The following is a 54,651-nucleotide window of genomic DNA, read 5'->3' on the forward strand; positions in this document are numbered from 1 at the left end:
GGTTTATCGGGGCGTCGGTCTGGAGTGCGTCGACGTAGCTGACGTCGCTGCCGTCGCCCTTCTCGCCGCCTGCCGTGATCGGCCGCTGAACTCCGTGTGGCTCCAGTACGACCCCTGGAGCGCGCCCGGCGGCCCGCTGACCGCCACGGGCGAGCCGCCGGCGGCCAGGCGCCGCCGCGGCCCCCTGCTGATCGGCGCCCTGCTGATCGCCCTCGTCGCGGGCGGGGCCGGCGGGGCGATCGGCGTCTACGCGGAGCGCAACGGAGGCCTCACCCAGCTCGAACTGCCGCAGGCGGAGAGCGAGTCCAGGGACCGCGCGCCCGACAGCGTGGCCGGCATCGCGGCCAGCGCACTGCCGAGTGTCGTCACCCTCCACGTCAGCGGCGGGGGCGAACAGGGCACGGGCACCGGCTTCGTCCTGGACCGCAAGGGCCACATCCTCACCAACAACCACGTGGTCGACCCGGCGGGCGAGTCGGGCGACATCACGATCACCTTCAGCGGCGGCGAGACGGCCGAGGCCACCCTGGTCGGCAAGGACAGCGGCTACGACCTGGCCGTCGTCAAGGTCACCGGGGTGTCCGGCCTCAAGCCGCTGCCCCTCGGCAACTCCGACGACGTCCGGGTCGGCGACCCGGTCGTCGCCATCGGAGCGCCCTTCGACCTCCAGAACACGGTCACCGCGGGCATCATCAGCGCCAAGGAGCGGCCGATCACGGCAGGCGGCGAGAAGGGCGACGGCAGCGACGTCAGCTACGTCGACGCACTCCAGACCGACGCCCCGATAAACCCGGGCAACTCGGGCGGCCCGCTGGTGGACGCCAAGGCCCGGGTGATCGGCATCAACAGCGCCATCAGGGCCGCCGACACCGGAGCCGGCGCGGACGGCGGCCAGGCCGGTTCGATCGGCCTCGGTTTCGCGATCCCGATCAACCAGGGCAAGCGGGTCGCCGAGGAGCTGATCAACACCGGCCGGGCCACCCATCCGGTGATCGGCGTCAGCCTGGACATGAAGTTCGCCGGGGACGGGGCGCGCGTCGGGGACAAGGGCAAGGACGACACCCCCTCGGTCACCCCCGGCGGCCCGGCCGCCGACGCGGGGATCGAGCCGGGCGACGTGATCACCGAGGTCGACGGCCAGCGGGTGCACAGCGGTGAGGAGCTGATCGTCAAGATCCGCGCCCACCGCCCCGGGGACCGGCTGGAGCTCACGGTGACCCGCGGCGGCGACGAGCGGACGGTGAGTCTGACCCTGGGATCGGCGGACAGTTCATGACCATCTGCGTGCCGTCCGGCAGGTACCGGGCGGACGGATTCGGCAGGTACCGTGGATCGGGTCCGGACCCCGACGGACCTGCGGGCCACAGCGAACACGAGGAGCAGCAGGGTGTTCAATGACATAGGCGGACTGGAGCTGGTGGCTCTGGTCGTGCTCGCCGTGCTCATCTTCGGCCCCGACAAGCTGCCGAAGGTCATCCAGGACGCGGCCCGCTTCATCCGGAAGGTCCGTGCGTTCTCGGAGAACGCCAAGGAGGACATCCGCAGCGAACTGGGGCCCGAGTTCAAGGACTTCGAGTTCGAGGACCTGAACCCCAAGACGTATCTGCGCAAGCAGCTCGCGGAGAACGAGGACCTGAAGGAGCTCAAGGAGCTCCGCAGCAGCTTCGACCTCAAGAAGGAGATCGACGACGTCACGGACGCAGTCAACGGCCGCGAGCCGTCCGGCGTGTCCGACGGCGCGGTCCCCGCGGCCGTCAACGGCACCCCCTCCGGCGGTCCCGACCTGCTGAAGAAGGGCGACAAGCCGGCCCGCGACGAGCGCCCGCCGTTCGACTCGGACGCCACCTGACGCCCGTCAATGGCCGCCCGCCGTCGCCGGGTGGCTATTCTCTCCATCTGTCCGGCAGTGAGCACGCCCCAGGACCGGGGGCCGTCCGCTGCGGGTGCGAGTGACAGAGGAGGCGGCCGAACAGATGGCTACGACCAGCCGGATGACGGCGCAGAGCACGACCGGCACCGCGGCGGACCCCGGTGCCGCGGCCGCGGCCGCGGCCCGGCGGACGGCCGAGGCATTCCGCGGCGCCGCCTTCCCGTGGTACGGCCTGGACGGGGCGTTCACCGGCCCGCGCCGGCTGATGCAGGTGGGCACGGCCGCGGACGGCACCGTCCAGCACGGCGCCATCGGCCACGGGGACGAGCCGTCGATACGGAACGAGGCGAGCGCCGCGGACAAGGAGCGCTTCGCGGTCGTGGTGACGGTCGCGGCGAGCCCGGTGCGCCGCAGCGCCGACGGCACGGGCGTCCTGGACGCCACCACGGTCTCCTCGGCCGCCTGGCTCGCGGGCTCGGGCCTCCTGGCCCACACCTGGCCCCCGCAGCTGGACCACACCCTGCGGGACGACTGGCTCGACCAGCAGACGGAGACGGCCTTCGAACTCGCCGACGACCTGGCCGGCGAGGAGTGGTCCGCCCTCTCGCTCCCGGTGGACGGCGTGCCGACCCCCTTCCACTACCGGGAGTCCGAGTTCGGCTGGGTCCTGGCGGGCACGGCGGGCAACGGCGTCCACATCGGCGCGTACGGGCGGGGCATGAGCGCGTACGGCCTGGCCTTCTCGGCGATCGAGGACCTCACCCCGTACCTCTGAGGCCCGCGCCCCGAGGTCTCCGCCCCGGGAGCTCCGCGCCCCCGGCCCACCGCCCCCTCCCGGTCCGCACGCGGCCCGGGAGGGACCGGGGGGTCAGAACTTGTTGCGCGGGGTGATGCCCAGCGACATGCCCGACAGGCCGCGCTGGCGTCCGCCGAGCTTGCCCGCGATCGCGCGCAGCGCGGAGCCCGCGGGGGAGTCCGGGTCCGTCAGGACCACCGGCTTGCCCTCGTCGCCGCCCTCGCGCAGCCGGACGTCGATCGGGATCGAGCCGAGCACCGGCACGGTCGCGCCGGTCGTCCTCGTCAGTCCGTCCGCGACCCGCTGGCCGCCGCCGGTGCCGAAGACGTCGACCATCTCGTCGCAGTGCGGGCACGGCAGGCCCGACATGTTCTCGACGACGCCCACGATCTTCTGGTGCGTCTGCACCGCGATGGACCCGGCCCGCTCGGCGACCTCGGCCGCCGCCTGCTGGGGGGTGGTGACGACGAGGATCTCGGCGTTCGGCACCAGCTGGGCCACGGAGATGGCGATGTCGCCGGTGCCCGGCGGCAGGTCGAGCAGCAGCACGTCCAGATCGCCCCAGTAGACGTCCGCGAGGAACTGCTGGAGCGCCCGGTGGAGCATCGGCCCGCGCCACACCACGGGCGCGTTGCCCGGCGTGAACATGCCGATGGAGATGACCTTCACGCCGTTCGCCGACGGCGGCATGATCATGTTCTCGACCTGGGTGGGACGCCCGTCCGCGCCCAGCATGCGGGGCACGCTGTGGCCGTAGATGTCCGCATCCACGACGCCGACCTTCAGGCCGTCCGCCGCCATCGCGGCCGCCAGGTTCACGGTCACGGAGGACTTGCCGACGCCGCCCTTGCCCGAGGCCACCGCGTAGACGCGGGTCAGCGAGCCGGGCTTGGCGAAGGGCACCTCGCGCTCCGCGGTCGTACCGCGCAGCGACGCCGCGAGGTCCTTGCGCTGCTCGTCGCTCATCACGTCCAGCGTGACGTCCACCCCGGTCACGCCGTCGAGGCGGGCGACCGCCTCCGTGACGTTCCGGGTGATCGTCTCCCGCATGGGACACCCCGAGACGGTCAGGTACACCGTGACGGCGACCGTGCCGTCGTCCCCGAGCGCGACCGACTTCACCATGCCCAGATCGGTGATCGGTCGGTTGATCTCGGGGTCGTTCACCGTCGCCAGTGCCTCGAGCACCGCGTCTTCCGTAACCATAGGGACGATGGTACGGCGCTGCCCGCCACCTCCGGAAAGACCCGTCAGCGGTCGCCTTCGTCACGGTGGTCCGGCTCCCGCTGCGGGAATACGGCGCGGTGCTCCTCCAGCTCCCTGACCAGGTCCTCCAGTTCCGAGCGGATCCAGTCGCGCGTCGCGACCTCGCCGAGGCCGATCCGCAGCGCCGCGATCTCGCGGGTCAGGTACTCGGTGTCCGCGATGGACCGCTCGTTCTGCTTGCGGTCCTGCTCCAGGTTGACCCGGTCCCGGTCGTCCTGCCGGTTCTGCGCCAGCAGGATCAGGGGGGCCGCGTACGAGGCCTGGAGCGACAGCGCCAGGGTCAGGAAGATGAACGGGTACTCGTCGAAGCGCAGGCCGGCGGGGGCGGCGATGTTCCACACGACCCAGGCGATGATCGTCAGGGTCATCCAGACGAGGAACCGGCCGGTGCCGAGGAACCGCGCGATCTTCTCCGAGAACCGCCCGAACGCCTCCGGGTCGTACTCCGGCAGCAGACTGCGGCGCGGCATGCGCGGCAGGTCCAGCCGCACCCGGCGCGAGGAGGCGCCGGCGCCCGCCGGCACACGGTCGCGCGGCTCGCCCCGCTCGGTCTGGCCGGGGTCGCCGCTACCCATGGGCGGACTCCTCGAACTCGGTCTCCCGCCAGTCGTCGGGCAGCAGGTGGTCGAGGACGTCGTCGACGGTCACCGCGCCCAGCAGGGATCCGCTCTCGTCGACGACCGGGGCGGCGACCATGTTGTACGCGGCGAGGTAGCTGGTGACCGCCGGCAGCGCGGTGTCCGGCGAGAGCGGCGGCAGGTCGTTGTCGACGATCGAGCTGACCAGGGTGAACGGCGGGTCCCGCAGCAGCCGCTGGAAGTGCACCGTCCCCAGGTACTTGCCGGTCGGCGTCTCGTCCGGCGGCCTGCACACGTACACCTGCGCGGCGAGCGCGGGGGAGAGGTCGGCCACGCGCACCCGGGCGAGCGCGTCGGCGACCGTGGCGTCCGGACGCAGCACGATGGGCTCGGTGGTCATCAGGCCGCCCGCGGTCCGTTCCTCGTACGCCATGAGCCGGCGCACGTCGGCCGCGTCGTCGGGGCGCATCAGCGTCAGCAGCCGCTCCTTGTCCGCCTCGGGGAGCTCGGAGAGCAGGTCGGCGGCGTCGTCGGGGTCCATGGCCTCCAGCACGTCCGCCGCCCGCTCCTCCTTGAGCTTGCCGAGGATCTCCACCTGGTCGTCGTCGGGCAGCTCCTCGAGCACGTCCGCCAGCCGGTCGTCGTCGAGGGCGGCGGCGACCTCGGCCCGGCGCTTGGGCGACAGATGGTGCAGCACGTTGGCCAGGTCCGCGGGACGCAGCTGCTCGAAGGTGGCGAGCAGGCTCTCGGCGCCCTGCCCGTCCTCCTCCAGCGAGAACCCGGTGACCGCGGACCACTCCACCGTCAGCGTCTCGCCCTTGCGGCGCAGTGCGCCGCCCTTGCCCTTGCGGACGAAGACCTTGTCGATCTCCCAGTCGCGCCGGGCGGGGAGCTGCTGGACCGCGACGTCGAGGACGGTGACCTCCTCGCCGCTCTCCACCAGGCGCACCCGCCGGTCGAGCAGCTCGCCGAGCACCAGCCGTTCGGTGGGGCGCTGCTCGAAGCGGCGCACGTTCAGCACGCCGGTGGTGATGACCTGGCCGGACTCCACACCCGTCACCCGCGTCATGGGAAGGAAGATGCGGCGCCGGCTGATCACCTCGACGACCAGCCCCAGCAGCCGCGGAGGCCGGCGTCCGACCCGCAGCATCACCACCAGATCGCGCACCCGGCCGACCTGGTCGCCGTTGGGGTCGAAGACGGGAACGCCCGCGATGTGCGAGACGAAGACCCGGGGGGCGCCCGCCGCCATACCGCGCCTCCTTTGCCGGGAAACCTGCTGTTCGACGGGTTCAGGCTAGCCCGTACCGATCCGGGGCGCCCCCGGCCCACGTCCGTACGGCTGGCTGCGAGGGCGACCGGCGGGCACAGGTACGCTGCGGTCTGCCAACCCCCCAGAGATGAGAGGCAGGGTGCTGGTGACTCCCCTCCCTTCGGCCGGCCGGGCGGGCCGAGCCGCTCTCGCCGCGGCGCTGTGCGCCGGGCTGTCCGCCGGACTCACGTCCTGCGGCGAGGACCCGGACGCGGGCACGAACGGGATCGGCAAGCTCAGTGCCGGGGAGATCGAGGAGAAGGCGCGTGCCGCGGTGGACGGGGCCGACGCGGTCCGCCTGTCCGGGACCCTGGTCAGCAAGGGCGGCTCGTACAAGCTGAACATGCGCCTCAAGCAGGAGGGCGCGAGCGGCTCGGTGACCTCGAAGGACAACACCTTCGAGCTGCTGCGGATCGGCGACGCCCTCTTCCTGAAGGCCGACGCCGGATTCTGGCGCGGCGCCGACGGCGAGGGCGACGAGCCGGGCCGGGCCGACGCCGAGGCGGCGAAGAAGCTCGGCGACAAGTACGTGAAGGTGCCTCAGAACGACCCCTCGTACAAGCGGTTCCGCGGCTTCACCGACATGGACGTGCTGCTGGACGGGCTGCTCGGGATGCAGGGCGAGCTGAGCAAGGGCGACCGGACCCAGGTCGGCGGGGTGAAGACCATCAAGGTGCTCGCCGCCGAGGGCTCCGGCGGCGTCCTCGACGTCTCGCTGATCGGCGAACCGTATCCGCTCCAGTTCGCGCGCGCGGCGGGCGCGGGCGTGCTGCTGCTCGGTGAATGGGACAAGGACTTCCCGCTCGCCGAACCGGCGAAGGACGACACCCTCGACTACGGCGGCCAGCTCCCCACGTCGTCCGGGGACTGACGCGGGCCGGGGCCCCGGGGTACACGGTCCCGGGGCGGCCTCAGCGGCGCCGGGAGCGCCTCAGGAGCAGCTTCGGCAGAGCCGCGGGGACCGCGCGGCGGGTGACGGCGCCGCTCGGCGGCGGCGCGGCGGCGAGCGACTCGTCGGACATCTCCGTGAACGCCTCGCGCGGCTCCAGCCGCAGGACGCGGCACTCGCGGGCCCAGCGCTCCGTCATCCGCTCGGCGTCCGGCGCGTTCAGCCGCTTCCCCTTGAGCTCGCCGACGGCCGCGTCCCACTCCGGCGAACCGGGCGTCAACTGCCGTACGGAGGCGGTCCAGACGACGAGCCGGCCGCCCTTGTCCTTGCTGCGGACGGTCACCTCGGCGGCGCCGCCGTCGGTCAGACCGGGCAGCGGCTGCTCGCCCGGCCCGTCGCCGACGACATGGGCGGCGCCCTCGTGCCACACGTGCCACAGGGCGCGCGCCGGGCCGTCGCCGCGGACCCAGACGAGGCCGGACTTCTTGGTGGCCTCCTCGACGAGCGCCCTCGCGAGCGGTGGGGTTGTCATGCCCGAAGCCTACCGAGGGCGGGCCCGGGGCCCTACAGCCAGCCGTTGCGCTTGAGGCTGCGGTGGATGGCGAAGCAGACCACGGCGATGCCGGTGAGCACCATCGGGTAGCCGTACTTCCACTGCAGTTCCGGCATGTGGTCGAAGTTCATGCCGTAGATCCCGCAGACCGCCGTCGGCACGGCGATGATCGCCGCCCAGGAGGTGATCTTGCGCATGTCCTCGTTCTGGGCGACGGTCGCCTGGGCGAGGTTCGCCTGGAGGATGGAGTTCAGCAGTTCGTCGAAACCGATGACCTCCTCCTGGACACGGGCGAGGTGGTCGGCGACGTCACGGAAGTACTTCTGGATGTCCGGGTCCACCAGGCGCATCGGGCGCTCGCTCAGCAGCTGCATCGGCCGCAGCAGCGGGGACACGGCCCGCTTGAACTCCAGCACCTCGCGCTTGAGCTGGTAGATCCGTCCGGCGTCGCTGCCGCGGGGACCGCCCTTCGCCGGTGCCGAGAAGACGTCGATCTCGACCTCGTCGATGTCGTCCTGCACGGCGGACGCCACGGCGATGTACCCGTCGACCACATGGTCGGCGATGGCGTGCAGCACCGCGGAGGGGCCCTTGGAGAGCAGGTCGGCGTCCTTCTGGAGGCCGTAGCGCAGGGCGCGCAGCGAGCCCTTGCCGCCGTGCCGGACCGTGATGACGAAGTCCCGGCCGGTGAAGACCATCACCTCGCCGGTCTCGACGACCTCGCTGGTCGCCGTCAGTTCGGCGTGCTCCACGTAGTGGATCGTCTTGAAGACGGTGAACAGGGTGTCGTCGTAGCGCTCCAGCTTGGGGCGCTGGTGCGCGTGGACGGCGTCCTCCACGGCCAGCGGGTGCAGCCCGAACTCCGCGGCGATGCCAGCGAATTCGGAGTCCGTCGGCTCGTGCAGGCCGATCCAGGCGAAGCCGCCGCCCTCGCGCACCCGGAGCATCGCCTCGTGCGGCGTCTGGCAGCTGTCGCTCTCCAGCCGCTTGCCGTCGCGGTAGACGGCGCAGTCGACGACCGCGCTGGATGCCGAGGGGTCGCGGGTGGTGTCGTAGGTGCTGTAGGGGGCGTTGCTCTTGCGCAGGGAGGGGCGCACGGCTGCTCGCAGGTCACGGATCATCGACATGGCTGGCTCCTTCACGGAGAGGCCGTCGGCGACAGACGTGGCGCAGCCCGGAATGGGGACGTGAGGCATACGTCCGCAAAGCGGGCGGCACCGCACGATCGCGGTGACGGCGTTCGCTACAGACAGGGAGGAACGAGGTGCTCTTCCGTCGTGCGAGAAGCCGTGGACCGCCCGTGCGGTGGAAGCACGGGCACCGCACCGCTCGGCGGTGCGCCGGGATCAGGCGTGACGCGGGGAAAGGGGCCGCGCGGAAGAGCTGTTGGTACTGCACGATCGACTTCGGTCCATCGCAGCCCCACCTCCTCCGGCCGGTCCCCCGTGAGGGACGACGTGTCGTCGGGACCGGAGGGCGACCTCCTCGGCGGCCGCGGGGAGGTGTCCCTGCGTGCCGTCCCGACCAGCGCCCCACAGTAGCTCGCGGTGCTGGCCGCGTCCCCGCAGGTGGAGGGCGTGGTGGTGGCGCCCGGCGCCTCCCTGGACGTCGGCGAGCCCCTGTGGCCGGGTGCCGCGTTCACCTCGGTGCTGGTGGCGGAGCCCGGCGGCCTGGTGGAGGACCTGGAGCTGCCGGAGCCGAGGGAACCGGTGCGGTTCCTGCCGCTGCTGCCGATGACCGCCAACGAGGCCGCGTGGAAGCGGGTGCACGGCGCGGCCGCGCTCCAGGAGCGCTGGCTCTCGCACGGTACCGACCTGCGCGATCCGCTGCGCAGGCCGGTGAGCCTGGACTAGGGGCTCGTCCGGATCAGGGGCGGGCGAGCCCGCCACGGTCCGGACGAAAGGCCCCGGGGCCCGTCGGACCGTTCAGTCGGCGAAGGCGGCGACGCCGTCCTGCGTGAGGTGCCGCGTCTCCAGCTCCCGTGCCTCGTGGCTCAGCGCGGCGCGCCGGACCCACACGATGCCGGCGCCGGCCAGGGCGGCCGCGCCCGCGACCGTGAACGGCATGTGGAGGTCGCACCGCGAGCAGGACGCCCCAGGCGAAGAACACCCCGCCCGACGCGTACGGCGTCATGTCCAGCACGAAGGGCGTGAACGCCAGGACCGTGAAGAAGGCGTAGTTGTAGAAGAACGCCGAGGCCGCGGTGGACGCCAGGCCGCCGTGCCCGAGCGCTTTGAGCGGGTCCAGCAGCGAGATCCTCGCCGCCGGCCGCGGCTGCTCCCGCAGGAACACGGCGATGCACAGGAAGCCCGCTGCCATCAGCGCCGCCGTGCCGAAGAAGGGGTAGCGCCAGCTCACGTCGCCGAGCACGGCGCCCAGCAGCGGCCCGCAGGCCATGCCGAGGCCGAGGGCCGACTCGTACAGCAGGATCGCCGCCGCGCTCCCGCCGGCCGCCGCGCCGACGATGACGGCGAGGGACGTGGACACGAACAGGGCGTTGCCGAGTCCCCAGCCGGCCCGGAAGCCGACGAGTTCCCCGACGGAGTCCGAGGTCCCGGACAGGGCGGCGAAGACGATCACGAGCGCGAGCCCCGCCAGCAGCGTGCGGCGGCCGCCGATGCGGCTGGAGACGAAGCCGGTGACGAGCATCGCGAACGCGGTGATCAGGAAGTACGACGTGAACAGCAGGGACACCTGGCTCGGTGTGGCGTCCAGACCGTGGGCGATCGAGGGCAGGATCGGGTCCACGAGGCCGATGCCCATGAAGGCCACGACCGCGGCGCCGGCCGTCGCCCAGACGGCCATCGGCTGCCGCAGGATGCTGTGCGCCCCTTCGTCGAACGGGTCGTCGGCCGGGTGCGGCCCGAGGTCCTTTCCGTGCATGGAGCGGCTCCTCCTTGGGGGGTGGGCGCCTGGACGGGCGCCTGATGGGTGCTCTGTGCAGACAATAAATTAGGCGGACTAATAAATGCAACATACATCTACTTGGTCGCCTCCCTGCCGGGGTGGAGGCGCGCTCCGGACGGGTGATCGTCCTTGACGCGGAGTCAACCTGGTAGGACCGTTGGGCACTATGAGGGGCGAACCCAGTTGCCCGAAGTGCGGTGGCCGGGTGCGGGCGCCCGGACTCTTTGCCGACGCCTGGCAGTGCGATGTGCACGGTGCCGTGTATCCGCTTCAGCCGGTGATCCCGCCGAGTGTCGAGGCCCTCGGTGTCGTGGTGCACCGGGCGCAGATCCCCGTGTGGATGCCGTGGCCGCTCCCCGTGGGATGGCTGTTCACCGGCGTGGCCTACGCCGGTGACGACCGCAGCGGCGGCCGGGCGACCGCGGTGGCCTGCTCCGGGCCCGGCCCGCTCGGCGGCATCGGCGAACTGCTGCTCGTGGCCGAGGAGCTCGGGGTGGGTCTCGGAGCCCGCTTCGCGGGAATGGACGGGCCCGATCCGGGCCCCCACATCGAGGTCGACCGGGCCCCGCACGCCAAGGTGCTGGCCGCCGGCCGCCCCACCCCGCTGTGGCACGTGGCGGACGCGCCGGCGGACCGCGCGGTGTTCGCCGGCGAGGCGCGAGGGCTCTGGCTGTGGGCGATCGTCTGGCCCGAGCAGTCCGGCCTGCTGCTCTACGACGAGCTGGTGCTGACCGACCTGCGCGACGCGGGCGCCGAGGTCGAGCTGCTGCCGTGCGGGGCGCTGTCGCCGAGGCTGCTCTCGTAACCGGGCGGCGCCGCCGCGGTAAGGGGCCGTCGGCCGGAGGTCGTCTTACCGGTCGGGGTCGAGGCGGCCCTCGGGGCCCGTTATCCTGGAGCGTCCCCTGTCCGTCCCGAGCCGTGGAGCCAGCGTCGTGCGCATCGATCTGCACACCCACTCCACCGCGTCCGACGGCACGGACTGCCCGGCGGACCTGGTGCGCGAAGCCGCCGCGGCCGGCCTGGACGTCGTCGCGCTCACCGACCACGACACCACCCGCGGCCACGCGGAGGCCGCCGGGGCGGTGCCCGAGGGCCTCACCCTGGTCACCGGCGCGGAACTCTCCTGCCGTCTCGACGGCGTGGGGCTCCACATGCTCGCCTACCTCTTCGATCCCGAGGAGCCCGAGCTGCTGCGCGAGCGCGAGCTCGTGCGCGACGACCGGGTGCCGCGCGCCCGGACGATGATCGGCAGGCTCCAGGAGCTCGGCGTCCCGGTCGCGTGGGAGCAGGTGGCCCGGATCGCCGGTGACGGCTCCGTCGGGCGCCCCCACATCGCGGAGGCCCTGGTCGAGCTGGGTGTGGTCGCCACCGTCTCGGACGCCTTCACGCCCGCCTGGCTCGCCGACGGCGGCCGGGCCTACGCCGAGAAGCACGAACTCGACCCCTTCACCGCCGTCCGGCTCGTCAAGGCCGCCGGCGGCGTCACCGTCCTCGCGCACCCGCTGGCCGTCAAGCGCGGCCGCACGGTCCCCGAGAGCGCCCTCGCCGAGCTCGCCGCCTGCGGCCTGGACGGCGTCGAGGTCGACCACATGGACCACGACGAGGCGGCCCGCGCCCGGCTGCGCTCCCTGGCGGGCGACCTCGGCCTGCTGACGACCGGGTCCAGCGACTACCACGGCAGCCGCAAGACCTGCCGGCTCGGCGAGTACACCACCGACCCCGAGATCTACGGCGAGATCACCCGGCGCGCCACCGGCGCGTTCCCGGTGCCCGGTACCGGCGGACCCCGCCCGTAGGGCCCGTCGGGCCCTGAACCGCGGCCGTCCCCCGGCCCGCCGCCCACCCGCACGACCACTTCTCCCGCAAGGCCCTTCACGTGTTCGACGCTGCCGTTTTCGGCTCCCTGTTCCTGACTCTCTTCGTCATCATGGATCCCCCCGGGATCACTCCGATCTTCCTCGCCCTCACGTCCGGCCGGGCCACCAAGGTGCAGCGGCGGATGGCCTGGCAGGCGGTTGCGGTCGCCTTCGGCGTCATCACCGTCTTCGGCATCCTCGGGCAGCAGATCCTCGACTATCTGCACGTCTCCGTGCCCGCCCTGATGATCGCCGGCGGCCTGCTCCTGCTGCTGATCGCCCTCGACCTGCTCACCGGCAAGACCGACGAGCCGCAGCAGACCAAGGACGTCAACGTCGCGCTGGTACCCCTCGGCATGCCGCTGCTCGCCGGTCCCGGCGCCATCGTGTCGGTCATCCTCGCCGTGCAGCACGCCGACACCGCCGCACGGCAGGTCTCGGTCTGGGCCGCGATCGTCGCCATGCACGTGGTGCTCTGGCTGACCATGCGCTACTCGCTGCTGATCATCCGTGTCATCAAGGACGGCGGGGTGGTGCTGGTGACCAGGCTGGCGGGCATGATGCTCTCGGCCATCGCCGTGCAGCAGATCATCAACGGCGTCACCCAGGTCGTTCAGGGCTCGTGAGCACGCACCGCGCCCCCGTGCGGACGGTCCGTACGGGGGCGCGGTGACGAGCTCACGTGCTCGTCAGGGTTATGAAGCCGAGGTCTCGGCGGGCCGGATGAGGATGCGCTGGCCGATCGAAGCGGCCTGCTGCACGATCCGGTTGACGGAGGCGGCGTCCACGACGGTGCTGTCCACGGCCGTGCCGTCGACGTCGTCCAGTCGCATGATCTCGAAGCGCAAGGGCTTCTCCCTTCGTCTGATCCTCCTGAAGGAGAACTGCTGACAGACGGAAATTCTCCGTCCTGGTGTCGAGGTCTACAACGCGATGCATCCTGCAAACATTCCCTACGCTAAGGAAATTTTTCGGATGCCTAACTACTGGCGGGTAGGGTCCCGGCCGCGCACAATGAGGCGCGTATGGACGACGCAGAGAACGCCCCCCAGCCCATCGCCGGAGCGACCGGGATCGCAGCCCGCCTGGAGCGCACCAACGCGCTCCTGGAGCGGATGCTCGCCGAGGTCGCCAAGACGCCGTCGACACACGCCATCTTCGTCGACGCCGGTTACGTCTATGCTTCGGCCGGGTTGCTGGTCGCGGGCACGGAGGACAGGCGCTCCTTCGACCTCGACGCCGAGGGGCTCATCGACGCGTTCATCGACACGGCGCGCACCATCTTCGCGGACAGCAGGCTGCTGAGGGTCTACTGGTACGACGGCGCCCGCCGCAGGATCCACACCCCCGAGCAGCAGGCCGTCGCCGAACTGCCCGACGTGAAGGTGCGCCTCGGCAACCTCAATGCCAACAACCAGCAGAAGGGCGTCGACTCCCTGATCCGCAGTGATCTGGAGTCCCTCGCCCGTCATCGCGCCATCAGCGACGCCGCGCTCGTCGGCGGCGACGAGGACCTCGTCCCGGCCGTCGAGGCCGCCCAGGGCTACGGCGCCCGGGTCCACCTCTGGGGCATCGAGGCCGCGGAAGGCCGCAACCAGGCCGAACCGCTGCTGTGGGAGGTCGACAGCCAGCGCTCCTTCGACCTCGACTTCTGCCGCCCCTACGTCACCCGCAGGCCCGTCACCACGTACGAGAACGAGGGAGCCCCGCCGCCGTCCCGCGACGAGGTGCGCTTCGTCGGCGCCCGGATCGCCGCCACCTGGCTGGGCGAGCGGGGGCGGGAGGCGATGGCGGACCTGCTCCCCGGGCACCCGTACCTGCCGGGCGGGATCGACCAGGAGCTCCTCGTCGAGGCGGAACAGCACCTCCAGCGCTCACTGCGCGGGCACGCCGTGCTGCGGCGGGCGCTGCGCGACGGCTTCTGGCAGCACCTCCAGTCTCAGTACTGATCCCAGAAGCCGGTCAGCGCGGCGGACGTCTCGGCCGGGCGGTCCGTGTTCGGCGAGTGCTCGGCCCCGCGCACCACCGTCCGCGCGGCACCGAGCCGTACCGCCATCTCGTCCAGCAGCGGCACCGGCCAGGTGTCGTCCCGCTCGCCGGACACCACGTGCTTGGGCAGCGGCGCCACGGCGGCGAGCTCGTCGACGCGGTCCGGCTCCAGCGTCAACTGCCGTCCCGTGACGCGCAGTTGGACGGGGTTGTGGCGCAGCCAGCGCTGCCGCAGATCCTCCCGGCCGCTGTCGGCGGCCCGCTGGGAGTCCTCGGGGGAGGGGGCGTCGAAGGCCCGCATGGCCGCCCAGACGTCGTCCATCGTCATCACGGCCAGCGCGTCCGCGAGCAGCTTCACCTTCTGCCGCTGGTCCTCGCTCACCTCGGCGGGCCCGGACGACATCAGCGTGCACGTCACGAACGGGGAGGCGTCCAGCAGCACGGCGGCACGGGCGATCTGGCCGCCCAGCGAGTGCCCCACGAGATGCACCCGGCCGCCCAGCGCCGCCGCCTGGGCGAGCACGTCCGAGGCGAGGGCCTCCTGCGCGTAGGCCCGCTCGTCGTCCGGGCCGTCGCTCTCGTACTGCCCGCGCCCGTCCACCGCCACGGCCCGGTACCCGGCGGCCGTCAGCGGCTCCAGCATCGCGATGAAGTCCTCCTTGCTGCCGGTGTAGCCGGGCAGCAGCAGGGCGGTGCCCCGGGGCGGTCCCGCCGGCCGCGCGTCGAGCACGGCGAACTCCCCACGGGCGGTGGGCAGACGGACGGGACGGGCACAGGCGGGCGGGACGAAGGTGGGCGGCCGGCTCATGGCACGAGGCTAACGGCGGGACACCCGGCGCGCCCGCCGCGGGTGACGCACCACACGCCGACGGCCCGGCTCCCGTGGGGGAGCCGGGCCGTCCGGAGCGGGGAGGCGTCAGCTCTCGGGCTGCGCCACCGCCTTGCGCGTACGGGTGCGGCGCGGCGTGGTCTCCGCCTCCGCGGCGGCGGCCTCGGCGGGCTCGGCCGCCTTGCGGGTGCGGGTGCGGCGCGGCGTGGTCTCCGCCTCGGTCACGGGCTCGGCGACGGCCACCGCGGCCTCGGCGGGCTCCGCCGCCTTGCGGGTGCGCGTGCGGCGGGCCTTGGGCGCGGCTTCCGCCGTCCCGTCCGTCTCCACGGCCTTGACCGCGCGGGTGCGGCGCGGCTTGGTCTCCGCCTCGGTCACCGGCTCGGCGACGGCCACCGCGGCCTCGGCGGGCTCCGCCGCCTTGCGGGTGCGGGTGCGGCGCGGCGTGGTCTCCGGCTCCGTCACGGGCTCCGCGACGGCCACCGCGGCCTCGGCCTTCGGCGCACGGGTGCGCCGGGGCGCGGGCTCGGACACCGCGACCGCGCTCTCGACGGCCTCCGCCGCCTTGCGGGTGCGGGTGCGGCGCGGCGTGGTCTCCGGCTCCGTCACGGGCTCGGCGACCGCCACGGCGGCCTCCACCGGCTCCGCGGCGGCCTTGCGGGTGCGGCGGCGGCGCGGCGCGGCGGGAGCCTCGGGCTCCGACACCGCCACAGCGGCCTCGGCGGGCGCCTGCTGCTCGGCACGCGGCTCGACGACGCTCACGCTCTCGACCGTCTCCACGACCGCCACGGCCGCCGGTCCCGACGCGCCCGCACGGGTGCGGCGGCGACGGCGCGGGGTGCGCGGCTCGGCGGACGGCTCGGCCGACGCCTGCTCCGGCACCGAGGGCGTCGCGTCGAGGTCGGACCCGCCGCGGGTGCGGCGGCGCTGACGCGGCGTCCGCGTCCGCGCAGGGCGCTCCTCGACGGCCGGGGCGCTCTGCCGGCGGCCGCGGCCGCCGGTCTCGCCGAGGTCCTCGACCTCCTCGGCCGCGAGACCCGCCCGCGTGCGCTCCGCACGCGGCAGGACACCCTTGGTGCCCTGGGGGATCTTCAGCTCCTCGTACAGGTGCGGCGAGGTGGAGTACGTCTCGACCGGGTCGGCGAACTTCAGGTCCAGCGCCTTGTTGATCAGCTGCCAGCGCGGGATGTCGTCCCAGTCGACCAGGGTGATCGCCGTACCGGAGGCACCCGCGCGGCCGGTACGGCCGATGCGGTGCAGGTACGTCTTCTCGTCCTCGGGCGACTGGTAGTTGATGACGTGGGTGACGCCCTCGACGTCGATGCCGCGTGCGGCGACGTCGGTGCAGACCAGCACGTCGACCTTGCCGTTGCGGAAGGCCCGCAGGGCCTGCTCGCGGGCGCCCTGGCCGAGGTCGCCGTGGACCGCGCCGGAGGCGAAGCCGCGGCGGGCCAGCTGGTCGGCGATGTCGGCCGCGGTCCGCTTGGTGCGGCAGAAGATCATCGCGAGCCCGCGGCCGTCGGCCTGCAGGATGCGGGAGACCATCTCCGGCTTGTCCATCGAGTGGGCGCGGTAGACGTGCTGGGTGATGTTGGCGACGGTCGCGCCCTCGTCGTCCGGCGCGGTGGCGCGGATGTGCGTGGGCTGTGACATGTAGCGGCGCGCGAGGCCGATCACGGCACCCGGCATGGTCGCCGAGAACAGCATCGTCTGCCGCTTGGGCGGCAGGTGCTGGATGATCTTCTCGACGTCGGGCAGGAAGCCGAGGTCGAGCATCTCGTCGGCCTCGTCCAGCACGAGCGCGCGGACGTGCGAGAGGTCGAGCTTGCGCTGGCCGGCCAGGTCCAGCAGACGCCCGGGCGTGCCGACGATCACGTCGACGCCCTTCTTGAGCGCCTCGACCTGGGGCTCGTAGGCCCGGCCGCCGTAGATCGCGAGCACCCGGACGTTACGGGCCTTGCCCGCCGTCTGGAGGTCGTTGGTGACCTGGGTGCACAGCTCGCGGGTGGGGACGACCACCAGTGCCTGGGGTGCGTCGGTCAGCTGCTCGGGCTTCGCCCGGCCGGCCTCGACGTCGGCGGGGACGGTGACGCGCTCCAGCAGCGGCAGGCCGAAACCGAGCGTCTTGCCGGTGCCGGTCTTGGCCTGTCCGATGACGTCGCTGCCCGAGAGGGCCACGGGGAGCGTCATCTCCTGGATGGGGAACGGGTGCACGATACCGACGGCCTCGAGGGCTTCGGCGGTCTCGGCGAGGATCCCGAGATCCCGGAAAGTCTTCGGCTGCGTAGTCAGGGTGTTGCCTCTTCTGTGAGACGCGGCACGAGGCGAACGACGGGGGTCGTACCGCACCTGGGTACTGGCCGGCCGTGGATTGACCGGATGGTGCGGGACCACTGCCGTCGCTCGAGCGTCATACCGCTGAGGGGCCCCTCATCTGCGGTCGGGCGCACCTGTGCGCCTGGTCCGCGTGGAGGGCGGGCGGGTCGGAGCCGATCGGGCCACCGACCGGGCATCCTCATTCATGAGACGGCCCACCGAGCAGTTCAATGACGCTGATGCTCAGCAGGCGCATTACCACTGTACCCCGGATTCGCGCATGTGTGTTGGGTGAATTCACCGCGAGTGTGTCCGGCGCCCTGCTGACCAGGCCCTTGGAGCGGCCGTCGAGCGGGCTATCGTTCGGTTCATGGAGACGCCTGACATCGCCACTGAACACACCGGGATCGCCGCCCAGGACTGGGCCACGGCGTCCGCCGACCCGCAGTACCGCGCCGCCGTCGTGGACCTGCTGGGCGCGCTCGCGTACGGCGAGCTGGCGGCCTTCGAGCGGCTCGCCGAGGACGCGAAGCTCGCGCCGACGCTCGGTGACAAGGCGGAGCTGGCGAAGATGGCCTCGGCCGAGTTCCACCACTTCGAGCAGCTGCGGGACCGGCTGGCCGCCGTCGACGCGGAGCCCACGCTGTCGATGGAGCCGTTCGCCCAGGCGCTGGACGACTTCCACCGCCAGACCGCGCCGTCCGACTGGCTGGAGGGCCTGGTCAAGGCGTACGTCGGCGACTCGATCGCCAGCGACTTCTACCGCGAGGTGGCCGCCCGGCTGGACAGCGACACCCGGGCGCTGGTGCTCGCGGTGCTCGACGACACCGGGCACGGGAACTTCGCCGTGGAGAAGGTCCGCGCCGCCATCGAGGCCGACCCCCGGGTCGGCGGCAGGCTCGCCCTGTGGGCGCGGCGGCTGATGGGCGAGGCGCTGTCCCAGGCCCAGCGGGTGGTGGCGGAGCGGGATGCGCTGTCGACGATGCTCGTCGGAGGCGTGGCCGGCGGCTTCGACCTGGCGGCCGTGGGCGAGATGTTCTCCCGGATCACCAAGGCGCACACCAAGCGGATGGCGGCCCTCGGCCTGGCGGCCTGACCCTGCCGCTCCCGGGCGCCCGGGTCAGTCCTCCCGGCGGCCGGGCGTCTCGTCCGGCCGCTTCCTCCTCCGGCTCAGAAAGGGAACGCGCGGTGCAGCCTGCGCGCGGAGGTGGCCGGGCGCAGCAGCAGGGAGAGCAGGACGGAGGCGATCGCGGCGGAACCGATCAGCGTCGCCGCCTCGTGCCCCGGGCCGAGCGCCACATGCGTCACGTACGCGCCGAAGAGCGCGCCGACGGTGCCCGTCGTGAAGACCGCGCGACGGGAGGGGAGGCGTTCGGAGAGGTGACGGGTGGCGGCCCAGGACAGGGCCAGTCCGATGAGGACGGAGCCGAGCGTTTCCAGGAGCACTGCTGATCACCTCACGCCGGTACGGGGCAGGATCGGTCGTAGCCCGTCCTACCCGGCACGGAGCGATCACAACCCTCTCCGAGCGGGCGACACTGGCTCTGAACAGCCAAATCCGGCAGCTCGTGCGAGAACGGACGAAGTACGGCGGGTCTCCCTTCCGGCGAACGGCGACGGGGCCCGCAGGACAGTCGATGTCCTGCGGGCCCCGTCGCCGTTCACGTGCTCGGGCGGGCGCCGGCGGCGGCAGCCGCCGGGCCGGCCCTCAGATCGCGCCGAATCCCACGCGCCGCGTGGCGCTCTCGCCGATCTCCACATAGGCGAGACGGTCGGACGGCACCAGGACCTTGCGGCCCTTGTCGTCCGTGAGGCTGAGCAGCTGCGCCTTGCCGGCCAGCGCATCGTTCACCGCGCGCTCGACCTCCTCGGCGGACTGCCCGCTCTCCAGAACGATCTCCCGGGGCGCGTGCTGCACGCCGATCTTGACCTCCACGGCTATGTCCCTCCGAACGGTCAGTGCGTTGCGCGGTCGACCGCGCCGTACGCAGCACACATTAGCCCGGACAGCGCGCCCGTCCGTCGTCGGCGGGAAACGCCAGGAGCGAACAGGGCCTCAGTGCTGCTCGCTGCCGTGCAGGGGGAAGCCCGCGATACCGCGCCAGGCGAGCGAGGTCAGCAGCTGCACCGCGGTGTCGCGCGGAATGCCGGAACCGCTGGACAGCCAGTAGCGGGCGACCACCTGGGAGACCCCGCCGAGGCCGACGGCCAGCAGCATGGACTCCTCCTTCGACAGCCCGGTGTCCCCGGCGATCACGTCCGAGATCGCCTCGGCGCACTGGAGGGAGACCCGGTCGACGCGCTCGCGCACGGCGGGCTCGTTGGTCAGGTCGGACTCGAAGACCAGGCGGAACGCGCCGCCCTCGTCCTCGACGTACGCGAAGTAGGCGTCCATCGTCGCCGCGACGCGCAGCTTGTTGTCCGTGGTCGAGGCGAGCGCCCCGCGCACGGCCTGGAGCAGCGCCTCGCAGTGCTGGTCGAGCAGCGCCAGATAGAGCTCCAGCTTCCCCGGGAAGTGCTGGTAGAGCACGGGCTTGCTGACGCCCGCGCGCTCGGCGATGTCGTCCATCGCGGCGGAGTGGTACCCCTGCGCGACGAAGACCTCCTGGGCCGCGCCCAGGAGCTGGTTCCTGCGGGCACGGCGTGGCAGGCGCGTGCCCCGCGGGCGCGCCGCCTCTGTCTGCTCTATGGCTGTCACGCCGCCTCCCAAGTGTTGAACAAGCACAGTCGTGCCGTACGCGCTGTGCGCCGCGCCCGCCATCGTACTTTTCGGTAACGACGGTGTGCGTGGTGCGGACGCAGAATTTCACGGACCGGACGGTCGCGGAAGCTGCCTGCTCGGGAGCGATACAGGGACATACCGGCGGTAAGTGCTGCAGGTTACCGGTAGTCGTCCTCGTCGAGCGTGACCACCCGGGCCTGCTCGGCGGCGTCCGCCTCGTTCGCGGCGTCGGGGTCGGCGCGGTTCACCGGGTCGTCGTGGTCCTGCCGGACGTCGGTGTGCTGTTCCGCGGCATCGGCCTCGGGGACCTCGGAGTCCTGCGGGGCGGCGTCCTGGTCGTCGTCGTGGGCGAAGGTTTCCGGCTCTGAGGGATCGACTGTCATACCGCACCGCTTTCCCTGGAATGCGCCCTTTGATACGAGCCTAGGAGGTCCGGGAGGCGGACGCCATGCCATGGGGCCGCCGCCTGTGACGGCGGACACACGGGTGGGGGCGTGATCGTCTCGTAACATTGCCCGCATGTCTTCGACCGAGCTGCCGGGAGCCCCGGCGATCGGCGCGGCCGTGGCCCCCAGGGTCGCGGCGGTGCGCGTCGCCGAGGGGGAGGAGCTGCGCTCCGTCGCCCTCCCGGGCCTCACGCTGACCGTCCGCTCCCGCCCGCGACGGCGGCGTTCCGGGACTCCCGGCTGCTGACGCTCCCGGACGCCGGGCACGTTGCGATGATGGAGTACCCGGAGACGGTCGCCCAGGCGATCCGGGAGCTGCTCGACGACTGCGGTGGGAGCTGATCCGGGGCGTGGGACGACACAGCCGCAAGGGCCCCGTACCCAAGGGCACCGGGACGCCGGGCGCACCCGGCACGCTGCCCGGTGCCCGGGAGGCGGCGGCGCCCGGCGGCGGCCGGCGCCGCAGGCCGGGCGAACAGCACGCACCGGCCCCCGGCCCCGGCGCGCCGGTCAGGGGCGGACACCCCGAGCACCACGAGTCCGGCGGCGGCTGGGGCGACTGGCAGACCGGCGCGATGCCGCAGGTGCGCAGCGCCCCGGCGCCGGCCGCCCCGGGGCCGCGGATACCGGGCCCGCGGCGCGAGTTCGTCGAGGCGTTCGACGGACCCGTACCGCCCGGTGAGCCGCGGGAGCCCGAACGCGGCGGTCCCGGCCCGGACGGCGGGGACCACGAGGACGGCGGCGTGCCCCCGGCAGCCAGGGGCGGCAGGGGCCGGGCCTTCACCGGCGTCGCCGCCGCGGCCGTGACCACGGTGCTGGCGGTGATCGTCGCGGGACAGGTCACCGAGGAGCGGCCGGACGGCGTCGGTTCGCAGTCCGCGAGCCAGGAGCGCGGTGCGGTGCAGGAGCGGCCCGACCGCTCCGAGGGCAGGGCCACACCCCAGCAGGAGTCGGAGGCGGCGCCCGCGGCGCCGGCGCCCACCTACGAGCAGCTGATGGCGGCGCAGTTCCCGATCGACCCCCGACTCAAGGGGTCGGGCGAGTTCGAGGCCGTGCCCGGCTTCGACAAGGGGCCCGGCAAGGGTCGCAGGGTCCGCTACCGCATCGACGTCGAGAAGGGGCTCGGCCTGGACGCCGGCCTCTTCGCGCGGGCCGTCCAGGAGACGCTCAACGACGACCGCAGCTGGGCGCACAACGGGGCGATGACGTTCGAACGCGTCTCCTCGGGCGAAGCGGAGTTCGTCCTCACCCTGGCGAGCCCCGGCACGACCGGCGTCTGGTGCGCCAAGTCGGGGCTCGACACCACCGTCGACAACGTCTCCTGCGACTCCGCGTCGACCGAGCGCGTGATGATCAACGCCTACCGGTGGGCGCGAGGGGCGGAGACCTACGGGCCGAAGGCGATGCACGCCTACCGGCAGATGCTCATCAACCACGAGGTCGGGCACCGGCTCGGGCACAACCACGTCAACTGCGCCACCCCGGGAGCACTTGCGCCCGTGATGCAGCAGCAGACGAAGTCGCTCGACGTCGGCGGCGTCGCCTGCCGCGCCAACCCCTGGGTGCACCCCGGGGGCTGACGACACCACGGCTCCGCCGGGCGGCCCGCCGCCATGACGGGCTGTGATCGCTGCACACCGTAGCGCGACGAAACGTCGCTCGGGTGCGAAAGTTACGTGCATTCACCCCTTCCGGTGGCGCGACGGACAACCGTCCGTCGCGCCACCGTCGCGTCCGCATAACGTCGTCCCGCTGTCAGCCGCCGGGACAACGGCGGCCGTCCACAACGGAGATCGGGGGTGCACTCGTGCGGATCGGCATGCTCACCGAGGGTGGTCCTCCCTGTGCGCCGGGTGAATCCGGGCTCTGGTGCGACCGGCTCGTCCGCGGGCTCGCGCAGCACGAGTTCGACGTCTACACCATGAGCCGCAGCGCGGCCCGGGAGGAGCCGGCGGCGCCGGCGCTTCCCCCGCATGTGCGCCTGGCGCGCACCGCGCCGCTGTGGGCACCGGCGGACGACGGCGTGAGCCTCGGACGCCGGGAGCGCCGGCGCTTCGCGCAGCACTTCGCGACCATGGCGCGGGGCGTGTGCGCGGGCGGGGACGGATTCGCCGACGGGCTCCACGGCCTCGCCGACCTCGCCCGGGACCACGGCGGCCTCCCCGCCGCGCTGCGCTCCGAAGTCGCCCTGCGCGCCCTGGAGTCCGCGTGCCGCGCGCCCGGCGCACACCGGGCGCTGCAGGCCGTGACCGTGCCCGACCTGCTGGAGGCGGCCGACCGGCTCGAACGCGCCCTGCGCCCCCTCTCTTTCGACTGGTACGAGGACGACGGGCTCGCCTCCGCGGACCTGTGCCATGCCGCTTCCGGTGGACCGGCCGCGCTGGCCGGGCTGTTGGCCAAACGCTTCTGCGGGGTCCCGCTGCTGGTCACCGAGTACGGCGTGCATCTGCGCGGCCGGTACCTGGAGGGCCGTGAGGACGGACTGAGCGCCCCGGTGCGCGCCCTTCTCGGCGCCTTCCACGGCCTCCTGGCGCGCGAGATCTACGCCGGGGCGGATGTGATCACCCCGGGCAACACCCACGCCCGCCGCTGGCAGGAGCAGTGCGGCGCCGACCGCGCCAAGCTGCGCACGGTCTACCCGGGCATGGCGGCGGACGGCTTCGCGGCGGTCGGCGAGAGCGGCGACACCGAGGGAGCGGGCGCCGGCGGGGACGGCCACACCCTGGTCTGGGTCGGTCGCGTGGAACCGGCGAAGGACCTCGTCGGCCTGCTGCACGCCTTCGCCGAGATCCGCAAGGAGGAGCCCGGCGCGAGACTGCGGCTCTTCACCGCCCCCGCCCGGGACGAGGAGAGCGCCGGTCATCTCGCGCACTGCCGTGCGCTGGCCGCGCAGCTCTTCCCGGACGAGGCCGCGGACGCGCACGCGGTGGGCGACAGCCCCGTCTCCTTCGACGAGATCGGCGGCCCCGAGGCGCCGGCACCCGCCGACGCGTACGCGGCCGGCGGTCTGGTGGTCCTCTCCAGCGTCGTCGAGGGCTTCCCGCTCAGTCTGGTCGAGGCCATGTTCTGCGGACGGGCCACGGTCTCCACGGACGTCGGCGCGGTCGTCGAGGTCATCGGCGGGACCGGGCTCGTGGTGCCCCCGCGCAATCCGCGGGCGCTCGCGGACGCCTGCCTCGCGCTGCTGCGCGACCCCGAGCGCCGTGCGCGCCTGGGAGCCGCGGCCCGGGCACGGGCCCTGGAGCTCTTCACCGTCGAACAGAACCTGGCCGCGTTCCGCGGCATCTACCTGGAACTGATCTCCCACTCCCCGGTGCGCCGGGCGACGGAGACCGTCGACGCGGACGGCGGACCGGTGCCCTTCGCGCACCCGGCCGAGTCCCACGTCGCCGGACGTCTCACCGGCGCGGCGCACGTTCCCCGCTGGGCGGCGGAGGCGGCGTCCGGCCCGCTCACCGGCGCCGGCACCCCGGACACCGCAGGCACCCGCGACATCGCCCACACCGCCGACACCACCGACACCGCGAGGGAGGTACGCCGATGAACGCGGCGCGCGCCACGGAGAACGCCTCCGTGGAGGAGGACCCGACCCCCCTGACCGACGGCCTCGCGCCGGTGACGGACGAGGACGTCGACGCCGAACACATCCGCGCCGTCTGGGAGATGGCGGCCCTGACCGCCCTCGACGGCATCCGCGGCACACCGGGGACGGGGACGGCCGGGGCACTCGGCCCGGGGCCGGCCGGCGGCGGGACGGCCGGCGGCACGGCGGATGCGCCGGGGTCCGGCGGCCCGGTCGGTGACGACGCGGCCGGCGTTCCGCTGCCCGCCGGCCCGGCCGGCGAGCTGCCCGGTGGGTCTCGCGCCGCGTGGGGCGCCGGCGCGAACGGCGGCGGCGCGGGTGAGGCCCCGGCAGCCTGCGGCCCGGTCGGTGGTGCGACGGGCGGCGCTCCGCGGCCCGGCGGGGGAGCGGGAGACGCCCAGGAGCCGGCTGGGACGGCTGCCGGCGGGCCCGGCGCCGCCCGGGGCGCCGACGGTGGCGCCGACGGGGGCGCTGCCGCGCGCGCCCGCGGCCCCGAGGACGCGGTCGCCGGTGGCGTGGGCGATGCCCTGCGGGCCGGCGACGCGGGAGGGACCGTGTGGGGCGCCGCCTCAGGAGCGGCGGCTGTCCGGAACGCTGCCGCCGGGCCGCGGCCGGAAAACCGGTCCACCGTCTCAGGAGCTGCGGATAGCCGGGACACCCCCGGGCGCCGGTCGGAGGAGTATGCCGCCGGAGGGGTGCGGCGCGAGCCGGCCGCGGACGCGGCCGTCTGGGCGGAGCCCGACACGGAGATCGCGCGGGACGGCGGCGCCGGGAACCGCACGGACCAGCAGGAGCGAGCGGCGGACGGCGGCCCGGCCGCGGCCGGGCGTTCCGCGTTCGGGGAGCGGCGAGGCGCGGGCATGTCCGGGCGTTCCGCGCCCGGGGAGCGGCGAGGCGCGGGCGCGGCCGTCCGTGCCGGGGACGAGCGCCTGACGGACCGTTTCCGCACCGGGGACGGAGCCGCCGACGCGGCCCCGCCGCGCCGGGCGGCCCGCCGGGGCGGCGGAGACCCCGTGAAGGGGCTCCTCCACCAGCACCGCGACCTGTGCGAACAGGCTGTCGACCCCTTCGAGATCGCCGCAGCCCTCGAAGCGCACGGCCTCACCGACCGCACGGCGGCGCGCTTCCGGCACCGGGACGTCTTCGCGCTCGCCGAGGAGATGTTCGCCCGCGCCGAGCGCAGCACGGCCGCCGTCCGCCCGGCGCGCGCCGCCGAACCGCGCACCGGGCGGGCGGGTGTGCCGCTGCGGGCGGCCGCACCGGGCATCGTGTGCGCGCTCGCCCTCGCTGCGGCCGCCGTCACCGACGGCGGCCAGCGGATCGCCGCCGGGGCGGCCGGAGCGCTCGCCACGGGTCTCGCGCTGCTGTACGCGCTGCGCTCCGGGCCGCTGCGCGCCCGGGGCCGCCGCACGCCCGGCGCCGCCCGGCTGTGGACGCTGTGGCTCCTCGGCTACGCCGTCTGCGGGCAGGGGCTGATCGGCGAGATCGCCGGCGGTGGCCCGGAAGGGCGGGTGCCGCTGTCCGCGGTGCCGCTGCTCTCCCTGGCCGTCGCCGTCGTCCCGGCGGCCTGGTGCGCCCGGCTCTTCGCCGTACGGGCGGGCCGGCGGATCCGGTCGAGCCGAGGGCTCGATGAGTTCGCGGCCGGCACCCGCCCGCTGCTGCTCGCCGTCGTCGCCCTCTACACCGCCGTGCTGGCCGTCCTCGCGGTCCTGACCGTTCTCGTCCTGCCGGAGGCGCCCGGGGCGGCCGGCGGTGCCGGGGCCGCCGGCCCCGTCGTCGCCCTGGGAACCCTGTTCTTCCTGGCCCGGCTGCTGATCGTGCACGGCTGCCCCGGGCCCGCGTCCGCCGCGCTCGCCACCGCCTGCGCCGTCGAGGCCGCGGTGCCCGCCCTGCTGCTGTCCGGGCGGCTGCCCGGCCTCGGCCCCCTCGCGCGCCCGGCCGAACTGCTGGTCGCGGAGTGGGGCGCCGCGGCCGTGCCCGTCCTCGCCTGCACCGGCGCCGCCCTGGCGCTCCTCGTCCACGCCTTCACCGTGCTCGTCCGGGCTTCGGCCCACACCCCCTGACCGGGCCCGGCGCACCGCGCGGAGCCGACACCGCGCAGTCCGCCGCAACCCGGCATCGACAGCGACACCTCCAAAGGAGAAAGCGCATGACCCCGCAACACCCCGTGACACCCCGTCGGCCCCAGGGGGGCGCGCGATGAGGGTGCTCCTGCTCGGTGCCAACGGATTCATCGGCCGCTTCGTGACCGAACGGCTCCTCGCCGACCCGGCCGTCCACCTGACCGCGCTCGGGCGCGGCGACGACGCCGATGTGCGGTTCGACCTGTCCGGCGGCAGCCCCGGCGCGCTGACCCGCTTCCTCGGCGCGGTCCACCCCGGGGTCGTCGTCAACTGCGCGGGCGCCACCCGCGGCAACGCCCGCGACCTCACCCGCCACAACACCGTCGCGGTCGCCACCGTCTGCGAGGCGCTCCGGCGCAGCGGCTGCGGGGCGCGGCTCGTCCAGATCGGCTGCGCCTCCGAGTACGGGCCCTCCCAGCAGGGCTCCTCCACCGCCGAGGACGCGGTGCCGCGCCCCGGCGGCCCGTACGGCGTCAGCAAGCTCGCCGCCACCGAGCTGGTGCTCGGCTCGGGCCTCGACGCCGTCGTCCTGCGGGTGTTCTCGCCCGTGGGCCCCGGCACCCCCGCCGGTTCGCCGCTCGGGCGTCTCGCCGAGGCGATGCGCCGGGCCATGCAGTCCGGGGACGGGGAGCTCAAGCTCAGCGGCCTCGGGGTGCAGCGCGACTTCGTCGACGTGCGCGACGTCGCGCGCGCCGTGCACGCCGCCTCGCTCTCCGCCGCGCAGGGTGTCGTCAACATCGGCACCGGCCGGGCGGTGAAGCTCCGGGACGCCGCGGCCGTCCTCGCCCGCGTCGCCGGCTACGCGGGCGCCCTCCACGAGCTCGACGCCCCCGGCGGGCGGCACCTCATCGGCGCCCCGCGCGGCGAGTCGGTGTCCGAGCACCTGGCGGCCACGCCCTCCCCGTATCCGGACGGCTGCGGCGCCTGGCAGCAGGCCGATGTGCGCACCGCCCGCGACCGCCTGGGCTGGCGGCCCCGCATCAACCTGGAGGAGTCGCTCGCCGACATCTGGATGGAGGCGGCATGCCGCATCTGACGAGCACCGGCGCCAAGCAGTCGGCGACCGGGGCCGAGCGGCTCGGCTTCGGCGTGCCCGGCTACGCGCATCCGCTGCTCGCTCCCCGGGAATGGGCCGGGCTGACGCGGCCGGGCACCCCCTTGCACTGGGTGGTCCTCAACGTGTCCAACGGCCCGGGCGCCCGCCCGGACCCGCACTGCCTGGAGGCCGCGGGGCGCCTCGCCAACGCCGGCGTGCGGGTGCTCGGCCACCTCGACCTGGCCTACGGCGCACGGTCGTTCGGGGATGTGGTCGCCGACGCCCAGCAGTTCGCCGACTGGTACAAGGTCGGCGGCTTCCTGCTGGACCGCTGCCCGGTGGAACGGGCCCAACTGGCCCAGGTGCGGCGCACGACGGCGACCCTGGACGCCGTGCTGGACGGCGGGCATCTGGTCCTCGGTCACGGGACGCATCCCTACCCCGGTTACGCGGAGGCGGCCGACCAGCTCGTCACCTTCTCCGGCGCCTGGGCCGACTACCGCTGGTCGCAGGTGGCGGAGTGGACGGCGGACCATCCGCCCGAGCGGTTCGCGCACTTCGTGCACGGCGTCCCGCGCACGCATCTGGAGGAGGCCACCCGCATCGCCCGCTGGCAGGGCGCGGGCACGATCTTCTTCACCGACCGCGGTGGTTCGAGGGGAGGAAAGGGGCACAGCAGTCCATTCGAGGCGCTGCCCGGCTACTGGGACGAAATCGTCTCGCAGATCGGACCGGGTGTCTCGGAATGAGAAGGGCCGTGGCAGTGTTACCGGAGAACAACCGTACTTACCCAACCGACGGAGCCCCCGTGTCGCTGCCACCCCTGGTCGAGCCGGCTGCCGAGCTCACCGTAGACGAGGTCCGCAGGTACTCCCGCCACCTGATCATCCCCGACGTGGGCATGGACGGGCAGAAGCGGCTGAAGAACGCCAAGGTGCTGGCCGTGGGAGCGGGCGGCCTCGGTTCGCCGGCGCTGATGTACCTGGCCGCGGCCGGGGTCGGCACGCTCGGCATCGTGGAGTTCGACGAGGTCGACGAGTCGAACCTGCAGCGCCAGATCATCCACAGCCAGGCGGACATCGGCCGTTCCAAGGCGGAGTCCGCCCGCGACACGGTCAAGGGCATCAACCCCTACGTCGACGTGATCCTTCACGAAGAGCGGCTCGAGGCCGAGAACGTGATGGAGATCTTCAGCCAGTACGACCTCATCGTCGACGGCACCGACAACTTCGCGACCCGCTACCTGGTCAACGACGCGTGCGTGCTGCTGAACAAGCCGTACGTCTGGGGCTCGATCTACCGCTTCGACGGTCAGGCCTCGGTGTTCTGGTCCGAGCACGGTCCCTGCTACCGCTGCCTCTACCCGGAGCCCCCGCCGCCGGGCATGGTCCCCTCCTGCGCCGAGGGCGGCGTGCTGGGCGTGCTCTGCGCGTCCATCGGCTCCATCCAGGTCAACGAGGCGATCAAGCTGCTCGCCGGCATCGGGGAGCCGCTCGTCGGCCGCCTGATGATCTACGACGCCCTGGAGATGCAGTACCGCCAGGTGAAGGTCCGCAAGGACCCGAACTGCGCGGTCTGCGGCGAGAACCCGACCGTCACCGAGCTCATCGACTACGAGGCCTTCTGCGGCGTCGTGTCCGAGGAGGCCCAGGAGGCGGCGGCCGGTTCGACGATCACTCCCAAGCAGCTCAAGGAGTGGATCGACGACGGCGAGAACATCGACATCATCGACGTCCGCGAGGTCAACGAGTACGAGATCGTCTCGATCCCGGGCGCTCGGCTGATCCCCAAGAACGAGTTCCTGATGGGCAGCGCCCTCCAGGACCTGCCCCAGGACAAGAAGATCGTCCTGCATTGCAAGACGGGTGTCCGCAGCGCGGAAGTCCTCGCGGTGCTGAAGTCCGCCGGCTTCGCCGACGCCGTGCACGTCGGCGGCGGGGTCATCGGCTGGGTCCACCAGATCGAGCCGGAGAAGCCCGTCTACTGACGCCCGGCACCGAACGGCGCCGAGAGCCCCGGACCGCTCGCGCGGTCCGGGGCTCTCGCATGCCGGGGGCGCGCCCCGTGCCGTCCTACCGGCAGACCGTTCCGTCCTTCGGCACCCGACCGTCCAGCAGATAGCCGTTCACCGCCCGGTCCACGCAGGCGCTGTTCCCGTACGCGCCGTGGCCCTCGCCGCGGTACGTCATCCGCACGCCGACGCCCTCGCCGAGGGCCTCGGCCATCCGCTGGGCGCCCTCGTACGGCGTGGCCGGGTCGCCCGTGTTGCCGATCACGAGGATCGGCGCGGCGCCCGGGGCCGACACGTCGGGGTGGGTCCAGGTGCCGGGGACGGGCCACTCGGTGCAGCCCAGCAGCCCCCAGCCGAGGAACGTGCCGAAGACGGGGGAGGCCTTCTCGAAGCGCGGCAGCGCCGCCCGGGTCTGCTCCAGCGTGTACCGCTCCTTGGAGTCGACGCAGCCGATGGCCGCGCCCGCGGCCTGGCTGTTGCTGTAGGTCCCGTTCTCGTTGCGGCCGGTCAGCGCGTCGGAGAAGGCCATCAGCAGGGCTCCGTCGCCGCCCTCCGCCTCGTCCAGCGCCTGCTCCAGGAGCTCCCAGTACTCGCGGGAGTACAGGGTCTGGGCGATTCCGTTCAGGCCCTGGCTCTGCGTCAGCTCCCGGCCGCCGATGCCGGGGATCGGCTTGGCGTCCAGGCCGTCGAGGAAGCGGATGATCCAGTCCTGGATCTCGCCCACGGTCGAACCGGGCAGCCGGCAGTCGTCCCCGCGCGAGACGCAGTCCTCCAGGAAGTTCGTGAGCGCGAGCTGGAATCCCTCGGCCTGGCCGAGCGAGCCCTGCTCGGAGGTCTCGGTCGGGTCCACCACGGCGTCGAAGACGGCGCGTCCCACGTTCTGCGGGAACAGATGGGCGTAGACGCCGCCGAGTTCGGTGCCGTACGAGATGCCGAAGTAGTGCAGCTTGTCGTCGCCGAGCACCTGGCGCATCAGGTCCATGTCGCGTGCGGCCTCGGTCGTGCCGACGTGGGGCAGCTGCTCGCCGGAGTTGTCCTCGCAGGCGTCGGCGAACGACGTGAGGCTCTCGGTGAAGGTCTCGACCTCCGCCGGGGTGTCGGGTGTGGAGTCCTCGGCGACCCACTCCTCCATCTGCTGGTCGTCCAGGCACTCCACGGGGACGCTGCGACCCACCCCGCGCGGGTCGAAGCTCACCAGGTCGTAGCGGGTGCGCAGGGTGCCGTAGTCGACGGCGGCCGCGGGCAGGGTGGCGACACCGGAGCCGCCGGGGCCGCCGAAGTTGAAGACCAGGGAGCCGATGCGCCGGTCCGGCTCGGAGGCCCGGGCGCGTATGAGCGCGAGTTCGATGGTGTCGCCGCCGGGATCGTCGTAGTCGAGCGGCGCCTGCATGAAGGAGCACTCCCACTGGGCGCCGCCGGGCAGCGGGGACGGCTTGGTGCCGCCGCCCTCCGCCTGCGACGGCGCCGGACACGGCTGCCAGTCCAGTTTCTGCGCGGCGAAGTCCGTCGCGTCGTCCCCGCCGTCCCCGTTCCCGTCACCGGAGCAGCCGGCGGCGGTCAGCAGGACGGCGAGGGCTGCGGCCGATGCGGCGGCGCGGCGGGCGGCGGCGGTGCGGCGGGCGGCGGAAGTGGTCGGCATGCGGCCATCGTGCGCCGCGCCCGGATGCGCCGCACGGGCGACGGGCCCATGCGGGTGGCGTACCGCCCCGTGCTCCCTACGGGTGCCGGTGCGGGGCCGTCCGGGTGGACTTCAGCGCCGGGATCTGGACGCGGGCCTCACAGCGAGCCCTTGCGGGTGAGGTGGTTGAACGCGAACCACCCGGGCAGCACCGGCAGCCAGAGCGTCATCATCCGGTACAGCAGGACCGCGGGGGCGGCGACCTCCTTCGGCACGCCGACCAGCACCAGACCGCCCAGCAGCGCGCCCTCCACCGCGCCCACACCGCCGGGCGTCGGCGCGGCCGAACCGAGGGCGTTGCCCGCCAGGAAGACCACGGCGATGCTCGCGTAGCTGATCGGCTGGTTGCCGTCGTCGACCGCCCGGATCGAGGCGTCCAGGCACATCACGAACAGGCCCGTCAGCAGCAGCATGCCGCCGATGCCGGTGAGCAGCTTCATCGGCCGCTGGAGCACGTCCAGCATGCGCGGCACCACACCGGCGAACAGCGAACGCAGCCGGGTGGCGACGAACTTGCGCAGGAACGGGATGGCCGTCACCACCAGCACCAGCACGGCGACCGTCAGCAGACCGGCGATCACCGTCCTCGACGGGGTGAAGGAGGCCGTGCGCTCGGTCCCGGTCAGATAGCCGAAGAGCAGCAGCAGCAGGATGTGGCAGCCGAGGCCGAACAGCTGCGAGGCGCCGACGCTCGCCACCGCCAGACCGGGACGCACCCCCGACCGCTGGAGGAAGCGGGTGTTCAGCGCCACACCGCCGACCGCCGCGGGGGCCACGATCTTGACGAACGAGCCGGCCACCTGCGCCCACACCGTGGGCCGGAACCCGACGCGCTCGGGCACGAAGCCGAGCAGGCTCATGGCCGCCGCGAGATAGCTGAGCGCCGAGAACGCCAGCGCCGCGGCGACCCAGCCCCAGTGCGCGCGCTCGAAGACCGTGCCGAAGTCGATGCCCGCGATCTGCGACAGCAGGAAGTACGCGGCGACGGCCCCGGCGATGAAGCTGACGAGCGTACGCGGCCTGATGCGCTCCAGACGGACCGGTTCCACCGGCGCCTGCGGTCTGATCAGCAGTACCTGGGCGCGGATCTGGGAGAGCAGGTCCTCCTCGCGGGCCTCCTCCAGCGCCTCGTCGACGGCCCGCTTGTCGGCCTGCCGCTCCGCCTTCTCGACCTTCCGGGCGGCCTTGCGGTCGTCCTTGCGCTCGTCGGCGGCCGGCGTCCCGGCGTCGCCGTGGTCCCGCCGGGCGGCGGCCGATGCCTCCAGCACCGCCTCGCGCTCGCGCGCCGCCCGCTCGCGGGCCTGCTGGCGCAGCGTCGCCCGGGTGGAGCGGCTCAGCGCGATCGGCTGGAGCAGCGGCAGACAGTCGGCCACCGTGTCCGGCCCGAGCACCTCGACCGCCGCGGCGACCGCCCGCTCCGCGCCGACCCGCAGGCCCAGCGTGGCCAGCAGCTGGGCGATGTCCATCCGCAGGACCAGATCGCCGGCCGCGATCTCGCCGCCGCGCAGGTCCGTGACGATCACCCGGCCCGTGGCGTCGACCATGATCGCGTCACCGGCCAGTCTGCGGTGCGCGATCCGGCGCGACTGGAGCGCCTTGACCTGGCGCCAGGCGCCGAGCACCACGTCGTCGGTGATCTCCTCGTCGGCGAGGGAGTCGAGCAGCCGGCCGCCCTGGTGCTCGTAGACGAGCATCACGGCGTCGGGGCCGAGCTCGGAGGTGGCGATGAGCTTGGGCGCGTTGGCGCCGGCGGCGATCGCCGCGTACGCCAGCAGGGCCTCCTGCTCCAGCGCCTGACGCAACGACTGGATGGAGCGGCGGGTGGTGATCGAGCGCAGGGTCAGGCGGCGCCACACCCGGTAGAAGAAGCCGTGCGCCTGCTGCTCGCGGTCGACGACGGTCACGTCCAGCGGAGGGCCGTCCTCCAGCGACACGATGTAGCGCCGGCCGCGGTCCTGGTCGGTGTGCTCCGGGGTGTCCTCGGCGCGCATCGCGCTCACCGGGTGGAACCCGACGTGCCGCAGACCGGCCAGCAGGGTCTGGCCGGTGGGGCGGACGTTCGGCGAGCCGACCGCGTAGAGGGTGCCGTACGCCACGGTCCAGCCGAGGAGGACCGTCAGGATGATGGAGAACGGTGTGGTGTAGCCCGCAACCAGCATGGCGAAGGCGTCGAGCAGCAGGACGACCCAGAGGATCACCCGCCAGCGGGGTCTGCGGGCCATCCCGACCGCCGTCATGTAGGCGATGACGGGTGCGAGATAGCCGTGCACCGGGTCGGTCAGGCCGTCCGCGCGGGCCTGGGTCAGCGCGTCCTGGAGGCTGCCGGGGGCGCCCCGCGAGACCCACAGGTCGGTGGCGAGCGTCACACCGTGGGCCAGGACCGCGGCCAGCACGCCGTCGGCGATCCGCAGCCCGTCCCGTTTCACCAGCCGTTCGATGGCGAAGGCCACGGGCACCAGCAGCACCGCGATGCTCGACACCAGACCCGCGATCTTGACCAGCAGGTCGGGCGCCTGGTCGGTGCCCTTGCTGATGTCGGACTCGAGACCGGTCGTGGTGCCCTGGGCGAAGGCGGCGACGGCGAGCACGAGCGCGATGACCAGGATGCCGAGGAGCAGGCGCATCAGGTCCGAGGGGCGGTGGACCCGGGCGGCGAGCAGCGGTTCGTCGCCGGAGACCCGGTCGGCTCCGGCCTGCGCGCTCACCGCGGTGGCGCCGGCCGGGACAGCGGCGTCGGCGCCTGCGCCGTGCGCGGGCGCGCCGCCGGGGACGGACGCGTCAGGGTGCGGCCCGGACTCCGGGCCGTCCGTCGCGTGAGGAGCCTGCACGCCCTGCTCCTTCGCCGTCTCGGTCTCTTCTTGATCTCGTATCACCAGTCACCGCCCGCACGATGGTGGCACGACCCGGCGACAGAGGCGGGTATCAGGGTGTTTTGCGGACGACAAGTGTGCCCGAGATATCTGGATTCGTTGCCGTTGCTCCGATTCTCCCCCGGCCGGGGGCGTTGTCGGTGGCGTGCGGCAGGATGGGACGGATGGACGACCGGATGGGCGAGACGCCCGAGTACCCCGACTACGCCGAGCGCGTGCTCGAGGTCGCCGAGCTGATCCCCGGGGGCCGGGTGATGACCTACGGGGACGTCGCCGAATGGCTCGGCGAGGGCGGTCCGCGGCAGGTCGGCAGAGCCATGGCGCTCTACGGCGGCGCCGTCCCGTGGTGGCGCGTCGTCCGGGCGGACGGGGTCCTGCTGCCCGGCCACGAGCTGCGCGCCCTGGAGCGGTACCGTGCGGAGGGCACGCCGCTGCGCGAGGCGTCCCGGAGCGCCGAGGGGCACGTGCCCCGCCTGGACATGAAGCGGGCCCGGTGGGACGGCGCCGCTCCCGGGCCGGCCCCGGCGGACGGCACCGCCGCCGCGCGCGGTGCACGGGTCACATGAAGCGGCGGCCACCCGTACGGCACGAACCGGCGTAGCCTCGCCGGCGCGCGGCGCACGCCGCCTTCTCACCACCAGCACACCCACCAGGACCGGCGATCCACGTGAGTTCCTCCTCCACCACGGGGCGTACGACGTACCCGCATCAGGTACGGCGGAGGCCCACGGGTGCGTACCGGCTGGTGCGCACACCGCCGGCCCCCATGGATCCCCCTCAGCTGGACGCAGCGCAGCGCGCGGTGGTTGATCACGGCGACGGGCCGCTGCTCGTCCTCGCCGGACCGGGCACCGGCAAGACCACGACGCTGGTGGAGTCCGTCGCCGCCCGGATCGCCCGCGGCCAGGACCCCGCCCGGATCCTGGTGCTCACCTTCAGCCGCAAGGCCGCGGTGGAACTGCGCGACCGGATGGCCCTGCGGCTCGGCGGCGCCCACGGTCCCCAGGCGACCACCTTCCACTCCTTCTGCTACGCGCTGATCCGCGCCCACCAGGACGCCGACCTCTTCTCCGAGCCGCTGCGGCTGCTGTCCGGCCCCGAGCAGGACGTCGCCCTGCGCGAGCTGCTCACCGGGCACATCGCCCTCGAACGCGACGGGCTGGCGGGCCTCCGCTGGCCCGGCGACCTGCGCGCCTGCCTGACCACCCGGGGCTTCGCCGACGAGGTCCGCGCGGTGCTCGCGCGCAGCCGGGAGCTCGGCCTCGGCCCGGACGCCCTCGCCCGCTTCGCGGAGCGCACCGGCCGCCCCGACTGGGGCGCCGCCGCCGCGTTCCTCGCCGAGTACCTGGACGTGCTCGACATGCAGGGGGTGCTCGACTACGCGGAGCTGGTGCACCGCGCCGTGCTGCTCGCCGAGCGCGAGCTCGCGCCGGGCGACTTCCCCTACGACGCGGTCTTCGTGGACGAGTACCAGGACACCGACCCGGCCCAGGTCCGGCTGCTCCACGCGCTGGCCGGCGGCGGCCGCACCCTGGTCGCCTTCGGCGACCCCGACCAGTCGATCTACGCCTTCCGCGGCGCCGACGTGAACGGCATCCTCGACTTCCCGGACGCCTTCCCCCGCCGGGACGGCCGGCCCGCCGGGGTCGCCGTCCTGACGACGTCCCGGCGCAGCGGCACCGGGCTCCTGGAGGCGACCCGGCAGCTGGCCCGCCGGATGCCGCTGACCCGGCTGCCGGCCGAGCGGGTCCGCGCGCACCGGGAGCCGTCCGCGGTGCGCGAGGGCGGCCGGGTGGAGGTCTTCACCTATCCGACGGCGTCCACCGAGACGGGCAACATCGCCGACATCCTGCGCCGCGCGCACCTGGAGGACGGCGTCCCCTGGCGCGAGATGGCCGTCCTCGTCCGCGCGGGCGGCCGCACCATCCCGACCCTGCGCCGCGCCCTGACCTCGGCCGGTGTCCCGGTGGAGGTCTCCGGCGACGACATCCCCCTGCGCCACGAGCCCGCCGTCGCCCCGCTCCTGACCGCCCTGCGCGTCTCCGCGACGGCGACGGCATCGCCCGGGGCGGACCGGACGCAGGGCGCCGCGGGTGGCGGGGCGGCGGACGGGGACGCGGGTGCTGCCGCCGTATCGCCGGGGGGCGCTGCGGAGACCGCGGGGGACGCGGCGGGCGCCGGGGACGCGGGCGACGGGCCGGCCGGCGGCTCGGCCGGCGACGCCACGGGCGGCGACGGGCCGGGGGCCTCCTCCGGCGGCCCCGCTTCCGCGGGAGCGGATCCGGCCGGCGGCCCGGGGGGCGTGGGCGTCTCAGTTGTGGAAGCAGGCTCCCCCACCGACGGTGACGAGGACGGGGGCCCGCTCCCGGAGGGCCCCGCGCAGGGCGCCGCGACGGCGGTCGGCGGCGCGCGTGCGGACGGGGACGAGCCGGGCCCGGGCACGGAGGCCGCCGCGGGCGCCGGAGACGCGGCGGTCGAGGGCCCCGGGGCCGGCGGCGACCCGCGGACGGGGGAGGCGACGCGGTTCGGGGGGATGGACGCGGAGACGGCGATCGGGCTGCTGACCTCACCCCTCGGGGGCATGGACACCGCCGATCTGCGCCGGCTCGGCCGCGCGCTGCGGGACGAGGAGCGGGCCGGCGGCAACCGGGTGCCGCCGCCGTCCGACGTGCTCCTCGCCCGCGCCCTCGCCGAGCCGGAGCGCCTGGTCGCGCACGACGCCTCGTACGCACGCGGCGCGCAGCGGCTCGGCGCCCTGCTGCGCAGGACGCGTGACCTCCTCGCCGGCGGCGGCACCGCCGAGGAGGCGCTCTGGCTGCTCTGGGACGGCACCTCCTGGCCGCAGCGGCTGGAGCGCGCCGCCTTCCGCGGGGGCGCGGGCGGCCGCAACGCCGACCGGGACCTCGACGCGGTGTGCGCCCTCTTCGAGACCGCCGCCCGCGCCGAGGAGCGCACCGGCGGCCGGGGCGCCCTCAACTTCATCGAGGAGCTCGACGCCCAGGACATCGCCGCCGACACCCTCTCCCGCCGGGAGGCCCGCCCCGACGCCGTACGCCTGATGACCGCGCACCGCTCCAAGGGCCTGGAGTGGAGCCTGGTCGTGGTCGCCGGCGTGCAGGAAGGGCTCTGGCCCGACCTGCGGCGGCGCGGTTCGCTGCTGGAGGCCGACCGCATCGGCCGGGACGGTCTCGCCGAGCCGCTGCCCCCGGGCGCCCTGCTGGCGGAGGAGCGGCGGCTGTTCTACGTGGCCGCGACCCGCGCGCGCGACCGCCTCGTGGCCACCGCCGTCAAGGCCCCGGCGGACGACGGCGACCAGCCCTCCCGCTTCCTCACCGAGCTGGGCGTCGAGCCCCGCGACATCACCGGCCGCCCCCGGCGTCCGCTCGCCGTCGCCCCCCTCGTCGCCGAACTGCGTGCCACGACCGTCGACCCGGCCGCGTCGCCCGCGCTGCGCGACGCGGCGGCCCGCCGGCTGGCCCGGCTCGCCGCGCTCAGCGACGAGGAGGGGCAGCCGCTGGTCCCGTCGGCGCATCCGTACCGCTGGTGGGGCATGTTCGACCCGACGCACAGCGCGGTGCCGCTGCGCGACCGGGACCGGCCCGTCGCCCTGTCCGGCAGCGCCCTGGACCAGCTCGCCAACACCTGCGCCCTCCAGTGGTTCCTGGGACGCGAGGTCAAGGCGGACGTCCCGGCCACCGCCGCCCAGGGATTCGGCAACGTGATCCATGTGCTGGCCGACGAGGTGGCCTCCGGCCGCACACCGGCCGATCTCGCCGTCCTCATGGAGCGCCTCGACTCCGTCTGGGACGGCCTGGTCTTCGACGCGCCCTGGAAGTCCGCCCAGGAGAAGGAACACGCCCGCACCGCCCTGGAGCGCTTCCTGCGCTGGCATGTGACGGACCGTGGGGGCCGGGTGTCCGCGGCAACCGAGCACGACTTCGACGTGACACTGGAGGCCGGCGCCTACGAGGTGCGCATCCGCGGCTCCATGGACCGGGTGGAGCGGGACGCCGAGGGACGGGCCTACGTCGTCGACTTCAAGACCGGCAAGCAGGCGCCGACCCGTGACGAGGTCGCCCGCCACCCCCAGCTCGCCGTGTACCAGCTCGCCGTCCGGGAGGGGGCCGTGGACGACGTCTTCGACGGCCGGCGTCCCGAGCCCGGCGGCGCGGAACTCGTCCACCTGCGGCAGGCGGCCCCGCAGAAGGAGGGCGGCGAGGCGCTGCCCAAGGTGCAGGCCCAGGAGGCGCCGTCGGGGGAGTGGGTGGGCGAGCTGCTGGCCACCGCCGCGGGCCGGGTGCTCGACGAACGCTTCACGCCGTCCGCAGGTCAGCACTGCACCCATTGCACCTTCCGGGCGTCGTGCAGCGCGCAGCCGGAGGGCCGCCAAATAGTGGAATGATCGGTGTTTTGCGTCAGATCATCCCTTGTGTCGCTGCCCGGGTGCATCCAATGAAGGTCACCGCGGCCCGTCCGGGCCTCGGCTGACGGACCTTCGAGGAGAGAACACATGGCCACGAGGAAGTCCCTGACAGCGGCGATCGTGTGCGTCGGCACGATGGCGGGTCTCGCGGGCTGCTCCCAGGACGGCGACGTCCGGGCGGGGAGCGCGGCGGGCAACCGCAAGGAGCCGGTGGCGGCGACGAGCGCCGCGACGGCCGGTCCGTTCAAGGGGCTGAGCGCCGACCGGATCGCGGACAAGGCGGTCGCGGCCACGAAGGGCGCCGATTCGCTGCGGATGGCCGGGGCGATCGAGAGCGACGGCGACCCGGTCACCGTCGACCTGGCCATGGACTCCCAGGACAACTGCACGGGCGACCTCGGCGTCAAGGGCGGCCGGGCCGAGCTCCGCAGGCTGAGTGACGTGATCTATCTGAAGGGCGACGGCGCCTTCTGGCGGGCCACCATGGACGAGCGTGCCTCGGCGTCCCCCGACGGCGGCGGGGACGGCGTCGTCGAGCTGATGACGGACCGCTGGATCAAGATGCCCGGGAGCGCCATCGACGACATGCGGGGCGTGTGCGACCTCGACGCCATGCTCTCCGAACTCGACGACGGGGAGAAGCCCACCGGCATGACGCTCGGCAAGGACGCCGAGGTCGACGGTGTCCCCGCCGCCGTGCTGGTGAAGAAGGAGGGCCGCGAGACGACGACCGCGTACGTGACGAAGGAGGGCAGGCCCTACCTCCTGAAGGTCGTCAGGGCCGGCGGGGACGACGCGGGCACGGTCGCGTTCTCGGACTTCGACAAGCCGGTACGGGTCCAGGCGCCCCCGTCCGACGAGGTGGTCGACCTGGAGAAGCTCGGCGGGGAGACGGGGGCGGACCCGTCGGACGGGGCCTCGGCCGACTCCGACAGCGACTCCGGCACCGGGACCGGGCCGTCCACGGAGCCGTCGTCCCCGCCCGGCGGGGACGACGCGGGCACGGTCGCGTTCTCGGACTTCGACAAGCCGGTACGGGTCCAGGCGCCCCCGTCCGACGAGGTGGTCGACCTGGAGAAGCTCGGCGGGGAGACGGGGGCGGACCCGTCGGACGGGGCCTCGGCCGACTCCGACAGCGACTCCGGCACCGGGACCGGGCCGTCCACGGAGCCGTCGTCCCCGCCCTCGTCCTCGCCGTCGGCCGAGGAGGTCCCGGAGGACGGGGACGAGACCGGCTTCGGCGCCGGATCCGAGCAGGACGGCTCCGGCACGTCCTGAGAGCGGCTCCGGCGCCTGCAGGCGAACGGCGCCCGCGCGACCCGGCACGTGCAGGCGACGGCGCCCGCGCGACCCGGCGGCGGCTCCGGCACGTCATGACGACCGCTCCGGCACGTCCCGGCGGGGAGGGGCGGTCCGGCGGGCGGCGACGACTGTCGGATGTCCCGGTTAGCCTCTTTGGGGTGACCGCACGCATCACCGATCCCGAGCAGCTCAAGGAGCTCCTCGGGATCCCCTTCACCCCGGAGCAGACGGCCTGCATCATCGCGCCGCCCGCCCCGCAGGTCATCGTGGCCGGCGCCGGGTCGGGGAAGACGACGGTGATGGCCGCCCGGGTGGTGTGGCTCGTCGGCACCGGCGAGGTGGCCCCCGAGCAGGTCCTCGGACTCACGTTCACCAACAAGGCGGCGGGAGAGCTCGCGGAGCGCGTCCGCACCGCCCTCGTCCGGGCCGGGGTGACGGACCCGGACGCCCCCGGCGCCGGCGAGGACGGCGCCGCCGGTGAGCCGCGCATCTCCACGTACCACGCGTTCGCCGGTCAGCTGCTCGCCGACCACGGCCTGCGCATCGGCCTCGAACCGTCCTCCCGGCTCCTCGCCGACGCCACCCGGTACCAGCTCGCCGCGCGCGTGCTGCGCGAGGCGCCCGGACCGTACCCGGCGCTCACCCGCTCCTTCCCGAGCCTCGTCAGCGATCTGCTCGCCCTCGACGCCGAGCTCTCCGAACACCTGGTGCCCCCGGACCGGCTCGGCACCTACGACTCCGACCTGCTCCGCACCCTGGCCGGCGCCCGCCTGAGCAACGCCGACCTGCGCAAGGTCCCCGAGGCCGCGCGGGCCCGGCGCGAGCTGCTCGACCTGACGGCCCGCTACCGCGCGGCCAAGCGGGAACGCGACCTGCTCGACTTCGGCGACCAGATCGCCCTCTCCGCCGAGCTCGCCCTCACCCGCCCCGAGGTGGGCGGCATCCTGCGCGACGAGTTCCGGGTCGTGCTGCTCGACGAGTACCAGGACACCTCGGTGGCCCAGCGCCAGCTGCTGTCCGGGCTGTTCGGCCAGGGCACCGGCCACGCGGTGACGGCCGTGGGCGACCCCTGCCAGGCGATCTACGGCTGGCGCGGCGCCTCCGTCGCCAACCTCGACGACTTCCCCCGCCACTTCCCCTTCGCCGACGGCTCCCCCGCCGCCCGCTTCGCCCTCAGCGAGAACCGGCGCAGCGGCGGCCGGCTGCTCCGGCTCGCCAACGAGCTCGCGACCCCGCTGCGCGCGATGCACGAGGGCGTCGAGGCGCTGCGGCCCGCGCCCGGCGCCGAGCACGACGGCATCGTGCGCTGCGCCCTGCTGGAGACCCACGAGGAGGAGATCGCCTGGATGGCCGACGAGATCGCCCATCTCGTGCGCACCGGCAAGGCGCCCGGCGAGATCGCCGTGCTGTGCAGGACCGCAGGCGACTTCCCCGAGATCCAGGGCGCCCTGGTCGCCCGGGACGTCCCGGTGGAGGTCGTCGGCCTGTCCGGACTGCTGCACCTGCCCGAGGTGGCCGACCTCGTGGCCGTGTGCGAGGTGCTCCAGGACCCGGGAGCCAACGCCCCGCTCGTCCGTCTGCTGACCGGCCCCCGCTGGCGCATCGGGCCGCGCGACCTGGCGCTGCTGGGCAGACGGGCGCGGCTGCTGGTGCACCGCGCGGGCGCCGAGGACGACCCCGAGCTGCGGCTCGCGGCGGCCGTGGAGGGCATTGACCCGGCCGAGACCGTCTCGCTCGCCGACGCGCTGGACACCTTCATCGACGCCGGGGGCGAGGGCGACGACGGGCTCGCGTTCTCCGCCGACGCCCGCGTCCGGTTCGCCCGCCTCGCCACCGAGCTCCGCGACCTGCGGCGCTCGCTCGCCGACCCGCTCATGGACGTGCTGCACCGGGTGCTGGCGTACACCGGCCTGGACGTCGAGCTCTCGGCGTCCCCGCACGCCCTGGCGGCCCGGCGGCGGGAGACGCTGGCCAACTTCATGGACGTCGCCGCCTCCTTCGCCGCCGTGGACGGCGAGGCGACGCTGCTGGCCTTCCTCGGTTTCCTGCGCACCGCCGCCCAGTACGAGAAGGGCCTGGACAACGCCCTGCCCGGCGGCGAGAACACGGTCAAGGTCCTGACGGCCCACAAGTCCAAGGGCCTGGAATGGGACGTCGTCGCCGTTCCCGGGCTGGTGGCGAAGCATTTCCCGAGCGAGCAGGCGCGGGAGGCGTGGACCTCCCAGGCCAAGGTGCTGCCGCACGCCCTGCGCGGGGACGCCGGGACGCTGCCGGACGTCGGGTCGTGGGACGCGCGGGGCCTCAAGGCGTTCAAGGACTCGATGAAGGAGCACCAGCTCACCGAGGAACTGCGCCTCGGCTATGTGACGTTCACCCGCCCGCGGTCGCTGCTGCTCGGGTCGGGGCACTGGTGGGGGCCGAGCCAGAAGCGCCGCCGCGGCCCGTCCCCCTTCCTCCAGGCGCTCCACGACCACTGCGCCCGGGGACACGGCGAGACGGTGGTCTGGGCGGACGAGCCGGAGGAGGACGCGGAGAACCCGATGCTGCGCGCGCCGGGCACGGAGACGGCCTGGCCGCTCCCGCTGGACCCCGACTCCCTGGCCCGCCGCCGCGCGGCCGCCGAGACGGTGCTGGCCCATCTGGCGGCCCTGGCATCCGAGGAGCCGCCGACCGCGGACGTGCCGGACGCACCGCCGGCCACCGACGCGGAGTGGGCCGCCGAGGCGCGCGCCGAGGACGGGGAGGCCGAGGACTGGGCCGCCGAGGACTGGGACGGCGACTGGCCGTCCGAGCTGCCCCCGGACGAGGAACCTCCGCCGCCCTTCGACGACCCGGATCCGCACGGGCAGGATCCGTACGGACGGGATTCGTACGACCCGCAGGCGCCCGACCCGGATCCGTCCGGCCCGACCCCGCCCGGCCCGGATCCGGACGGCCGGGCGGACGACGCCCCCGCAGCACCCGCGCCCGCCGCACCCGGACCCGCCGCCGCGGGCGGCGGGCCTCCCGGCGGGCCTCCCGGCGGGGCGCGGCGCGGCGCGGGCCGGCCACCGGCGCGCACCGTTCCCCACCAGGCGTCCGCACCGCCCGACGCCCCCGAGGATCACGACGCCCCCGAGGATCACGACGCCCCCGAGGATCACGACACCCACGGCGCCGCCCGCCCCGGCGGCACGGAGCGGCTGACTCCGGAGGAGGCCCGGGTGCTCGCCTCCTGGGACCGCGACCTCGACGCCCTCGCGGGCGAGCTGCGGCGCACCCGGGCCACCGTCCGCGACGTCGTGCTGCCCCGGGCCCTGTCCGCCTCGCAGCTGCTGCGCCTGGCCGCCGACCCGGACGGCTTCGCGCGCGAGCTGGCCCGCCCCATGCCGCGGGCGCCGCACCCCGCCGCGCGGCGGGGCACCCGGTTCCACGCCTGGGTGGAGTCGCGGTTCGAGGAGCTGCCGCTGCCCATGCTGGGGCCGGACGAGCTGCCCGGCGGCGCCGACGACCCGGGCGAGGACGCCGCGGACGCCGACATCGCCGACGAGCGGGACCTCGCCGCCCTCAAGGAGGCCTTCTCCCGGACCGCGTACGCCCGCCGGACCCCGTACCGGGTCGAGGCGCCGTTCCAGTTCACGCTCGCGGGCCGGGTGGTGCGCGGGCGCATCGACGCCGTGTACCGCACGGAACTCCCGGACGGCACCGGCCCTGCGTACGAGATCGTCGACTGGAAGACGGCCCGCAGCGGCGCCGCCGACCCGCTCCAGCTCGCCGTCTACCGCCTCGCCTGGGCCGAGCAGCAGGGCCTGCCGCTCGACGCCGTCACCGCGGCCTTCGTCTTCGTCCGCACCGGCGAGGTCGTCCGCCCCGACGGGCTCCCCGGGCGGGCCGGACTGGAGCGGATCCTGCTGGGTGGGACGGCCGACGGCTCCGGCGACGCCGCCCGTTAGGCTCATGAGCATGAGCGACACCCCGGACAGCGTCGTCCGTACGTACATCGAGCAGCACCGCGCCGCCTTCCTGGACGACCTGGTCGCCTGGCTGCGCATCCCGTCCGTCTCGGCCCAGCCCGAGCACCGGGACGACGTACGGCACAGCGCCGAGTGGCTCGCGGCCAAGCTGACGGAGACGGGGTTCCCGGTCGCCGAGATCTGGCCCACACCCGGCGCTCCGGCGGTGTTCGCCGAGTGGCCCTCCGGCGATCCGGACGCCCCGACCGTGCTGGTCTACGGCCACCACGACGTGCAGCCGGCGGCCCGCGAGGACGGCTGGCACAGCGACCCCTTCGAGCCCGAGATCCGCGACGGCCGCCTGTACGCGCGCGGCGCCGCCGACGACAAGGGGCAGGTGTTCTTCCACACCCTCGGTGTCCGCGCCCACCTCGCCGCCACCGGCCGCACCGCCCCCGCCGTCAACCTCAAGCTGATCGTGGAGGGGGAGGAGGAGTCCGGCTCCCCCCACTTCCGCGCGCTCGTCGAGGAGCACGCGGCCCGCCTCGCCGCGGACGCCGTCGTCGTCTCCGACACCGGTATGTGGTCCAAGACGACGCCCACCGTCTGCACCGGCATGCGGGGCGTCGCCGACTGCGAGATCACCTTCCGCGGACCCGACCAGGACATCCACTCCGGCTCCTTCGGCGGTGCCGTGCCCAACCCGGCCGCCGTCGCCGCCAGGGTCGTCGCCGCGCTGCACGACGAGGACGAGCGGGTCACCGTCCCCGGCTTCTACGACGGCGTCACCCCGCTCGGCGACACCGAGCGCGAGCTCATCGCCGAGCTGCCCTTCGACGAGGAGGCGTGGCTGCGCACGGCCCGGAGCCACGGCACCCTCGGGGAGGCGGGCTTCTCCACGCTGGAGCGCGTATGGGCCCGGCCCACGGCCGAGGTCAACGGCATCGGCGGCGGCTACCAGGGGCCCGGCGGCAAGACGATCGTCCCCGCGTCGGCCATGGTGAAGCTCTCGTTCCGGCTGGTCGACGGGCAGGACCCGGACAAGATCGAGCGGGCGGTCGCCGACTGGGTCGCGGAGCGGGTGCCGGCCGGCATCCGTCACGAGATCGTCTTCGGCGCCGCGACCCGCCCCTGTCTGACCCCGCTGGACCACCCCGCGCTCCGGTCGATCGTCCGGTCCATGAGCCGGGCCTTCGACGGCCGGAAGATCCGCTTCACCCGTGAGGGCGGCTCCGGACCCGCAGCCGACCTCCAGGACGTCCTCGGCGCGCCGGTGCTGTTCCTCGGCATCTCGGTGCCGTCCGACGGCTGGCACGCGCCCGACGAGAAGGTCGAGCTGGAGCTGCTGCTGAAGGGCGTCGAGACCACCGCCCACCTGTGGGGTGACATGGCCGAGACCATGCGCTGACCCGACCTGTGAAACCGCCCACCCGGGGGAGTTGGAAGAAGCCCGTGAGCACCGACAGCTATGCCGCACCGGACCGTCCGATCGGCCTGACCGCGCCGAGCGGCATCGACCGCGAAGCCCACAACCGCCTCGACGAGGCATGGCTCGCGGCGGCGTGGAGCCACCCCACGACCCGTGTCTTCGTCGTCTCGGGCGGCCAGGTGCTGATCGACGACACCGCGGACGGCCGCACCGAACTGGTCATGACGCCGTCCTTCGACGCGCCGCTGACCGAGACCCACCGCTACTTCCTCGGCACCGACGAGGACGGCGTGCGCTACTTCGCGCTGCAGAAGGACAGCCTGCCCGGACGGATGGACCAGTCGGCACGTCCCGCCGGTCTGCGCGAGGCCGGACTGCTGCTGTCGCCGCGCGACGCCGGCCTGCTGGTGCACGCGGTCGCGCTGGAGAACTGGCAGCGGCTGCACCGCTTCTGCTCCCGTTGCGGCGAGCGCACCGTCATCGCCGCGGCGGGTCACATCCGCCGCTGCCCCGCCTGCGGGGCCGAGCACTACCCGCGCACCGACCCGGCCGTGATCATGCTGGTCACGGACGAGGAGGACCGCGCGCTGCTCGGCCGCCAGGTGCACTGGCCCGAGGGCCGCTTCTCCACCCTCGCCGGATTCGTCGAGCCCGGGGAGTCCATCGAGCAGTCGGTGCGGCGCGAGGTGCGCGAGGAGGTGGGCGTCTCGGTGGGCGAGGTGAACTACGTCGCGAGCCAGCCCTGGCCGTTCCCCTCCAGCCTGATGCTCGGCTTCACGGCCCGCGCCACCTCCTCGGCGATCGAGGTGGACGGCGAGGAGATCCACGAGGCGCGCTGGTTCTCCCGCGACGACCTGCGGGCCGCTTTCGAGTCCGGGGAGGTGCTGCCTCCCTACGGGATCTCGATCGCGGCCCGCCTCATCGAGCTCTGGTACGGCAAGCCGCTGCCGAAGCCCGGGGACGTGGTCTGACGGCCGGCCGGAAGGGCGTCGGCGCCAGGGGCCTCAGGCGCCGACCTTCTGCTTGACCTGTGCCAGCGACGGGTTGGTCAGCGTCGAGCCGTCCGGGAAGAGCACGGTCGGCACGGTCTGGTTGCCACCGTTGGCCTTCTCGACGAAGGCGGCCGACTCGGGGTCGAGCTCGATGTTGATCTCGGTGTAGGCGATGCCCTCGCGGTCCATCTGGCCCTTCAGCCGACGGCAGTATCCGCACCAGGTGGTGCTGTACATCGTCACAGTGCCCTGCATCGTCTCGTGTGCTCCTCGGCTCGGCGGGGTGCGTGTTCACCCCGCAGGGGAACGCGCCGGGGGCGCCGGCGATTCCCGGCCCCGGGATTCCCACGCACCGCGCCGGGTCCACGGGCCGTACCCGTCCCGGGCGGCCCGTGGCGCGGGCGCTCCCGGGCGTGTGCGGCCCCCGGCGCGGGCGCCCGCCGGGATTCGTACGACCGGTGAGCCGTGCCTGTGGACAACCCGGCGCACCCACCTCACCGGACCTGGCAGCATGGCGGGGTGACAGCAGCAACGCACTCCTCCCTCTTCCCGCAGGTCCCCGAGTCGGCCGACGCGGTGCTCGACGGGCTCGACCCCGAGCAGCGCGAGGTGGCGACCGCGCTGCACGGCCCGGTCTGCGTGCTGGCAGGCGCCGGCACGGGCAAGACGCGCGCGATCACCCACCGCATCGCCTACGGGGTCCGCGCCGGGATACTCCCGCCTGCCGGTGTGCTCGCCGTCACCTTCACCAACCGCGCGGCGGGCGAGATGCGCGGCCGGCTGCGTCAGCTCGGCGCCGGCGGCGTCCAGGCGCGGACCTTCCACTCCGCCGCCCTGCGCCAGCTCCAGTACTTCTGGCCGAAGGCGGTCGGCGGGGAGATGCCCCGGCTGCTGGACCGCAAGATCCAGCTGGTCGCCGAGGCCGCCGCCCGCTGCCGCATCCGCCTCGACCGCAACGAGCTGCGCGATGTGACGAGCGAGATCGAGTGGGCCAAGGTCACCCAGACCGTGCCCGGCGACTATCCGGCGGCCGTGGCCAAGTCGTCGCGCGACGCCCCGCGCGACCCCGCGGAGATCAGCCAGGTCTACGGCACGTACGAGCAGCTCAAGCGCGACCGCTCGGCCATGGACTTCGAGGACGTGCTGCTGCTCACGGTCGGCATCCTCCAGGACCGCCAGGACATCGCCGACCTCGTCCGCCGCCAGTACCAGCACTTCGTGGTCGACGAGTACCAGGACGTCAGCCCGCTCCAGCAGCGGCTGCTGGAGCTGTGGCTCGGCGGCCGGGAGAGCCTGTGCGTGGTCGGCGACGCCAGCCAGACCATCTACTCCTTCACCGGCGCCACCCCCGACCACCTGCTGAACTTCCGCACCCGCCACCCCGGCGCGACGGTCGTCAAACTGGTCCGGGACTACCGCTCCACCCCCCAGGTCGTGCACCTCGCCAACGGGCTCCTCGGCCAGGCCCGCGGCCGTGCCGCCGAGCACCGCCTCGAACTGGTCTCGCAGCGCGACCCGGGCCCCGAGCCCGCCTACACCGAGTACACCGACGAGCCCTCCGAGGCCGAGGGCACCGCGCGGCGCATCAGGGACCTGATCGCCGCCGGCGTCCCGGCCGGCGAGATCGCCGTGCTCTACCGGGTCAACGCCCAGTCCGAGGTCTACGAGCAGGCCCTCGCCGACGCGGGCGTCCCCTACCAGTTGCGCGGCGCGGAGCGCTTCTTCGAGCGCCAGGAGGTCCGCGAGGCCGGGGTCGCCCTGCGCGGCGCGGCCCGCGCCGGATCCAACGACTCCCTCCTCGACGACGCCGGGGACCTCCCCTCCCAGGTGCGCGCCGTGCTCTCGACGAAGGGATGGACGACCGAACCCCCCGCGGGCTCCGGTGCGGTCCGGGACCGCTGGGAGTCCCTCGCCGCCCTGGTCCGGCTCGCCGAGGACTTCGCCCGTGCCCGGCCGTCGGCCACCCTCGGGGACCTGGTCGCCGAGATCGACGAGCGTGCCGCCGCCCAGCACGCCCCCACCGTCCAGGGCGTCACCCTGGCCTCCCTCCACTCGGCCAAGGGCCTGGAGTGGGACGCGGTCTTCCTGGTCGGACTGACCGAGGGCATGATGCCCATCACCTACGCCAAGACGGACGAGCAGATCGAGGAGGAACGCCGGCTGCTCTACGTCGGCGTCACCCGGGCCCGGCTCCATCTGTCGCTGTCGTGGGCGCTGTCCCGCTCGCCCGGCGGCCGCGCCTCGCGCCGCCCGAGCCGTTTCCTGAACGGGCTGCGCCCCGGTTCGGCGGCCGCCGGCACACGCGGTACGGGGGGCGGTGGCGGGGTGGAGCGCGGTGCGGGCCGGCGCAAGCGGCGCGGGCCGGTGCTCTGCCGGGTCTGCGGCAAGACGCTGACGGACGCGGGCGAGATGAAGCTGATGCGCTGCGAGGACTGCCCCTCGGACATGGACGAGGCGCTCTACGAGCGGCTGCGCGAGTGGCGCTCGGAGCGGGCCAAGGAGCTGGGCCAGCCCGCCTACTGCGTCTTCACCGACAAGACGCTGATGGCCATCGCCGAGGCGGTGCCGGACACCGAGGGAGAGCTCGCGGGCATCTCCGGTGTCGGCGGGCGCAAGCTCGAGCGGTTCGGGGCCGATGTCCTGGCCATCTGCGCAGGTGAGGAGCCCGAGGCGGGCGACGAGGAGGACTGATGAAAACTCGTCGGAAAAATAGTTTGCGCCCGCCGGGGCAAGCCCCATAGGTTCTTAACCACGAGAACAGCGGCTTCTCTGAAGCCCTGTCCTCGTGCTGTACTTATCCGAATACCGTGACCGGCCTGTCCGGTCCCCCGAGACGCCGAGAGGAGGCGATTCCAGTGATCAGCATCGAGACCAGCTTCGTCAGCACCGCCAAAATGACCGATCGCTCGGTCGTCTCCGCCTGCTCGCTCGGCTTCTCCTCGGCGTTCATCGGCACCGGTGTGTCCGGCATTCCCGCCGCTCTCCCCGTGTCCGGTCTCGGCGGCCTTCCCGTCCGGGAGCGCAATGAGCGACCGACCAAGGCACTGGCGGCAGGAGTAGCAGCGGCAGAGGCGCAGGCCTATGCCTTTGCGGCGGCCGGTGCCGGAACCAAGCAGACGACGACGCAGCACCACCTGATGTGGGCCTTCCGCGGGCTCGAACCCTGGAGTGATCCAGCCTGATCGACGATCAGGCCGGCGCCTTCAGGGCCGCGGAACCCCACCCGGGATCCGCGGCCCTTCTGTTTTCCCCAACGGGAGAGCGGAGCGAGGGCCTCGGGACCAAGCACCACCCGGTAGCAGCCAAACCGGCCGACCGGCCGGCACGACAAGACGAGGAATCACACACCGTGCAACTCGAAGCGCACGCCCCGTCCGTACCGCCTTCCGAGACGCTCTCCCCGCCCGCCCGCACCGAGGACTCCGCCTTGACTCCCCTGACCGCGCTCACCGCGCTCGACGACGCCATCGAGAACCTCGGCGTCCCCGTACCGTGCCGCTCCTACGACCCCGAGGTCTTCTTCGCCGAGTCCCCGGCGGACGTCGAGTACGCCAAGTCGCTCTGCCGCACCTGCCCGCTGATGGAGGCCTGCCTGGCGGGCGCCAAGGAGCGGCGTGAGCCGTGGGGTGTCTGGGGCGGCGAGCTGTTCGTCCAGGGTGTGGTCGTCGCCCGCAAGCGGCCGCGTGGACGCCCGCGCAAGAACCCGGTCGCGGCATGAACGCCACCGGAACAATCGACCGACCCCTCACGCACGATCCCAAGAAGCAGGCCCCGATGACCTCTTCCGCGAGCGAGCCCTCCGGCTCCGCCACCCCAGCCGTCACCACCACCGGCGCCCATGCGTCGCGTCAGAACAGGACCCGCGAAATGCAACTCATCCCAGAAGCCCTGGCACGTGCGCATATGCACGAGCGCCGGCGCGAAGCCGACGCGGAACGCCAGGCCGCGCGCCTGGTCGCCGCCCGGCGTATGCAGCGGCGCGCCGAGCGCGTGTCGATGCGCGCCCGTCGCGCGCTGGCCATGGCGGTCATGCACTGACCGCCTGACGTCCCCGCGGGGGGCCGGTCCGTCGGACCGGCCCCCCGCGGTGCGTGGTGACCCCGGGCCGCCGCCGGGCGGAGGTATCGTCACCAGGTGGACCAGGACAGGACACCGCACAACGGACACGACGCGGACAGCGAGCGGCAGGAGCCCGGCGGCACCGTGTGCTCCAGCTGCGGAACGGTTGCCGAGGGCCCGCCGCCCACCTGGACGTTCTCGCTGGAGGAGGGCGTCCCGCTCTATCTGTGTGAGGAGTGCGCCCGCGTCCACATCAGGGCGATCGAAGGCAGGCTCGACTCCTCCTGGTGGTAGGCCGCCGCCCCGGGGGCGGGCCGCCGCCCGGGTGGGCCGGCGGCTCCCGCGGGCCGGCGGCGCGCCGCGGGCCGGCGGCGCGCCGCGGGAGTCAGCTCCCCGTCTTCTCCTCCACCAGCTGCTCCTGCTCGTCCTCGCCGGCCTCCGCTCCGGCGTCGTCGTCAGGGGCGAGGAAACCGGGCAGCCAGGCTTCCAGTTCGTCCCGCAGCCGCACCGTGGCGTTCAGCTGGCAGAGCACGCCGATGGTGCTCAAGGTCACCCGGTGGATCAGCAGGTACGAGGGCGGCAGGTTGAGCTGCTTGGCCAACTGGTGCGCGGGCGAGCGGATGTCGGCTATCCGGGCGGCCTGTGAGCGGATCCAGCCGCGGCTGAACGCGAACTCCTCGGCCTCGGCCGGTTCGATGATCGGCAGCAGGTACTCGAGCACTCCGTCCGGGTCGAGGTCGATCGACTCCTTGACGAAGCCCTCGTCGCACAGCAACTGGTAGACGGCGTCGGCCTCGCCTTCGAGAGCCAGGCGCATACAGGTGCCGATGGTCGAGGGGAACCCGCCCGGCAGCCGGTCCACCGTGCCGAAGTCCAGGACACCGAGCCGCCAGTCCTCGCCGTCCTCGCCCGGCATCAGGCGGAAGTTCCCCGGATGAGGGTCCGCGTGCAGCAGACCCGTGCGGGCGGGACCGGAGAAGAGGAAGCCGGCGAGGAGCTGGCCGGCACGGTCGCGCTCCTCGGGAGTGCCGTCGGCGATCACCTCCGAGAGCGGGATGCCGTCGATCCACTCGGTGATCAGGACCTGGTCGCACTGGTGCACCACGTCGGGCACGAACACGTCCGGGTCGTCGGCGAACTCCGCCGCGTGCTCCCGCTGGGACGCGGCCTCCTGCTCGTAGTCCAGCTCCTCGGCGACGCGGTCGCGCAACTCCGTGATCAGGGGCTTCACGTCCATGCCGGGGATCAGCGGCCCCAGCAGCCGGGCGAACCGGCTGAGCTGGGCCAGGTCCGACAGCAGGGCCTCTCCGGCCCCCGGGTACTGCACCTTGACCGCGACCTCGCGGCCGTCGTGCCACACCGCCCGGTGCACCTGCCCGATGGACGCCGCCGCCGAGGGCTTGTCCTCGAAGTCGGCGAACAGCTCGCGCCAGTCCTCGCCGAGGCGTTCCTCCAGGACCGCGTGGACGGTGGCCGTCGGCATCGGGGGTGCCGCGTCCTGCAGTTTGGTGAGCGCCGCCCGGTAGGGGCCGGCGACCTCCTCGGGCAGAGCGGACTCGAAGACGGACATCGCCTGCCCGAACTTCATCGCGCCGCCCTTGAGTTCACCGAGAACCTTGAACAGCTGTTCAGCGGTGCGCTGTTGCAGCTCCCGTGCCACGATCTCCGCGGACTTGCCGCCGATCCGCTTGCCGAGGCCCCATGTGGCACGGCCGGCGAACCCCAGGGGCAGCGCGGCCAACTTGGCGGTACGGGTGACCGCCTTGCGGGGAAGATCAGACATACGCCCCTCCAAAACCCAGCCGGCCTGTCATGTGCCGTACGGCTTCGCACCGTTGACGGCGATTACCCGGACATTGTCTCGTGTGCCGCGGGGATACCCGAGGCGTGGTTCCCCTTACTTTCCGCTGGGGTCCGGCGCCCGTCATCGCCTCCTGGGACGCGCTTTCCCCTATTGACCCCAGAGGCGCCACAGGGGCACTCGGGGTGCGGTGTGATCCTCTCGGACCGCCACCGTACGCCTGGGAGGGTGACCTCCCACCGGGCGCCCGCACTCCCCGGCAGGTCACCGTCGAGGAACGACAGAGCATGGCAGGCCGCGAGCCCGGCGACCGTCGTGGCGAGAGCAATGTCACAAGCGGGCGGGACCGTCCTGCGCCGGCCCGAGCGCCACTGGGCGAGCAGAAGCGACCGCGCGGGGTCCCGCGCGGAGCGCCCGGCCTCCAGGCACGACGCGCACGCGGTGCCTCCGGGCAGGACCAGCGGGCCGACCACGCCCGTCGCCTCCACGACCCCCGCGTACAGGTGAGGGACTCCGCAGGCCATCCAGTCCTCCGCGGGCAGCGGGTCCGGGGCGTAGGCGCCGAGCCCGTCGCGCGGGGCCACGACGACCAGGGCGAGCCCCGGCGCCGAGGGGTCCGTCTCCTCCGACCTGGGCGGCCGGTCCGGCGCGGCCCTGCGCACCATGCGGCGGGCCGCCGTGTCACGGCGCTCGCCGATCTCGTCGGCGGACAGACCGCCCGGTGCCACGTCGCCCGGCTCGGTCAGCCCGCTCTCCCGCACCTCCACCCGCCCGACACCGGCCGCCCAGGTCGGAGGAGACGGACCCCTCGGCGCCGGGGCTCGCCCTGGTCGTCGTGGCCCCGCGCGACGGGGTGACCCCCGAGCGCGCGACGACGGTGGGCCCGGTGGACTTGGCGACCGGGTCGCTGATCGACCTGCTGGACGGCACCCGCGGCATGGATCTGCTGCGTGCGGCGGCTCGGGCGATGGGTCTGCCGGACGGCCGGGCGGACGCCCTGGTCCAGCGGCTCGCGGGCGCGGGCCTGCTCGACGACACGACCGCAGGGGGCCCGGCGGCCGTGGCCCTGCGCAGACGAACCGCCGCCCGGTTCGGGATGGACCACGGACAGGGACGTCAGATCGGGGCGGAGCCGCTCCAGGGCGGCGGTTCGTCTGCGCAGGGCCACGGCCGCCGGGCCCCCTGCGGTCGTGTCGTCGAGCAGGCCCGCGCCCGCGAGCCGCTGGACCAGGGCGTCCGCCCGGCCGTCCGGCAGACCCATCGCCCGAGCCGCCGCACGCAGCAGATCCATGCCGCGGGTGCCGTCCAGCAGGTCGATCAGCGACCCGGTCGCCAAGTCCACCGGGCCCACCGTCGTCGCGCGCTCGGGGGTCACCCCGAACTGCACCGACTGCCTGTCCCGCCAGGCCCGGCGCAGCGCGGGTTTCATCATCGGATGCATATCCGCCCCCGTCCTCTCCCGTCCCCGGGAAATCGATCTTCGTTCGCCGACGCCTTGTCAGAATGCCGCCGTTCGCCGAAGTGCGGGAAAAGTTGTCCACAGGCGCGGTGTATTAGTCATTCGAATCGTGCAGTCGTCGTGCAGCCGTGGAGTGGATCACGCGTGAACCACGCCCGGGGCGGGACTTCCCGTGCGGGCACCGGGTAACGTCGGAGCGTGCCCGTCGACCCGTCCCCTCGGCTCACCTCAGGGGAGCCCTCAGCGCGCGGCGCGGGCAGTGCCCGGCGCGACGCGAAGCGGCTCCCGCACCGTGCGGCGGCGAGCGCGGTCGAGGTCCGCAGGAGCCCCCGGCGCAGCAGGACGGTCTCCGCCTACCGGGAGGGCGACCGCACCATCGTGCTCATCCCCGCCCGTATGTCGGAGGCCGAGGAGCGGCGGTGGGTGACGGTGATGCTGGACAAGCTCGCGGCCCAGGAGAGCCGCCGGGTCCTCGGCGACGGGGCACTCGCCGAGCGCGCCGCCCGGCTGTCCGAGCAGTACTTCGACGGGCGGGCGAAACCGGCATCCGTGCGATGGGTGACGAACCAGAACACCCGCTGGGGCTCCTGCACCCCGTCCGAGGGCAGCATCCGGCTCTCCCACCGCCTCCAGGGCATGCCGGAGTACGTCGTCGACTACGTCCTCCTCCACGAACTGGCGCACCTGCTGGTGCCGGGCCACGGCCCGCGGTTCTGGAGGCTGTTGGAGGCGTACCCGCGCACCGAGCGGGCCCGCGGCTATCTGGAGGGCGTGGTCGCCGCGGGGCGGCTTCCCCACGGCCCGCCCGCGCCGGAGGACTGAGACCCGCGCTCCGCGGAGGGCGCCGGCGCACGGGGGCGTGCACCGGCGCTCGCCGGAGCACCCGAGGAGGCGGCGCGCCGGGCTCTCCTGTACCGAAGCCGGACCGCTCCTGTACCGAATGTGTACCGGCTTGGCTCAATGTCGCTGTAAGCGGTTAGCCTGGCGCGACGCATTCGACATTCGGGATGGGGGACGGTCGTCACGTATGGCCAGGGAATTCCAACGCGGCCACAAGGCCAAGATCAGTGATCTCACTCCGGGAACGGATCTGTACGTCGGTGTGCAGATCGCCGCTCCGGGGCTGACCTTCGACATCAGCTGCTTCGGTCTCGACGCGAACGAGCAGTTGTCGGACGACCGGTACTTCATCTTCTTCAACCAGCCGAAGTCGCCCGAGGAGTCCATTCAGCTGCTCGGTGCGCAGGCAGGTGACACGGAGTCGTTCCGCGTCACGCTCGACCGCATCCCGGCGACCGTCCACCGGCTCTCCTTCACCGCCACGATCGACGGCGCGGGGCAGATGTCGCAGATCGGCCCCGGCTACATCCGTCTCGTCGCGGGCGGTCAGGAAGTCGTCAGGTACGCCTTCGACGGTTCCGAGTTCAGCACCGAGCGCGCCGTGATGCTCGGCGACTTCTACCTCAAGGACGTGTGGCGGTTCGCCGCCATCGGCCAGGGGTTCGACGGCGGCCTGGACGCCCTGCTGAAGAACTTCGGCGGCGAGGTCGCCGAGGAGGAGCCCGCTCCGCAGCAGCCGCAGGGCGCCGCCCCCGGCTTCGCCCCGCCCGCCGCCGCGGCCCCCGCG

At 73.8% G+C, this 54,651-nt stretch carries 44 protein-coding genes and 6 pseudogenes; 31 read left to right on the forward strand and 19 right to left on the reverse strand.

Annotated elements, in window-relative coordinates:
- The 3 genes from EAO77_RS12080 to EAO77_RS12090 all read left to right on the forward strand — a co-directional run.
- Positions 1–1,276, forward strand: a 1,276-nt coding sequence (locus EAO77_RS12080; protein ID WP_147989090.1) for a S1C family serine protease, incomplete at its 5' end; no start/stop codon positions are given.
- Between the two features lie 111 nt (positions 1,277–1,387).
- The gene (locus EAO77_RS12085; RefSeq protein ID WP_147988003.1) at positions 1,388–1,849 is read left to right on the forward strand and encodes a sec-independent translocase; all 462 of its coding nucleotides are present in this window, start codon (positions 1,388–1,390) and stop codon (positions 1,847–1,849) included.
- A gap of 124 nt (positions 1,850–1,973) precedes the next feature.
- Complete coding sequence (locus EAO77_RS12090) at positions 1,974–2,645, forward strand: hypothetical protein (RefSeq protein WP_410088412.1); 672 nt, start codon at positions 1,974–1,976, stop codon at positions 2,643–2,645.
- Positions 2,646–2,738: 93 nt separating this feature from the next.
- Here EAO77_RS12090 and EAO77_RS12095 read toward each other — a convergent pair whose 3' ends face one another.
- From EAO77_RS12095 to EAO77_RS12105, 3 genes are read right to left on the reverse strand one after another with little or no spacing between them, the layout of a single operon-like run.
- Positions 2,739–3,872, reverse strand: a complete 1,134-nt coding sequence (locus EAO77_RS12095) for an Mrp/NBP35 family ATP-binding protein (protein ID WP_147988004.1) — start codon at positions 3,870–3,872, stop codon at positions 2,739–2,741.
- A 44-nt stretch (positions 3,873–3,916) separates the two neighbouring features.
- On the reverse strand, positions 3,917–4,507 hold the full coding sequence (locus EAO77_RS12100) for a DUF1003 domain-containing protein (protein ID WP_147988005.1): 591 nt from the start codon (positions 4,505–4,507) through the stop codon (positions 3,917–3,919).
- Positions 4,500–5,762 (reverse strand): magnesium transporter MgtE N-terminal domain-containing protein, encoded by a 1,263-nt coding sequence (locus EAO77_RS12105; RefSeq protein WP_147988006.1) that lies wholly within the window; start codon positions 5,760–5,762, stop codon positions 4,500–4,502. The genes EAO77_RS12100 and EAO77_RS12105 overlap by 8 nt, the downstream gene beginning before the upstream one ends.
- Positions 5,763–5,910: 148 nt before the next feature.
- Here EAO77_RS12105 and EAO77_RS12110 point away from each other — a divergent pair, with 148 nt between their 5' ends.
- Positions 5,911–6,693, forward strand: a complete 783-nt coding sequence (locus EAO77_RS12110; RefSeq protein ID WP_147988007.1) for a hypothetical protein — start codon at positions 5,911–5,913, stop codon at positions 6,691–6,693.
- Positions 6,694–6,733: 40 nt separating this feature from the next.
- Here the strand turns inward: EAO77_RS12110 and EAO77_RS12115 are convergent, their stop codons facing one another.
- Entirely contained in the window at positions 6,734–7,243 is a 510-nt protein-coding gene (locus EAO77_RS12115) for a hypothetical protein (RefSeq protein ID WP_147988008.1), read from the reverse strand.
- 32 nt (positions 7,244–7,275) lie between these two features.
- A complete protein-coding gene (locus EAO77_RS12120; RefSeq protein WP_147988009.1) occupies positions 7,276–8,391 on the reverse strand; it encodes a magnesium and cobalt transport protein CorA in 1,116 nt (371 codons plus the stop codon).
- Between the two features lie 414 nt (positions 8,392–8,805).
- Between EAO77_RS12120 and EAO77_RS12125 the strand changes: the two are divergent.
- Positions 8,806–9,117 (forward strand): annotated as a pseudogene (locus EAO77_RS12125) (suppressor of fused domain protein); the annotation flags it as partial.
- A 72-nt stretch (positions 9,118–9,189) separates the two neighbouring features.
- Here EAO77_RS12125 and EAO77_RS12130 read toward each other — a convergent pair.
- Positions 9,190–10,147, reverse strand: a pseudogene (locus tag EAO77_RS12130) (MFS transporter).
- A 190-nt stretch (positions 10,148–10,337) separates the two neighbouring features.
- On the opposite strand from EAO77_RS12130, the gene EAO77_RS12135 reads away from it, so the two are divergent.
- The 3 genes from EAO77_RS12135 to EAO77_RS12145 all read left to right on the forward strand — a co-directional run bounded on the left by EAO77_RS12135 (position 10,338) and on the right by EAO77_RS12145 (position 12,653).
- Positions 10,338–10,976, forward strand: coding sequence for a DUF6758 family protein (locus tag EAO77_RS12135; protein WP_147988010.1), 639 nt, complete (start codon positions 10,338–10,340; stop codon positions 10,974–10,976).
- Positions 10,977–11,103: 127 nt separating this feature from the next.
- Positions 11,104–11,967 (forward strand): PHP domain-containing protein, encoded by an 864-nt coding sequence (locus tag EAO77_RS12140; protein ID WP_147988011.1) that lies wholly within the window; start codon positions 11,104–11,106, stop codon positions 11,965–11,967.
- An 80-nt stretch (positions 11,968–12,047) separates the two neighbouring features.
- A complete protein-coding gene (locus EAO77_RS12145) occupies positions 12,048–12,653 on the forward strand; it encodes a MarC family protein (RefSeq protein WP_147988012.1) in 606 nt (201 codons plus the stop codon).
- A 69-nt stretch (positions 12,654–12,722) separates the two neighbouring features.
- Here EAO77_RS12145 and EAO77_RS38575 read toward each other — a convergent pair whose 3' ends face one another.
- A complete protein-coding gene (locus tag EAO77_RS38575; protein WP_177150633.1) occupies positions 12,723–12,875 on the reverse strand; it encodes a hypothetical protein in 153 nt (50 codons plus the stop codon).
- Positions 12,876–13,052: 177 nt separating this feature from the next.
- On the opposite strand from EAO77_RS38575, the gene EAO77_RS12150 reads away from it, so the two are divergent.
- Positions 13,053–13,976, forward strand: a complete 924-nt coding sequence (locus EAO77_RS12150; RefSeq protein ID WP_147988013.1) for an NYN domain-containing protein — start codon at positions 13,053–13,055, stop codon at positions 13,974–13,976.
- Here the strand turns inward: EAO77_RS12150 and EAO77_RS12155 are convergent.
- Positions 13,967–14,824, reverse strand: a complete 858-nt coding sequence (locus EAO77_RS12155) for an alpha/beta fold hydrolase (RefSeq protein WP_147988014.1) — start codon at positions 14,822–14,824, stop codon at positions 13,967–13,969. The genes EAO77_RS12150 and EAO77_RS12155 overlap by 10 nt on opposite strands.
- Positions 14,825–14,932: 108 nt before the next feature.
- Positions 14,933–17,032 (reverse strand): DEAD/DEAH box helicase, encoded by a 2,100-nt coding sequence (locus EAO77_RS12160; RefSeq protein ID WP_147988015.1) that lies wholly within the window; start codon positions 17,030–17,032, stop codon positions 14,933–14,935.
- A 496-nt stretch (positions 17,033–17,528) separates the two neighbouring features.
- Between EAO77_RS12160 and EAO77_RS12170 the strand changes: the two genes are divergently transcribed.
- Positions 17,529–18,254 (forward strand): ferritin-like fold-containing protein, encoded by a 726-nt coding sequence (locus EAO77_RS12170; protein ID WP_147988017.1) that lies wholly within the window; start codon positions 17,529–17,531, stop codon positions 18,252–18,254.
- Positions 18,255–18,328: 74 nt separating this feature from the next.
- Here the strand turns inward: EAO77_RS12170 and EAO77_RS12175 are convergent, their stop codons facing one another.
- The 4 genes from EAO77_RS12175 to EAO77_RS12195 form a co-directional block, all read right to left on the reverse strand.
- Positions 18,329–18,604 carry a hypothetical protein gene (locus EAO77_RS12175; protein ID WP_147988018.1) on the reverse strand — a complete coding sequence of 92 codons (276 nt, stop codon included), beginning with the start codon at positions 18,602–18,604 and terminating at the stop codon, positions 18,329–18,331.
- Positions 18,605–18,866: 262 nt separating this feature from the next.
- Entirely contained in the window at positions 18,867–19,094 is a 228-nt protein-coding gene (locus tag EAO77_RS12180; RefSeq protein ID WP_187283194.1) for a DUF3107 domain-containing protein, read from the reverse strand.
- Between the two features lie 120 nt (positions 19,095–19,214).
- Positions 19,215–19,856 (reverse strand): TetR/AcrR family transcriptional regulator, encoded by a 642-nt coding sequence (locus tag EAO77_RS12185; protein ID WP_147988019.1) that lies wholly within the window; start codon positions 19,854–19,856, stop codon positions 19,215–19,217.
- A gap of 182 nt (positions 19,857–20,038) precedes the next feature.
- A complete protein-coding gene (locus EAO77_RS12195; protein ID WP_147988020.1) occupies positions 20,039–20,263 on the reverse strand; it encodes a hypothetical protein in 225 nt (74 codons plus the stop codon).
- A 136-nt stretch (positions 20,264–20,399) separates the two neighbouring features.
- Between EAO77_RS12195 and EAO77_RS12200 the strand changes: the two are divergent.
- The 8 genes and pseudogenes from EAO77_RS12200 to moeZ form a co-directional block, all read left to right on the forward strand.
- A pseudogene (locus EAO77_RS12200) lies at positions 20,400–20,564 on the forward strand (alpha/beta hydrolase); the annotation flags it as partial.
- A pseudogene (locus EAO77_RS39940) lies at positions 20,540–20,668 on the forward strand (alpha/beta fold hydrolase); the annotation flags it as partial. The pseudogenes EAO77_RS12200 and EAO77_RS39940, both read left to right, overlap by 25 nt.
- A gap of 8 nt (positions 20,669–20,676) precedes the next feature.
- On the forward strand, positions 20,677–21,906 hold the full coding sequence (locus EAO77_RS12210) for a DUF3152 domain-containing protein (protein ID WP_147988021.1): 1,230 nt from the start codon (positions 20,677–20,679) through the stop codon (positions 21,904–21,906).
- Between the two features lie 227 nt (positions 21,907–22,133).
- Entirely contained in the window at positions 22,134–23,870 is a 1,737-nt protein-coding gene (locus EAO77_RS12215; protein ID WP_147988022.1) for a DUF3492 domain-containing protein, read from the forward strand.
- The gene (locus EAO77_RS12220) at positions 23,867–25,972 is read left to right on the forward strand and encodes a hypothetical protein (RefSeq protein ID WP_147988023.1); all 2,106 of its coding nucleotides are present in this window, start codon (positions 23,867–23,869) and stop codon (positions 25,970–25,972) included. The genes EAO77_RS12215 and EAO77_RS12220 overlap by 4 nt, the downstream gene beginning before the upstream one ends.
- Positions 25,973–26,108: 136 nt before the next feature.
- Positions 26,109–27,068, forward strand: coding sequence for an NAD-dependent epimerase/dehydratase family protein (locus EAO77_RS12225; RefSeq protein WP_147988024.1), 960 nt, complete (start codon positions 26,109–26,111; stop codon positions 27,066–27,068).
- Entirely contained in the window at positions 27,056–27,817 is a 762-nt protein-coding gene (locus tag EAO77_RS12230) for a spherulation-specific family 4 protein (protein WP_147988025.1), read from the forward strand. The genes EAO77_RS12225 and EAO77_RS12230 overlap by 13 nt, the downstream gene beginning before the upstream one ends.
- Before the next feature lie 59 nt (positions 27,818–27,876).
- Entirely contained in the window at positions 27,877–29,055 is a 1,179-nt protein-coding gene (gene moeZ, locus EAO77_RS12235; RefSeq protein ID WP_147988026.1) for an adenylyltransferase/sulfurtransferase MoeZ, read from the forward strand.
- Positions 29,056–29,140: 85 nt separating this feature from the next.
- On the opposite strand, the gene EAO77_RS12240 is transcribed toward moeZ, so the two are convergent.
- Entirely contained in the window at positions 29,141–30,718 is a 1,578-nt protein-coding gene (locus EAO77_RS12240) for an alpha/beta hydrolase (protein WP_147988027.1), read from the reverse strand.
- Between the two features lie 137 nt (positions 30,719–30,855).
- Positions 30,856–33,585, reverse strand: coding sequence for a YbhN family protein (locus tag EAO77_RS12245; protein WP_147988028.1), 2,730 nt, complete (start codon positions 33,583–33,585; stop codon positions 30,856–30,858).
- 197 nt (positions 33,586–33,782) lie between these two features.
- On the opposite strand from EAO77_RS12245, the gene EAO77_RS12250 reads away from it, so the two are divergent.
- The 6 genes from EAO77_RS12250 (at position 33,783) to nudC (ending at position 45,684) form a co-directional block, all read left to right on the forward strand.
- A complete protein-coding gene (locus tag EAO77_RS12250; RefSeq protein WP_147988029.1) occupies positions 33,783–34,193 on the forward strand; it encodes an MGMT family protein in 411 nt (136 codons plus the stop codon).
- Positions 34,194–34,294: 101 nt separating this feature from the next.
- Entirely contained in the window at positions 34,295–38,029 is a 3,735-nt protein-coding gene (locus EAO77_RS12255; protein ID WP_147988030.1) for an ATP-dependent helicase, read from the forward strand.
- Positions 38,030–38,137: 108 nt separating this feature from the next.
- Complete coding sequence (locus tag EAO77_RS12260; RefSeq protein WP_187283195.1) at positions 38,138–39,328, forward strand: hypothetical protein; 1,191 nt, start codon at positions 38,138–38,140, stop codon at positions 39,326–39,328.
- Positions 39,329–39,510: 182 nt separating this feature from the next.
- A complete protein-coding gene (locus tag EAO77_RS12265; RefSeq protein WP_147988031.1) occupies positions 39,511–43,284 on the forward strand; it encodes an ATP-dependent DNA helicase in 3,774 nt (1,257 codons plus the stop codon).
- Positions 43,285–43,294: 10 nt separating this feature from the next.
- Positions 43,295–44,692, forward strand: coding sequence for a dipeptidase (locus EAO77_RS12270; RefSeq protein WP_147988032.1), 1,398 nt, complete (start codon positions 43,295–43,297; stop codon positions 44,690–44,692).
- Positions 44,693–44,736: 44 nt separating this feature from the next.
- On the forward strand, positions 44,737–45,684 hold the full coding sequence (gene nudC, locus EAO77_RS12275; RefSeq protein WP_147988033.1) for an NAD(+) diphosphatase: 948 nt from the start codon (positions 44,737–44,739) through the stop codon (positions 45,682–45,684).
- Between the two features lie 33 nt (positions 45,685–45,717).
- On the opposite strand, the gene EAO77_RS12280 is transcribed toward nudC, so the two are convergent.
- Complete coding sequence (locus tag EAO77_RS12280; protein WP_147988034.1) at positions 45,718–45,960, reverse strand: mycoredoxin; 243 nt, start codon at positions 45,958–45,960, stop codon at positions 45,718–45,720.
- Between the two features lie 264 nt (positions 45,961–46,224).
- On the opposite strand from EAO77_RS12280, the gene EAO77_RS12285 reads away from it, so the two are divergent.
- From EAO77_RS12285 to EAO77_RS12305, 5 genes are all read left to right on the forward strand, one after another.
- Positions 46,225–48,396 carry an ATP-dependent DNA helicase UvrD2 gene (locus EAO77_RS12285; RefSeq protein ID WP_147988035.1) on the forward strand — a complete coding sequence of 724 codons (2,172 nt, stop codon included), beginning with the start codon at positions 46,225–46,227 and terminating at the stop codon, positions 48,394–48,396.
- Positions 48,397–48,560: 164 nt separating this feature from the next.
- Positions 48,561–48,887, forward strand: coding sequence for a hypothetical protein (locus EAO77_RS12290; protein WP_147988036.1), 327 nt, complete (start codon positions 48,561–48,563; stop codon positions 48,885–48,887).
- 167 nt (positions 48,888–49,054) lie between these two features.
- Positions 49,055–49,423 carry a WhiB family transcriptional regulator gene (locus EAO77_RS12295; RefSeq protein ID WP_147988037.1) on the forward strand — a complete coding sequence of 123 codons (369 nt, stop codon included), beginning with the start codon at positions 49,055–49,057 and terminating at the stop codon, positions 49,421–49,423.
- Positions 49,420–49,743, forward strand: a complete 324-nt coding sequence (locus EAO77_RS12300; RefSeq protein ID WP_147988038.1) for a hypothetical protein — start codon at positions 49,420–49,422, stop codon at positions 49,741–49,743. The genes EAO77_RS12295 and EAO77_RS12300 overlap by 4 nt, the downstream gene beginning before the upstream one ends.
- A gap of 96 nt (positions 49,744–49,839) precedes the next feature.
- Positions 49,840–50,058: a hypothetical protein gene (locus tag EAO77_RS12305; RefSeq protein WP_147988039.1), complete on the forward strand. Its 219-nt coding sequence runs from the start codon at positions 49,840–49,842 to the stop codon at positions 50,056–50,058.
- 91 nt (positions 50,059–50,149) lie between these two features.
- On the opposite strand, the gene EAO77_RS12310 is transcribed toward EAO77_RS12305, so the two are convergent.
- The 3 genes and pseudogenes from EAO77_RS12310 to EAO77_RS41295 all read right to left on the reverse strand — a co-directional run.
- Positions 50,150–51,547, reverse strand: a complete 1,398-nt coding sequence (locus EAO77_RS12310) for an ABC1 kinase family protein (RefSeq protein ID WP_147988040.1) — start codon at positions 51,545–51,547, stop codon at positions 50,150–50,152.
- A gap of 62 nt (positions 51,548–51,609) precedes the next feature.
- Positions 51,610–52,350: pseudogene (locus EAO77_RS41290) on the reverse strand (TOMM precursor leader peptide-binding protein); the annotation flags it as partial.
- A gap of 293 nt (positions 52,351–52,643) precedes the next feature.
- A pseudogene (locus tag EAO77_RS41295) lies at positions 52,644–53,006 on the reverse strand (ThiF family adenylyltransferase); the annotation flags it as partial.
- A gap of 216 nt (positions 53,007–53,222) precedes the next feature.
- Here EAO77_RS41295 and EAO77_RS12325 point away from each other — a divergent pair.
- The gene (locus tag EAO77_RS12325) at positions 53,223–53,846 is read left to right on the forward strand and encodes a M48 family metallopeptidase (RefSeq protein ID WP_147988041.1); all 624 of its coding nucleotides are present in this window, start codon (positions 53,223–53,225) and stop codon (positions 53,844–53,846) included.
- A gap of 205 nt (positions 53,847–54,051) precedes the next feature.
- Positions 54,052–54,651 (forward strand): TerD family protein (locus tag EAO77_RS12335; protein WP_147989094.1); only part of this gene is annotated, 600 nt, incomplete at its 3' end.

It is taken from the genome of Streptomyces sp. T39 (assembly GCF_008042045.1).
Taxonomy (GTDB): Bacteria; Actinomycetota; Actinomycetes; order Streptomycetales; family Streptomycetaceae; genus Streptomyces.

Bases quoted from the DNA above. Each gene is read 5' to 3' on its own strand.
- EAO77_RS12115 (WP_147988008.1), bottom strand. From the start codon at position 7,243: ATGACAACCCCACCGCTCGCGAGGGCGCTCGTCGAGGAGGCCACCAAG.
- EAO77_RS12095 (WP_147988004.1), bottom strand. From the start codon at position 3,872: ATGGTTACGGAAGACGCGGTGCTCGAGGCACTGGCGACGGTGAACGAC.
- EAO77_RS12195 (WP_147988020.1), bottom strand. From the start codon at position 20,263: ATGACAGTCGATCCCTCAGAGCCGGAAACCTTCGCCCACGACGACGAC.
- EAO77_RS12280 (WP_147988034.1), bottom strand. From the start codon at position 45,960: ATGCAGGGCACTGTGACGATGTACAGCACCACCTGGTGCGGATACTGC.
- EAO77_RS12300 (WP_147988038.1), top strand. From the start codon at position 49,420: ATGAACGCCACCGGAACAATCGACCGACCCCTCACGCACGATCCCAAG.
- EAO77_RS12310 (WP_147988040.1), bottom strand. From the start codon at position 51,547: ATGTCTGATCTTCCCCGCAAGGCGGTCACCCGTACCGCCAAGTTGGCC.
- EAO77_RS12100 (WP_147988005.1), bottom strand. From the start codon at position 4,507: ATGGGTAGCGGCGACCCCGGCCAGACCGAGCGGGGCGAGCCGCGCGAC.
- EAO77_RS12120 (WP_147988009.1), bottom strand. From the start codon at position 8,391: ATGTCGATGATCCGTGACCTGCGAGCAGCCGTGCGCCCCTCCCTGCGC.
- EAO77_RS12250 (WP_147988029.1), top strand. From the start codon at position 33,783: ATGGGACGGATGGACGACCGGATGGGCGAGACGCCCGAGTACCCCGAC.
- EAO77_RS12260 (WP_187283195.1), top strand. From the start codon at position 38,138: ATGGCCACGAGGAAGTCCCTGACAGCGGCGATCGTGTGCGTCGGCACG.
- EAO77_RS12270 (WP_147988032.1), top strand. From the start codon at position 43,295: ATGAGCGACACCCCGGACAGCGTCGTCCGTACGTACATCGAGCAGCAC.
- EAO77_RS12225 (WP_147988024.1), top strand. From the start codon at position 26,109: ATGAGGGTGCTCCTGCTCGGTGCCAACGGATTCATCGGCCGCTTCGTG.
- EAO77_RS12220 (WP_147988023.1), top strand. From the start codon at position 23,867: ATGAACGCGGCGCGCGCCACGGAGAACGCCTCCGTGGAGGAGGACCCG.
- EAO77_RS12170 (WP_147988017.1), top strand. From the start codon at position 17,529: ATGGAGACGCCTGACATCGCCACTGAACACACCGGGATCGCCGCCCAG.
- EAO77_RS12230 (WP_147988025.1), top strand. From the start codon at position 27,056: ATGCCGCATCTGACGAGCACCGGCGCCAAGCAGTCGGCGACCGGGGCC.
- EAO77_RS12110 (WP_147988007.1), top strand. From the start codon at position 5,911: ATGAGAGGCAGGGTGCTGGTGACTCCCCTCCCTTCGGCCGGCCGGGCG.
- EAO77_RS12155 (WP_147988014.1), bottom strand. From the start codon at position 14,824: ATGAGCCGGCCGCCCACCTTCGTCCCGCCCGCCTGTGCCCGTCCCGTC.
- EAO77_RS12150 (WP_147988013.1), top strand. From the start codon at position 13,053: ATGGACGACGCAGAGAACGCCCCCCAGCCCATCGCCGGAGCGACCGGG.
- EAO77_RS12105 (WP_147988006.1), bottom strand. From the start codon at position 5,762: ATGGCGGCGGGCGCCCCCCGGGTCTTCGTCTCGCACATCGCGGGCGTT.
- EAO77_RS12160 (WP_147988015.1), bottom strand. From the start codon at position 17,032: ATGACGCTCCCCGTGGCCCTCTCGGGCAGCGACGTCATCGGACAGGCC.
- EAO77_RS12135 (WP_147988010.1), top strand. From the start codon at position 10,338: ATGAGGGGCGAACCCAGTTGCCCGAAGTGCGGTGGCCGGGTGCGGGCG.
- EAO77_RS12240 (WP_147988027.1), bottom strand. From the start codon at position 30,718: ATGCCGACCACTTCCGCCGCCCGCCGCACCGCCGCCGCCCGCCGCGCC.
- EAO77_RS12090 (WP_410088412.1), top strand. From the start codon at position 1,974: ATGGCTACGACCAGCCGGATGACGGCGCAGAGCACGACCGGCACCGCG.